The sequence below is a fragment of the Stenotrophomonas nematodicola genome (assembly GCF_009467805.1).
Lineage (GTDB): Bacteria > Pseudomonadota > Gammaproteobacteria > Xanthomonadales > Xanthomonadaceae > Stenotrophomonas > Stenotrophomonas nematodicola.
Genome location: NZ_WIAY01000008.1, coordinates 70,629 through 126,245, shown reverse-complemented (window position 1 = coordinate 126,245; position 55,617 = coordinate 70,629). Strand labels below are relative to the sequence as shown.

At 68.5% G+C, this 55,617-nt stretch carries 53 protein-coding genes, 1 tRNA gene and 1 riboswitch (1 of these 55 cut by a window edge); of the genes, 39 read left to right on the top strand and 15 right to left on the bottom strand.

Translation table 11 applies throughout. The annotated features are described in order from the left end of the window. On the bottom strand, positions 1–1,556 hold the 5' portion of the coding sequence (gene metE / locus GDJ08_RS18350) for a 5-methyltetrahydropteroyltriglutamate--homocysteine S-methyltransferase (protein ID WP_153165444.1). It extends 739 nt beyond the left edge of the window; only the first 1,556 of its 2,295 coding nucleotides appear in the window; its start codon is at positions 1,554–1,556; its stop codon lies beyond the left edge, outside the window. Positions 1,557–1,770: 214 nt separating this feature from the next. Next, a riboswitch (cobalamin riboswitch) is annotated at positions 1,771–2,002 on the bottom strand. Positions 2,003–2,171: 169 nt separating this feature from the next. Between metE and GDJ08_RS18345 the strand changes: the two genes are divergently transcribed. The 12 genes from GDJ08_RS18345 (at position 2,172) to GDJ08_RS18290 (ending at position 13,720) form a co-directional block, all read left to right on the top strand. Further along, entirely contained in the window at positions 2,172–2,948 is a 777-nt protein-coding gene (locus GDJ08_RS18345) for a hypothetical protein (RefSeq protein ID WP_017356866.1), read from the top strand. A 70-nt stretch (positions 2,949–3,018) separates the two neighbouring features. After that, entirely contained in the window at positions 3,019–3,588 is a 570-nt protein-coding gene (locus GDJ08_RS18340) for a sigma-70 family RNA polymerase sigma factor (protein ID WP_017356865.1), read from the top strand. Between the two features lie 20 nt (positions 3,589–3,608). After that, entirely contained in the window at positions 3,609–4,358 is a 750-nt protein-coding gene (locus GDJ08_RS18335; RefSeq protein ID WP_229296574.1) for an anti-sigma factor, read from the top strand. Between the two features lie 82 nt (positions 4,359–4,440). Continuing rightward, entirely contained in the window at positions 4,441–5,400 is a 960-nt protein-coding gene (locus tag GDJ08_RS18330) for an acyl-CoA desaturase (RefSeq protein ID WP_153165443.1), read from the top strand. A 1-nt stretch (position 5,401) separates the two neighbouring features. After that, complete coding sequence (locus GDJ08_RS18325; RefSeq protein WP_136006640.1) at positions 5,402–6,682, top strand: NAD(P)/FAD-dependent oxidoreductase; 1,281 nt, start codon at positions 5,402–5,404, stop codon at positions 6,680–6,682. Then, the gene (locus tag GDJ08_RS18320) at positions 6,679–7,446 is read left to right on the top strand and encodes a DUF1365 domain-containing protein (protein WP_136006642.1); all 768 of its coding nucleotides are present in this window, start codon (positions 6,679–6,681) and stop codon (positions 7,444–7,446) included. The genes GDJ08_RS18325 and GDJ08_RS18320 overlap by 4 nt, the downstream gene beginning before the upstream one ends. After that, positions 7,443–8,699, top strand: coding sequence for an SAM-dependent methyltransferase (locus GDJ08_RS18315; protein ID WP_017357389.1), 1,257 nt, complete (start codon positions 7,443–7,445; stop codon positions 8,697–8,699). Before GDJ08_RS18320 ends, GDJ08_RS18315 begins: the two co-directional genes overlap by 4 nt. Position 8,700: 1 nt before the next feature. After that, the gene (locus GDJ08_RS18310) at positions 8,701–9,258 is read left to right on the top strand and encodes a DUF2878 domain-containing protein (RefSeq protein ID WP_017357388.1); all 558 of its coding nucleotides are present in this window, start codon (positions 8,701–8,703) and stop codon (positions 9,256–9,258) included. Next, a complete protein-coding gene (locus tag GDJ08_RS18305; protein WP_136006646.1) occupies positions 9,255–10,046 on the top strand; it encodes a DUF1295 domain-containing protein in 792 nt (263 codons plus the stop codon). Before GDJ08_RS18310 ends, GDJ08_RS18305 begins: the two co-directional genes overlap by 4 nt. Further along, positions 10,043–11,116, top strand: coding sequence for a cyclopropane-fatty-acyl-phospholipid synthase family protein (locus tag GDJ08_RS18300; RefSeq protein WP_017357386.1), 1,074 nt, complete (start codon positions 10,043–10,045; stop codon positions 11,114–11,116). The genes GDJ08_RS18305 and GDJ08_RS18300 overlap by 4 nt, the downstream gene beginning before the upstream one ends. Positions 11,117–11,182: 66 nt before the next feature. Next, positions 11,183–11,680 (top strand): lipocalin family protein, encoded by a 498-nt coding sequence (locus tag GDJ08_RS18295; RefSeq protein ID WP_229296577.1) that lies wholly within the window; start codon positions 11,183–11,185, stop codon positions 11,678–11,680. 144 nt (positions 11,681–11,824) lie between these two features. After that, entirely contained in the window at positions 11,825–13,720 is a 1,896-nt protein-coding gene (locus tag GDJ08_RS18290; protein ID WP_324616690.1) for a patatin-like phospholipase family protein, read from the top strand. Positions 13,721–13,771: 51 nt separating this feature from the next. Here the strand turns inward: GDJ08_RS18290 and GDJ08_RS18285 are convergent, their stop codons facing one another. After that, positions 13,772–15,139: a helix-turn-helix domain-containing protein gene (locus GDJ08_RS18285; protein ID WP_136006680.1), complete on the bottom strand. Its 1,368-nt coding sequence runs from the start codon at positions 15,137–15,139 to the stop codon at positions 13,772–13,774. 112 nt (positions 15,140–15,251) lie between these two features. Between GDJ08_RS18285 and GDJ08_RS18280 the strand changes: the two genes are divergently transcribed. The 5 genes from GDJ08_RS18280 to mmsB are packed head-to-tail and all read left to right on the top strand — an operon-like array spanning position 15,252 to position 20,796. Further along, positions 15,252–16,757, top strand: coding sequence for a CoA-acylating methylmalonate-semialdehyde dehydrogenase (locus GDJ08_RS18280; RefSeq protein WP_017355015.1), 1,506 nt, complete (start codon positions 15,252–15,254; stop codon positions 16,755–16,757). 19 nt (positions 16,758–16,776) lie between these two features. Continuing rightward, on the top strand, positions 16,777–17,943 hold the full coding sequence (locus GDJ08_RS18275; protein ID WP_153165442.1) for an acyl-CoA dehydrogenase family protein: 1,167 nt from the start codon (positions 16,777–16,779) through the stop codon (positions 17,941–17,943). Next, positions 17,940–18,737, top strand: coding sequence for an enoyl-CoA hydratase (locus GDJ08_RS18270; RefSeq protein WP_017355017.1), 798 nt, complete (start codon positions 17,940–17,942; stop codon positions 18,735–18,737). Before GDJ08_RS18275 ends, GDJ08_RS18270 begins: the two co-directional genes overlap by 4 nt. Beyond that, entirely contained in the window at positions 18,734–19,909 is a 1,176-nt protein-coding gene (locus tag GDJ08_RS18265; protein WP_153165441.1) for an enoyl-CoA hydratase/isomerase family protein, read from the top strand. Before GDJ08_RS18270 ends, GDJ08_RS18265 begins: the two co-directional genes overlap by 4 nt. Further along, positions 19,906–20,796: a 3-hydroxyisobutyrate dehydrogenase gene (mmsB, locus tag GDJ08_RS18260; protein WP_017355019.1), complete on the top strand. Its 891-nt coding sequence runs from the start codon at positions 19,906–19,908 to the stop codon at positions 20,794–20,796. Before GDJ08_RS18265 ends, mmsB begins: the two co-directional genes overlap by 4 nt. 117 nt (positions 20,797–20,913) lie before the next feature. Here the strand turns inward: mmsB and GDJ08_RS18255 are convergent, their stop codons facing one another. After that, positions 20,914–21,339 carry an organic hydroperoxide resistance protein gene (locus GDJ08_RS18255; RefSeq protein ID WP_017355020.1) on the bottom strand — a complete coding sequence of 142 codons (426 nt, stop codon included), beginning with the start codon at positions 21,337–21,339 and terminating at the stop codon, positions 20,914–20,916. A 111-nt stretch (positions 21,340–21,450) separates the two neighbouring features. On the opposite strand from GDJ08_RS18255, the gene GDJ08_RS18250 reads away from it, so the two are divergent. Further along, positions 21,451–22,290, top strand: a complete 840-nt coding sequence (locus tag GDJ08_RS18250; RefSeq protein ID WP_017355021.1) for an AraC family transcriptional regulator — start codon at positions 21,451–21,453, stop codon at positions 22,288–22,290. A 5-nt stretch (positions 22,291–22,295) separates the two neighbouring features. Here the strand turns inward: GDJ08_RS18250 and GDJ08_RS18245 are convergent, their stop codons facing one another. Further along, complete coding sequence (locus GDJ08_RS18245) at positions 22,296–23,252, bottom strand: cation diffusion facilitator family transporter (RefSeq protein ID WP_136006649.1); 957 nt, start codon at positions 23,250–23,252, stop codon at positions 22,296–22,298. 182 nt (positions 23,253–23,434) lie between these two features. Here GDJ08_RS18245 and dusA point away from each other — a divergent pair, with 182 nt between their 5' ends. From dusA to GDJ08_RS18225, 4 genes are all read left to right on the top strand, one after another. Then, positions 23,435–24,451, top strand: a complete 1,017-nt coding sequence (dusA, locus tag GDJ08_RS18240) for a tRNA dihydrouridine(20/20a) synthase DusA (protein WP_153165440.1) — start codon at positions 23,435–23,437, stop codon at positions 24,449–24,451. Between the two features lie 210 nt (positions 24,452–24,661). Beyond that, a complete protein-coding gene (locus GDJ08_RS18235) occupies positions 24,662–25,033 on the top strand; it encodes a hypothetical protein (protein ID WP_017355069.1) in 372 nt (123 codons plus the stop codon). Positions 25,034–25,107: 74 nt separating this feature from the next. After that, the gene (locus tag GDJ08_RS18230) at positions 25,108–25,791 is read left to right on the top strand and encodes a response regulator transcription factor (protein ID WP_017355070.1); all 684 of its coding nucleotides are present in this window, start codon (positions 25,108–25,110) and stop codon (positions 25,789–25,791) included. A 23-nt stretch (positions 25,792–25,814) separates the two neighbouring features. After that, entirely contained in the window at positions 25,815–27,239 is a 1,425-nt protein-coding gene (locus GDJ08_RS18225; protein WP_037590856.1) for an ATP-binding protein, read from the top strand. Positions 27,240–27,254: 15 nt separating this feature from the next. Here the strand turns inward: GDJ08_RS18225 and GDJ08_RS18220 are convergent, their stop codons facing one another. Both GDJ08_RS18220 and GDJ08_RS18215 read right to left on the bottom strand, forming a co-directional pair. Next, positions 27,255–28,037: a M90 family metallopeptidase gene (locus GDJ08_RS18220; protein ID WP_017355072.1), complete on the bottom strand. Its 783-nt coding sequence runs from the start codon at positions 28,035–28,037 to the stop codon at positions 27,255–27,257. Next, complete coding sequence (locus GDJ08_RS18215) at positions 28,004–28,279, bottom strand: hypothetical protein (RefSeq protein ID WP_136006653.1); 276 nt, start codon at positions 28,277–28,279, stop codon at positions 28,004–28,006. The genes GDJ08_RS18220 and GDJ08_RS18215 overlap by 34 nt, the downstream gene beginning before the upstream one ends. A 122-nt stretch (positions 28,280–28,401) precedes the next feature. Between GDJ08_RS18215 and birA the strand changes: the two genes are divergently transcribed. The 7 genes from birA to GDJ08_RS18180 all read left to right on the top strand — a co-directional run bounded on the left by birA (position 28,402) and on the right by GDJ08_RS18180 (position 32,861). Next, positions 28,402–29,382 carry a bifunctional biotin--[acetyl-CoA-carboxylase] ligase/biotin operon repressor BirA gene (gene birA, locus GDJ08_RS18210; protein ID WP_165699844.1) on the top strand — a complete coding sequence of 327 codons (981 nt, stop codon included), beginning with the start codon at positions 28,402–28,404 and terminating at the stop codon, positions 29,380–29,382. Beyond that, on the top strand, positions 29,379–30,110 hold the full coding sequence (locus tag GDJ08_RS18205; RefSeq protein WP_136006657.1) for a type III pantothenate kinase: 732 nt from the start codon (positions 29,379–29,381) through the stop codon (positions 30,108–30,110). The genes birA and GDJ08_RS18205 overlap by 4 nt, the downstream gene beginning before the upstream one ends. 49 nt (positions 30,111–30,159) lie before the next feature. Next, entirely contained in the window at positions 30,160–30,963 is an 804-nt protein-coding gene (locus GDJ08_RS18200; RefSeq protein WP_153165438.1) for an SPOR domain-containing protein, read from the top strand. 41 nt (positions 30,964–31,004) lie between these two features. Next, positions 31,005–31,080, top strand: a tRNA-Thr gene (locus GDJ08_RS18195). 120 nt (positions 31,081–31,200) lie between these two features. Next, entirely contained in the window at positions 31,201–32,121 is a 921-nt protein-coding gene (gene rocF / locus GDJ08_RS18190) for an arginase (RefSeq protein WP_017355366.1), read from the top strand. 202 nt (positions 32,122–32,323) lie between these two features. Beyond that, entirely contained in the window at positions 32,324–32,461 is a 138-nt protein-coding gene (locus GDJ08_RS18185; protein WP_026070664.1) for an entericidin A/B family lipoprotein, read from the top strand. Positions 32,462–32,639: 178 nt separating this feature from the next. Further along, positions 32,640–32,861 (top strand): CsbD family protein, encoded by a 222-nt coding sequence (locus GDJ08_RS18180; RefSeq protein WP_017355368.1) that lies wholly within the window; start codon positions 32,640–32,642, stop codon positions 32,859–32,861. Positions 32,862–32,946: 85 nt separating this feature from the next. Here the strand turns inward: GDJ08_RS18180 and GDJ08_RS18175 are convergent, their stop codons facing one another. Beyond that, positions 32,947–33,744 carry a hypothetical protein gene (locus tag GDJ08_RS18175; RefSeq protein WP_153165437.1) on the bottom strand — a complete coding sequence of 266 codons (798 nt, stop codon included), beginning with the start codon at positions 33,742–33,744 and terminating at the stop codon, positions 32,947–32,949. Positions 33,745–33,851: 107 nt separating this feature from the next. On the opposite strand from GDJ08_RS18175, the gene GDJ08_RS18170 reads away from it, so the two are divergent. The 4 genes from GDJ08_RS18170 (at position 33,852) to GDJ08_RS18155 (ending at position 38,286) form a co-directional block, all read left to right on the top strand. Then, a complete protein-coding gene (locus GDJ08_RS18170) occupies positions 33,852–35,147 on the top strand; it encodes a tryptophan--tRNA ligase (RefSeq protein ID WP_017355370.1) in 1,296 nt (431 codons plus the stop codon). Between the two features lie 88 nt (positions 35,148–35,235). Continuing rightward, positions 35,236–35,574 carry a hypothetical protein gene (locus tag GDJ08_RS18165; RefSeq protein ID WP_153165436.1) on the top strand — a complete coding sequence of 113 codons (339 nt, stop codon included), beginning with the start codon at positions 35,236–35,238 and terminating at the stop codon, positions 35,572–35,574. Between the two features lie 45 nt (positions 35,575–35,619). Beyond that, the gene (locus tag GDJ08_RS18160; RefSeq protein WP_017355372.1) at positions 35,620–36,552 is read left to right on the top strand and encodes an MBL fold metallo-hydrolase; all 933 of its coding nucleotides are present in this window, start codon (positions 35,620–35,622) and stop codon (positions 36,550–36,552) included. An 81-nt stretch (positions 36,553–36,633) separates the two neighbouring features. Then, a complete protein-coding gene (locus tag GDJ08_RS18155) occupies positions 36,634–38,286 on the top strand; it encodes a M28 family metallopeptidase (RefSeq protein WP_153165456.1) in 1,653 nt (550 codons plus the stop codon). Positions 38,287–38,422: 136 nt separating this feature from the next. On the opposite strand, the gene GDJ08_RS18150 is transcribed toward GDJ08_RS18155, so the two are convergent. Continuing rightward, positions 38,423–39,766, bottom strand: coding sequence for an MFS transporter (locus GDJ08_RS18150; RefSeq protein WP_017354743.1), 1,344 nt, complete (start codon positions 39,764–39,766; stop codon positions 38,423–38,425). 195 nt (positions 39,767–39,961) lie between these two features. On the opposite strand from GDJ08_RS18150, the gene yedA reads away from it, so the two are divergent. Next, positions 39,962–40,861, top strand: coding sequence for a drug/metabolite exporter YedA (gene yedA / locus GDJ08_RS18145; protein WP_017354744.1), 900 nt, complete (start codon positions 39,962–39,964; stop codon positions 40,859–40,861). Continuing rightward, entirely contained in the window at positions 40,858–41,766 is a 909-nt protein-coding gene (gene rarD, locus GDJ08_RS18140) for an EamA family transporter RarD (RefSeq protein ID WP_017354745.1), read from the top strand. The genes yedA and rarD overlap by 4 nt, the downstream gene beginning before the upstream one ends. Before the next feature lie 281 nt (positions 41,767–42,047). On the opposite strand, the gene GDJ08_RS18135 is transcribed toward rarD, so the two are convergent. The 5 genes from GDJ08_RS18135 to GDJ08_RS18115 form a co-directional block, all read right to left on the bottom strand. Further along, positions 42,048–44,897, bottom strand: a complete 2,850-nt coding sequence (locus GDJ08_RS18135; RefSeq protein WP_017354746.1) for a TonB-dependent receptor plug domain-containing protein — start codon at positions 44,895–44,897, stop codon at positions 42,048–42,050. Between the two features lie 432 nt (positions 44,898–45,329). Then, positions 45,330–46,640 (bottom strand): ABC transporter permease, encoded by a 1,311-nt coding sequence (locus GDJ08_RS18130; RefSeq protein WP_153165435.1) that lies wholly within the window; start codon positions 46,638–46,640, stop codon positions 45,330–45,332. 15 nt (positions 46,641–46,655) lie between these two features. After that, positions 46,656–47,813 carry an ABC transporter permease gene (locus tag GDJ08_RS18125; RefSeq protein ID WP_017354748.1) on the bottom strand — a complete coding sequence of 386 codons (1,158 nt, stop codon included), beginning with the start codon at positions 47,811–47,813 and terminating at the stop codon, positions 46,656–46,658. Between the two features lie 14 nt (positions 47,814–47,827). Then, the gene (locus GDJ08_RS18120; protein WP_017354749.1) at positions 47,828–48,517 is read right to left on the bottom strand and encodes an ABC transporter ATP-binding protein; all 690 of its coding nucleotides are present in this window, start codon (positions 48,515–48,517) and stop codon (positions 47,828–47,830) included. 156 nt (positions 48,518–48,673) lie between these two features. Beyond that, entirely contained in the window at positions 48,674–49,900 is a 1,227-nt protein-coding gene (locus GDJ08_RS18115; protein WP_153165434.1) for an efflux RND transporter periplasmic adaptor subunit, read from the bottom strand. Positions 49,901–50,106: 206 nt separating this feature from the next. On the opposite strand from GDJ08_RS18115, the gene GDJ08_RS18110 reads away from it, so the two are divergent. Genes GDJ08_RS18110 through GDJ08_RS18095 form a run of 4 tightly spaced genes read left to right on the top strand, consistent with a single transcriptional unit; the run spans position 50,107 to position 53,617 of the window. Beyond that, positions 50,107–51,006: an ABC transporter ATP-binding protein gene (locus tag GDJ08_RS18110; RefSeq protein WP_017354751.1), complete on the top strand. Its 900-nt coding sequence runs from the start codon at positions 50,107–50,109 to the stop codon at positions 51,004–51,006. After that, a complete protein-coding gene (locus GDJ08_RS18105) occupies positions 51,003–51,773 on the top strand; it encodes an ABC transporter permease (RefSeq protein WP_136006672.1) in 771 nt (256 codons plus the stop codon). Before GDJ08_RS18110 ends, GDJ08_RS18105 begins: the two co-directional genes overlap by 4 nt. A gap of 6 nt (positions 51,774–51,779) precedes the next feature. Beyond that, positions 51,780–53,018, top strand: coding sequence for a sensor histidine kinase (locus tag GDJ08_RS18100; protein WP_153165433.1), 1,239 nt, complete (start codon positions 51,780–51,782; stop codon positions 53,016–53,018). Continuing rightward, positions 53,015–53,617, top strand: a complete 603-nt coding sequence (locus GDJ08_RS18095) for a response regulator transcription factor (RefSeq protein ID WP_017357033.1) — start codon at positions 53,015–53,017, stop codon at positions 53,615–53,617. The genes GDJ08_RS18100 and GDJ08_RS18095 overlap by 4 nt, the downstream gene beginning before the upstream one ends. A gap of 27 nt (positions 53,618–53,644) precedes the next feature. Here the strand turns inward: GDJ08_RS18095 and GDJ08_RS18090 are convergent, their stop codons facing one another. Next, entirely contained in the window at positions 53,645–54,178 is a 534-nt protein-coding gene (locus GDJ08_RS18090; RefSeq protein ID WP_153165432.1) for a cytochrome b, read from the bottom strand. Beyond that, positions 54,175–55,287 carry a catalase family peroxidase gene (locus GDJ08_RS18085; protein WP_153165431.1) on the bottom strand — a complete coding sequence of 371 codons (1,113 nt, stop codon included), beginning with the start codon at positions 55,285–55,287 and terminating at the stop codon, positions 54,175–54,177. Before GDJ08_RS18085 ends, GDJ08_RS18090 begins: the two co-directional genes overlap by 4 nt. Positions 55,288–55,617: the final 330 nt, after the last annotated feature.

Below are 55,617 nucleotides of genomic sequence, written 5' to 3'. Positions count from 1 at the left end.
CGCGAACCGTAGCTCTGCACCCACCCGCTCCTGGTGAACGCGAAACCATCGAGCTGCTCGCCGAAGTACTCGACCATGTCGTTGCGCTCGAACTCGCCGTGTACCAGCACGTCCAGCCCGATCTGCTCCTGCACGCGCACGCAGTGTTCGGTCTGGGTGGCGAGGAAGGCATCGTAGTCGGCATCGGAGAGCTTGCCGGACTTGTTGCGCGCACGCGCTTCACGCACCTCCAGGGTCTGTGGGAACGACCCGATGGTGGTGGTGGGGAAGCGCGGCAGCTTGAGAGCGGCCGCCTGCGCCAGGTGACGTTGCGGGTAGCGGCTGTGGCGCTGCGCATCGGCCGGGGTCAGCGCGGCCAGACGCGCGGCGACGGCCGGCTTGTGCACGCGCGGCGACTGCCGGCGCGACTCGATGCGGGCCCGTGCCTCGGCCAGCCCGGCCTCGGCATGCGCGGCGCCATCGATGGCGTCGGCGAGCAGGCGCAGCTCCTGCAGCTTCTGTCGTGCGAAGGCCAGCCAGCCGCGCAGCTCATCGTCGAGCCTGGTTTCCAGCGCGAGGTCCACCGGGCTGTGCAGCAGCGAGCACGACGGGGACAGCCACAGCCGGTTGCCCAGGTGGCCATGCGCGTAGCGCGCCAGCACCAGCGCGTTGTCCAGATGGGTACGCCAGATGTTGCGGCCGTTGACCAGGCCAGCTGACAGCACGCGGCCGGCCGGGAGTGCCTTGATCACCGCATCCAGCTGTTCCGGTGCGCGCACCAGGTCCACGTGCAGGCCATCGACGGGCAAAGAGGCCGCCAGCGGGAGGTTGTCGTCCAGCGCGCCGAAGTAGGTGGCCAGCAGCACCTTCGGGCGCGGCGCGGTGGCCAGCGTGGCGTAGGCATGCACGTAGGCGGCGCGTGCCGTCTCGTCCAGATCCTGCACCAGCAGCGGCTCGTCCAGCTGCACCCACTCGGCGCCGGCGTCCTTCAGGGCGCCAAGCAGCTCGACGTAGACCGGCAGCAGCGCGTCCAGCAGATCCAGCGCCGGGCTGCCATCCACGGTCTTGGACAGCAGCAGGAAGCTCACCGGGCCCAGCAGTACCGGCCGCGTCTGGATGCCCAGCGCGCGGGCTTCGCGATACTCGGCCAACGGCTTGTCGCCGCGTAGTGCGAAGCCCTGTCCAGCCTGCAGCTCGGGCACCAGGTAGTGGTAGTTGGTGTCGAACCACTTGGTCATTTCAAGCGCGTGCAGGTCGTGGCCATCGCGCTGCACGCCACGGGCCAGGGCGAAGTAGCCGGCCAGCGGGTCGGCATCGGCCAGCGCGCGGTAGCGCGCCGGAATCGCGTCGAACAGGAACGCGGCATCAAGCACCTGGTCGTAGAGGCTGAAGTCGTTGCTCGGCGGTACGTCCACCCCGGCCTCGCGCTGCAGCTGCCAATGGCGGGCGCGCAGCGCGCGGGCGGTGTCCTGCAGCGATTGCGCGCTGCTCTCGCCGGACCAGTACGCCTCCAGCGCGCGCTTGAGCTCGCGCTTGGCGCCGATGCGCGGAAAACCCAGGTTGGTAACGGTAGTCATTGAAACGTGTCCTCATTGCGTAGGGGCATTGAGGAACGAAGGAACCGCGCGCCGTCCACGCCATTGCTGCCGTGCCCGCCCCGCCAGCGACCTTCGCCCCCGCGGGCGAACCGGATGCCGCGAAGCGGACGCACGGGGGCGGCGCCATGCTGGCGGCATGGCGGCAGGCCCCGGCAACCTCCCCGCGGACGTTCCAGGTCGAATCGGGGAACGGTCGTGTTCCCCGGCCGGGGCCGGTGTTCGGGCTGATGGACACGGGCGCGCACGCCCTCCTAGTACCTGCCGCTTCCCAGGCGGATGCCCAGTGCTGTTGGCAGGATTCGTTTCCATTCACCGCTGCGGGGCAGCTCCGGAATGGGCGCGCAAGGCGCCTTCACCGGATTCCCGTTTAAACCCATCCCTTCATCTGCATGAAGAGATGGATACCTTCGGCGAGCACAAGGTAGGCCGAAGGGGCGCGGTGGTCAAGGGGGGCCGGTTCGTCCTGGGTCGCGTCACGGGGCATCTGCCGGTCCAGCCAGAACGTGCTTCGGGAGTGGGGCAGGCGCGCCAGCCACTGCATCCATGACGCCGTTGCCTGCGTATCTCCCGATGACCCCCCCTGCGGAGCCGGACATGCGCCGAACCCTTCTTCCCTCGCTGCTGCTGGTGCTGATCCCGGCGCTGCCAGCCGCTGCCCAGCAGGTGCAGCGCCAGGAAGGCCGTGCCTACGCGCCCGCCGGCGGGCGCCTGCTGTACCGCGAGACCCATTGGCTGCAGGGCCCGCCCGAGGCGCGCTCGCGGCTGGTGCTGTACCGCTGCGCGGACGGACGCGCCTTCGCGCGCAAATGGATGACCCCGCAGGGCAGTGCGCAGACCCCGGACTTCGCGTTCGAAGATGCGCGCAACGGCTACCAGGAAGGCCTGCAGGGCAGCGCCACCGCCCGCACCGTGTACGTGCGTGAGGACGCGCAGGCCGAACGCGTGAGCCGTACCATCGCGATTCCGTCCGACGCGGTGGTCGATGCCGGGTTCGACGCGGCCGTGCTCAAGCACTGGGACGCCCTCCAGGGCGGGCGCAGCGTGGCTTTCCAGTTCCTGCTGCCCAGCCGCCAGCGGCTGGTGCCATTGAAGCTGCAGCGCAGCGGTGCGGTCACCTGGCAGGGCCAGCCGGCCGAGCAGCTGCAGATGCGCCTGGATGCCTGGTTCGGCTTCGCCGTGCCGGCGGTGACCCTGATCTACGCGCGCGCCACACCCCGCCTCCTGCAGTTCTCCGGCACCGGCAACGTGCGTGATGAACACGGGCGCTACCCCCAGGTGCGCGTCGAGTTTGCCGAGGCGCCGGTCGCGGCAACGCTGGCCGAGCTGGCCTCCGCGCGGCAGCAACCGCTGGTGTCCGCATGTGCCGGATGAGTGCCCCCTTGCGCGGCAGGCGCGCAGCGACGACGATGCCGGCTGTTCCCCCGACGACATTGAGCCTGCGATGCCCGAGCTGGACACTGCCGATACCGGTGCCTCGCGGCGCCTCGATGAGCTGCTCGTCCAGGTCGCCACCGGCGACCGCCAGGCGTTTGAATCGGTTTACCAGTTGGCCTCCGGCCGTCTCTTCGCGATCTGCCTGCACATATTGCGCGACCGCGGCGATGCCGAGGACGTGCTGCAGGACGCCTTCGTCACGGTGTGGCACAAGGCCGCGCAGTTTGACCGCGCCAAGGCCTCAGCCATGACCTGGCTCTCCACGCTGGCCCGCAACCGCGCCATCGATCGCCTGCGCGCCGCACCGCCGCGCCCGCTGGACGATCTGTCGGTGGCCGAAGAGATTCCCGATTTCGCGCCGCAGCCGGCGCAGGCGGCCGAGCACGCCTCCGATCGCGAGCGCCTGGACGATTGCCTGGACACGCTGGAGCCTCGCCGGCGTTCGCTGATCCGGCTGGCCTTCCTGGATGGGGCGAGCTATGACGAACTGGCGCGCCGGATCGGTGCGCCGCTGGGATCGGTGAAAAGCTGGATCCGCCGTGGGCTGGGCCAACTACGGGTGTGCCTGGAACGATGAACGTCCGCGATCTCCACGATATGCCTCATGACGCCGAACCACCCGGCGCGGACATCCTGGCCGGTGAATACGTGCTCGGGGTGCTCGATGCCGCCCAGCGCGCCGAGGTGGAACAGCGCATCGCCCGTGATCCGGGCTTTGCGCGCCTGGTCAGCCAGTGGGAAAACCGGCTGGCGCCGCTGCTCGACTCACTCGGCACCGAGGCTGTCCCGGCCCACCTGTGGCCGCGTATCCGCACCTCGCTGGGCTGGCCGTCGGTGGGCGCCACACCGCGCGCCTGGCAGCGCACCGGCTTCTGGCAGGGCATGACGGCGCTGGCAGCGGTGGTCGCGCTGGTGGCGGTCCTTGCCCGCCGCGACGTGGTACCGGTGGCACCGGTAGCGCCGCCGGTGGCGGTCACCCCGACCACGCCGGCCGAGCCGGAACAGGCCACCCGGCCGGTCACGCCGCTGCTGCACGACGACGGTTCCCCTGGCTGGCTGGCCTCGGTCGACAAGGCCCACGGCAAAGTGTTGATGGTGCCGGTCCCGGCGCCAGCAGACGCCGCCGGGCGCGCGCCCGAGCTGTGGCTGATCCCGGCGGGCGGTGCACCGCGTTCGCTGGGCCTGGTCTCGATCAACCGCGCCCACACCGTGGCGGTACCGGACATGCTGCGTGATGCGCTGGTGAACGGTTCGGTGCTGGCGATCACGCTGGAACCGTCCGGCGGCGCCCCGCAGGGCATCCCGACCGGCCCGGTCATCGCCAAGGGCGACATCGCCAACCTCTAAGGTGCACTTTATTTCCGGATACGTGCATCCGGAAGGCCGCTGTTCCCGTATCTCCTGACAAGCACGCCAGGAGATGCGCGATATGTCGGCCGGACCCGCCCCTGCAACAGGACGCACCGCCCGCCGGGGCCTTTGGCCCACGGTGCGGCGCTGGTTTGATACCGGTGCCGACACGACGGTGGCGCCCGAAGCCGCGCAGCGCGTGGACTGGCTGCGCGCGATTCCGTTCGCGGCGATGCACCTGGCCTGCGTGGCGGTGTTGTGGGTGGGCGTGTCCTGGATCGCGGTCGGGGTCGCGGTGGCGCTGTATGCCGTGCGCATGTTCGCGATCACCGCCTTCTACCACCGCTACTTCGCGCACCGCACCTTCCGGACCTCGCGCGCGGTGCAGTTCGCGTTCGCCGTGATCGGCGCGGCCAGCGTGCAGCGGGGCCCGCTTTGGTGGGCCGCGCACCATCGGCACCACCATCGCCATACCGATACCCCGGCCGATCCGCACTCGCCGCGTGTGCACGGCTTCTGGTGGAGCCACATGGGCTGGTTCCTCACCCCCGAAGGGTTCCGCACCGACTTCGCGCGCATCCCGGACCTGGCGAAATATCCCGAACTGCGCTGGCTGGACCGCTTCGACACTCTGGTGCCGATCATGTTGGCCGCCGCGTTGTTCGGCCTGGGGGCCATGCTCGAGCGCATCGCGCCGTCGTGGGGCACCAGCGGCGGCCAGATGCTGGTGTGGGGCTTCTTCATCTCCACGGTGGTGCTGTTCCACGCCACGGTGACCATCAACTCGCTGGCGCACCGCTTCGGCCGGCGCCGCTTCGCCACCGCCGACGACAGCCGCAACAACCTGTGGCTGGCACTGCTGACCTTCGGTGAAGGCTGGCACAACAACCATCACTTCTTCCCGGGCACAGTGCGCCAGGGCTTCTACTGGTGGGAAGTGGACATCACCTGGTACGGCCTGCGCGTGATGGGCTGGCTTGGCCTGGTACGCGATCTCAAACCGGTGCCGGCGTGGGTGCTGGCCAAGGCGGAGAACTGACATGCGCATCGCCGTGATCGGATCGGGCATCGCCGGCCTTGCGAGCGCCTGGTGGCTGTCGCAGCGCCACGAGGTGACCCTGTTCGAAGCCAACGACTACCTCGGCGGGCACACCCACACCCATACGGTGGAGGTGGACGGGCGCACGCAGGCGGTGGACACCGGGTTCATCGTGTTCAACCCGCTGCACTATCCCCTGCTTACCGCGCTGTTCGAGCAGCTCAACGTGGCGACGCGGGCGACCACCATGAGTTTTTCCGTGCACAGCGAGCGCAGCGGGCTGGAGTACAACGCCACCTCGCTGGATGCGCTGTTCTGCCAGCGCCGCAACCTGGTCTCGCCGCGCTTCTGGGGCATGCTGCGCGATCTGCGGCGCTTCTACCGCGAGGCACCGGCGCTGCTGCAGAGCGACGGGGACGGGCCATCGCTCGGTGAATACCTGCAGGACGGTGGCTACGGACGCGCCTTTGTGGACGAGCACCTGCTGCCGATGGCCTCGGCGCTCTGGTCGGCGCCCACGGCGGCGCTGGCCGCGTTCCCGGCACGCTACCTGGTGCAGTTCATGGCCAACCACCAGATGCTGCAGGTCAGTGGCCGTGCGCCGTGGCGGGTGGTGGAGGGCGGGTCGGCCCGCTACATCGACGCGATGCGGCGCCGCTGGCAGGTCCGGGAGCGTCTGGAGTGCCGGGTATACGGCGTGGAACGTCACGCGCAGGGCGTCCGCGTGCACAGTGCGGCCGGGCTGGAAGGGTTTGACCAGCTGGTGCTGGCCTGCCACAGCGACCAGGCGCTGGCGATGCTGTCCGATGCCGATCCGACCGAACGTGCCGTGCTCGGGGCGATCCGCTATCAGCCCAACGAGGTGGTCCTGCATACCGACGCCCGGCTGCTGCCCACGCACCGCAAGGCGTGGGCCGCCTGGAACGCCCACGTGCCGGCGTCGCCGACGGCACCGTGCACGGTCAGCTACTGCATGAACCTGCTGCAGGGCATCGACACGCCCACGCCGCTGGTGGTCACGCTCAACCGCAGCGAGGCGATCGACCCGGCCAAGGTGCTGCGCCGCCTGCAGTACTCGCACCCCGTGCACGACCACGCGATGGTGCGCGCGCAGGGGCGCTGGGCCGAGGTACAGGGCCGGCGCCGGACCTGGTTCGCCGGCGCTTACTGGGGCTGGGGCTTCCATGAGGACGGCATCCGCAGCGCGCGCCGTGTGGTGGATGCGCTGGACGCACTGGATGCCGACGCGTACTGGCCGTTGTCCGAGGCGGTGTCGGCATGAGCGCCAGCGCGATCTACCGCGGCCGCATGCGGCATCGCCGCCACCTGCCACAGGCCCACGCGTTCGGCTACCCGGTGGCGCAGCTGCTGCTGGATCTGGATGAGCTGGACCAGGTGTTCCGTGGCCGCTGGCTGTGGTCGGTGGGCCGCCGCAACCTGGCCGAATTCCGCCGCAGCGACTACCTCGGCGACCCGGCCGTGCCGCTGGCCGAGGCCGTGCGCGCGCGGGTGACCGAGGCGCTCGGCCGCGCGCCGGCCGGACCGGTCCGCCTGCTCGCGCACCTGCGCTATGGCGGCCACGTGTTCAACCCGGTCAGCTTCTACTACTGCTACGCCGCCGACGGCACCACGCTGGAGTGCATCGTCGCGGAGATCACCAACACGCCCTGGAAGGAGCGGCACGCCTACGTGCTGCCGGTGGCCGCCGCCGATGCCCACGGCCGCGCGCTGGCATGGGAGTTCGACAAGCAGTTCCACGTCTCGCCCTTCATGCCGATGGACTGCCGCTACCGCTGGCGCTTCACCGCGCCGGGTGAGGATCTGCACGTGCACATGCAGGTCTGGCGCGAGGGTGCGCGCCAGTTCGATGCCGATCTGGTGCTGCAGCGCCAGCCGCTGGACCGCCGCGGCCTCGCCGGCGTCCTGCTGCGCTACCCGCTGATGACCCTGCAGGTGGTCGCGGCCATCCACTGGCAGGCGCTGCGCCTGTGGCTCAAGCGCACCCCCGTCCACGACCACCCTTCGCTTGCTGGAAAACGCCCATGAACGACATGACCCGGCCACGCCTGCCCGCCCTGCCCACCGCGCTGGAACGCTTCCTGCGCGATCGCCTGGTGTCCCAGCTGGCGCCGCTGCGCGGTGGCAGCCTGCACCTGCGCGATGCCGCCGGCGATGTGATGCTGGGCGATCCGACGGCAACGCTGCGCGTTACCGTGTGGGTCGACGATCCGGCGTTCTACCGCGCGGTGGCCGCGCAGGGCAGCGTCGGCGCCGGCGAGGCCTACATCCGGGGCGACTGGCGCTGCAGCGACCTGGTCGCGCTGGTGCAGCTGCTGGTGCGCAACCGCGACCTGCTCGACAGCATGGAGCGCGGCGTGGCGCGTGTCGGTGGTTGGCTGCTGAAGGGCTGGAACCGCCTGCGCCGCAACACCCGCGAAGGCAGCCGGCGCAACATCGCCGCGCACTACGACCTCGGCAACCCGTTCTTCTCGCTGTTCCTGTCCGAGGACCTGATGTATTCCTCGGCGCTGTACGCCAGCACCGGGGACACGCTGGAGGCAGCCTCGCAGCGCAAACTCGCGCGCATCTGTGAACAGCTGCAGCTCACCGCCGATGATCGCGTCATCGAGATCGGCACCGGCTGGGGCGGTTTCGCGCTGTATGCGGCGCGCGAGATCGGCTGCCATGTCACCACCACCACCATTTCCGTCGAGCAGTACACGCTGGCCAAGGCGCGGGTGGAAGCCGCCGGCCTGCAGGACAGGGTGACCCTGCTGCTCAAGGACTACCGTGACCTGGAGGGCCAGTACGACAAGCTGGTCTCCATCGAGATGATCGAGGCGATCGGCGCACAGTACCTGGACACGTACTTCGCCACGCTCACCCGCCTGCTCAACCCCGACGGTCTGGCGCTGCTGCAGGCCATCACCATCGAGGACCAGCGCTACGAACAGGCCCGCCGCAGCGTGGACTACATCAAGCGCTTCGTGTTCCCCGGGAGCTTCATTCCGTCGATCAACGCGATCGTCGCTGCCAAGACCCGCAGCAGCGACCTGCAGCTGATCGGTCAGCACGATTTCGGGCCGTCCTATGCGCTGACGCTGCGGGCCTGGCGGCACCGCTTCCTTGCCCAGCTGCCCGCCGTGCGCGCGCAGGGCTTCGATGCGCGTTTCATCCGGATGTGGGAGTTCTACCTGGCCTATTGCGAAGGCGGCTTCCTGGAGCGCTCGATCGGCGTGTCGCACCTGCTGATGGCGCGCCCCGGCTACCGGCCTGCGCTGATCGCCGGGGAGGGCTGAAGTGCTGCGCTTCTGGTCCAACGTGATTGGCAACCAGCTGGTGTGGTTGTGCGCAGTGGTCGGCGCCGGCCGCGGGTTGTGGTGGCCGGCATTGCTGGCAGCCGCCGCATACGTGGCCAGCCAGCTGGCGTGGTCGCCGCGGCCATCGGTCGAGATGAAGCTGATGGGCGTGGCGATCGGCTGCGGGCTGGTGGTCGATGGCCTGGCGGGTGGTACCGGGCGCGTGGTGTACGCCGCCGGCAACGATGCGGCATGGCTGGCTCCGCCGTGGATTCTCGCGCTGTGGGCCGCCTTCGCCATGACGCTGACGGTGTCCTTCGCCGTGCTGCAGCGGCATCTGCGCGTGGCCGCACTGGTGGGGCTGCTGCTGGCACCGCTGGCGTATCTGTCGGCTGCGCGCGGCTGGTCCTCGGTGGTATTCACCGCGCCGCCGTGGCACGGCGTGGCAGTGCTGGGCCTTGGCTGGGCGGTCGCCCTGCCGCTGCTGGCCGCGTGCGCGCGCCACTGGCAACGCCCGGTGGACCCGATCAACACCCTTGCTGCGGGAGAGACACGATGAAGATGCTGTGGGTGATCTGGCTGTATGCCGCGGTGATCATGACGTGGGGCTGGTGGTGGCAGCGCCGCCACGAGAATATCGGCGTGGTCGACGTCCTGTGGGCCAAGGGTGTCGGTGCATCGGCGCTGCTGCTTGCCCTGCTCGGCACGGGTGCGTCGACACCGCGGATCGCCCTCGCTGCCCTTGGCGGCCTGTGGGGAACGCGGCTGGCGCTGCACCTGTGGCGCCGCGTCCGCAGCGAACCCGAGGACGGCCGCTACCGGCATCTGCGGCAGTATTGGAACGGCCATCAGGGCAAGATCTTCGGCTTCTTCCAGTTCCAGGCACTGCTGATCGTGCTGTTCGCGCTGCCCTTCGTGGCGGTGTCGGTCGCCCCGGCCACGCACGTCGGCTGGCTGATCGCAGCGGCCGCGGTGTGGCTGCTGAGCGTGGGCGGCGAGGCGCTCGCCGATCGCCAGCTGGCGCGCTTCCGCGCCGATCCGGCCAACAAGGGGACGACCTGCCGCCAGGGTCTGTGGCGCTACTCGCGGCATCCCAACTATTTCTTCGAATGGCTGCACTGGTTCACCTACGTGCTGCTGGCCGTGCACTCGCCGCTGTGGTGGCTGGCGTGGTCCGGTCCGCTGGTGATGTACGTGTTCCTGCGCTGGGTCAGCGGCATTCCCTTCACCGAGGCGCAGGCGCTGCGCAGCCGTGGCGAGGACTATCGCCATTACCAGCGCACCACCCCGATGCTGTTCCCGTGGTTCCCCTCCCGCTCTTCCTCCCGCAAGGAGATGTCATCGTGAATGCCGCCAGTGAACCGTTGCCCCTGCCGGACTATGCCCCCGGCCTGACCGGCCTGGCCGAACGCGGCCTGCTGCCCGACGCGCTGCTGCGCCTGGGCATCCGCCGCCAATGCGAGCAGCGCCTGCGCGACGAACTCGCCGGGGGCCAGCAGGCCCAGTCGCAGCGCTTCGCCGCCCGCATCGCCGGGCTGGCCAGCAGCGCGGTGGCCCTGCACGTGGATGCGGCCAATCGCCAGCACTACGAGGTTCCGGCGGACTTCTTCCATCACTGCCTGGGCAAACGCCTGAAGTACAGCAGCTGCTACTACGCCACCGGCCACGAGACGCTGGATGAAGCCGAAGAGGCGATGCTGGCGCTGTATGGCGAGCGCGCGCAGCTCGCTGACGGCCAGCGCATCCTCGAGCTCGGCTGCGGTTGGGGCTCGCTGACCCTGTGGATGGCCGAGCGCTACCCCGGCGCGCGGATCACCGCGGTCTCCAACTCCAACAGCCAGCGCGAGTACATCCTGGGGCAGTGCCGGGCGCGGGGGCTGGCCAACGTCACCGTCCTTACCCGCGACGTCAACCATCTCACCCTGGAGGCGGGCAGCTTCGACCGCTGCGTGTCCATCGAGATGTTCGAGCACATGCGCAACTACCCGCAGCTGCTGCAGCGCATCCACGGCTGGCTCACCCCGCAGGGCAAGCTGTTCGTGCACATCTTCGTGCACCGCACGCTGATGTACCCGTTCGAGACGGACGGCGACGACAACTGGATGGGCCGGCACTTCTTCACCGGTGGTCTGATGCCTGCCGCCGACACGCTGCTGTTCTTCCAGCAGCACCTGCACCTGCAGCAGCGCTGGCTGCTCGATGGCACCCACTACCAGCGCACCGCCAACCACTGGCTGGCCAACCAGGACCGCGAGAAGGACGCGGTGATGGCCGTGCTGCGCCAGTGCTACGGCGACGCTGCGGCCCCGCTGTGGCACCAGCGCTGGCGCATGTTCTGGATGGCCTGTGCGGAGCTGTTCGGCTACCAGCAGGGCCAGCAGTGGCAGGTGGCGCACTACCTGTTCGATCGCTCCTGATCCCCCACGCCTGCCGAGGACGCCGTCATGACGATTCGTGCTTTCATCCCGCTGCTGGTCACCGGCATGCTGCTGGGCGGTTGCGGCGGCAATACCCGCCCCATTCCCCCGGTGGCGCAGGTCGACGTGCCACGCTTCATGGGCGACTGGTATGTGATTGCGCATATCCCGAGCCGGCCCGAGCGCGAGGCCTACGATGCGGTGGAATCCTATGCGCTGCGACCGGACGGCCGCATCCAGACCACCTTCCGCTACCGCAAGGGCAGCTTCGACGCACCGGTGAAAACCATGCATCCGATCGGTACGGTCAAGGAAGGCACCGGCGGGGCGGTCTGGGGCATGCAGTTCATCTGGCCGATCCAGGCCGAGTACGTGATCGTGTACCTGGATCCGGACTACCAGCAGACGATTGTCGGCCGCAGCAAGCGCGACTATGTCTGGCTGATGTCGCGTACCCCGACCCTCTCCGATGCCGACTACCAGAAGGCCATGACACGCATCGCCGCGCTTGGCTATGACCTGTCCCAGGTAAGGCGCGTGCCGCAGTCCGGCGCGGCCGAATAGGCCGATCCGTGGCCGGTTTCTCAGGCCCTGAGAAGCCCGCAGGCGATACTGTCGTCATCGATCTCCCGATACGGCGGCCCCTCCGGGCCATGTACGGGGACGGTGCGCGGATCGGCTGCGCACCGGCGGACAGAGGACGGCAGCGTGGTGGACAGGTATTGCGATCTGGTCATGAAGGGCGGCATCACCAGCGGCATCGTGTATCCCAACGCGGTGCTGTCGCTGGCCCGACAGTACCGTTTCAAAAACATCGGCGGCACCTCGGCAGGCGCCATCGCCGCGGCGGTGGCGGCGGCGGCCGCGCTGGGCGACCGCCGGCGCCATGCCGGCCAGGCGGTGGAGGCGCAGGTCGGTTTTCCGGGCCTGGCCACGGTATCGGCCGAGCTGTCGCGGCGTGGCTTCATTTACAGCCTGTTCCAGCCCGCGCACGGTGCGCGCACCGCCTACCGGTTGCTGGTGATGCTCACCGGCAAGTCCAGCCTGCCGCGCAAGATCGCCTGCCTGCTCGCGGCGGTGTTCGCGATCGCGCCGCTGGAGCTGCTGGCCACGCTGGTGGGGCTGCTCGGCATCGGCTGGTTGGCCGGTGGCGTGGACGGTGTCTGGGCCACGCTGCTGCCGTCGCTGCTGTGCGCCTACGGTGCCGGCGTACTCGCCTCGGCCCTGCGCGTGGCGCGGGTCGCGCGGCGCAACCTGCTGGGCCTGTGCAGCGGCGCCACCCAGGCCGATGCATCGACGCCGGCGCTCACCGACTGGCTGCATGCCCGCCTGCAGGCGCTGGCTGGCCTGCCGGCCGACCGGCCGCTGACCTTCGGTGACCTGCACCAGGCACCGCGCTATGCCGGCGAGCCGGCCGGCGCGCACGCGATCAGCCTGCAGATGATCACCACCTGCGTTTCGCATACCGAGCCGCGCACGTTGCCGTTCAGCGCTGCGCACTTCTGGTTCGTGCGCGAGGAGTTCCTGCAGCTGTTCCCGGCCAGTGTCGTGGACTGGCTGGTGGCGCAGGCCGGGGCGCCGCAGCGCGTGGACGGGCGCGACTACTACCGGCTGGTCGATGGCGAGCAGTTGCCGGTGCTGGTGGCCACCCGGATGAGCCTGAGCTTTCCGCTGCTGATCAGTGCGGTGCCGTTGCACGAGCCGGCGCGTCGTGAGCGCCGCTGCGAGCCGGCAGCGGCGCCCACGCCCGGGCGCGACAGCAGCAATGTGGCCGACAGCATGGAAGGGCTGACCAGTGGCGGGCAGAACTGTGGCCCGGTCATCACCGCGTTCCGGGTCTGCTGGTTCTCCGATGGCGGGATCAGCAGCAACTTCCCCATCCATCTGTTCGACGCCGCGCTGCCGCGCTGGCCCACCTTCGGCATCAACCTGGTGTATCCGCGCCACGCCGATGCCGTCCTCCTGTCCGATGCCGAGGGGCAGGGCGAACAGGCGCAGATCGAGCGGGCGGTGTTCCTGCCCACCGAGAACCGTCAGGGCTGGCAGCGCAGCTACCAGTCCATCGCCAAGCCGCTGGCCGCGGCGGAGATGTCCGGTTTTCTGTTCTCGATCGTCTCCACCATGCAGAACTGGCGCGATGTGCTGCAGGCGCGTGCGCCGGGCTATCGCGATCGCATCGTGCACGTTTCGCTGCACGGCGACGAAGGCGGCATGAATCTGGACATGCCGCAGGACGTGCTCAGCCGCATCGCCGCCAAGGGCAGCGTGGCCGGTGAGCGATTCTGTGACTTCTCCTTCGCCAACCACTACTGGATCCGCTGGCGCAACCTGGCCTCGGCCTACCAGCGCTACACCCTGGAGATCGCGCGCACCGACGATCCCGCGCAGCGCGTGGCTGCGTGGCACGATGCGTACGAGAGCGTGGCCAGCGGCGAACCGCCGCCGCCGTCCTACCGGTTGGGTTCGGAGGACAAGCGACGCGAATCGCAGCAGCTGTGGCACCACATGGTCGAGCAGGGCCAGCGCTGGGACGACCTCGGCCCGGACCTCACCGACGGCGCGCCTCGCCCCCTGCCGCAGATGAAGGTCACCCCGATCTATTGAGCCCGGAGAAACCGGCACCACTACCGGTGCCCAGGTCTCGCACCGGCCGCCTCAGCGCCCGGGCAACTGCGCGAACGCGCGCTGCATGCAGTCCTCGCGCGGGCAGACCCGGCAACCGGGGCCGATCGAGACCGAGTTGCCCGGGCTCTGGATATCCAGCCCGCGCGAATAGATCAACCGCTCGGCATGCTGCAGGTCGCAGCCCAACGCCACCGCGAAGGTCTTGCGCGGCTGCCCGTGCCCGACCGGGCCGCTGCTCACCTGGCGCGCCAGCCAGAAGTGCCGGCGGCCATCGGGCATGCGCGCGGTCTGGGTCAGCACGCGGCCGGGTTGATTGAACGCCTCATACACAATCCACAGCGGACACGAGCCGCCCACCTGCGAGAAGTGGAAGTCGGTGGCGGAATGCCGTTTGGAGACATTGCCGGCGCGGTCCACGCGGATGAAGAAGAAGGGCAGCCCCGGCGCACTGCGCCGCGCCAGCGTGCTCAGGCGGTGGCAGACCGCCTCGAAGCCCACGCCGAAGCGGTGCGCCAGCGCATCGATGTCGTAGGCGCTGTGTTCGGCCGCGCGCAGGAACCGCGCATACGGCATCACCAGCGCTCCGGCAAAGTAGTTGGACATGCCGATCCGAGCCTGCGCGATCTGTTCCGGCTCGCGGAAGCCGGCTCGCGCGATCACCGCATCGATCTGTGCCGCGTACCCCAGCAGGGCCAGTTCGGCCGCCATCTGGAAGGCCTGCTGGCCCGGCTCCAGGTAGTCGGGCAACCACAACGTGCGGCTGCCGCCGTCGTACACGCGCTTCTCGCGCCCGGCCTGCAGCGGCGCCACTTCCACCAGCACCCCGTGCCGGTCGGCCAGCAGCTGGCGCAGGCGCGGCGCCACGTGGCCGGCGACCAGCCCCCATTCGCCGAACAACTGCTCGGCCAGATCGTCCAGTTCGGGAATGTGGTTGTGCATGCGGTTGAAGAAGTCCCGCACCTGATCGCCGGCCGGCAGCGCCTGGCCGGCATGCACGTCACCCAGCTGGAACTCCAGCGCGGCAGCATGCTCGCGCAGCGCCAGGTGACGCCGGTGCAGGTCCAGCAGGGCGCGGCTGATCTGCGGCAGGTTGCCGGCCATCGCGCGCAGCTCGGTGCTGCTCACATCGTCCAGGCCGAGGTCGCGCAGGGTCTCGCCGAGGGCATCCTGCAGCGCGCCCGGCTCATCGACATCGAACAGCTCGCTGACATCGCCCAGCACCGCACGCAGCTTCTGCTGCACGGCCGGGGTCAGGGGTCGCTTGTTGCGCTCGATCTGGTTCAGGTAGCTGGCCGAGAGGCCGAGGGCCCGGGCCAGGTCGATCTGGCTGTAGCCGCGCTGCTCGCGCAGCTTCAGCAGGCGCAGGCCGATCTGGCGGTGTGGAGACTGGCTGTTCACAAGATTCACAAAAATCGTAGCGGGCATTGGCCAGATTAAGCGCATACAGCCCGGAAATCGAGGTTGACCCTGTGAATAATGCCAACAACTTATCGACCCCCCGGGATTGTCCATGACTGTTGCAGCGCCCCGCATCCGTATGTTGATCGATGGCCAGTTCATCGAATCGGCCAGCCCGCACTGGCAGAACGTGGTCAATCCGGCCACCCAGGACGTCCTGGCCCAGGTGCCGTTCGCGACCCCCGGTGAAGTGGACGCCGCCGTCGCTGCGGCCAAGGAAGCCTTCAAGACCTGGCGCAAGACCCCCATCGGCACCCGTGCGCGCATCTTCCTGAAGTACCAGCAGCTCATCCGCGAAAACATGAGCGAGCTGGCCCATATCCTGTCCGCCGAGCAGGGCAAGACCGTGCCGGACGCCGAAGGCGATGTGTTCCGCGGCCTGGAAGTGGTCGAGCACGCCGCTGCGATCGGCAACCTGCAGCTCGGCGAGCTGGCCAACAACGTCGCCAATGGCGTGGACACCTACACCCTGCTGCAGCCGCTCGGCGTGTGCGCCGGCATCACCCCGTTCAACTTCCCGGCGATGATCCCGCTGTGGATGTTCCCGATGGCGATCGCGACCGGCAATACCTTCATTCTGAAGCCGTCCGAGCAGGACCCGATGGTCACCATGCGCCTGGTCGAACTGGCGCTGGAAGCGGGCATTCCCAAGGGCGTGCTCAACGTCGTGCACGGCGGCGAAGACGTGGTCAATGCGATCTGCGACCACCCGGACATCAAGGCCGTCTCCTTTGTCGGTTCCACCCGCGTCGGCACGCACGTGTACAACCGTGCCTCGCTGGCCGGCAAGCGCGTGCAATGCATGATGGGCGCCAAGAACCACGCCGTGGTGCTGCCGGACGCCAACAAGGAACAGAGCCTCAACGCGATGGTCGGTGCCGCCTTTGGCGCGGCGGGCCAGCGCTGCATGGCCGCATCCACCCTGGTGCTGGTCGGCGAGGCGCGCGAGTGGGTGCCTGACCTGGTGGCCAAGGCAAAGACACTGAAGGTGAGCGCCGGCAGCGTGGCCGGGACCGATGTCGGCCCGGTCATCTCCTGCGCCGCCCGCGAGCGCGTGGAAGGCCTGATCGCCTCCGGTGTGGAGCAGGGCGCCAAGCTGGTGCTGGATGGCCGCAACCCGCAGGTGGACGGCTTCGAGAAGGGCAACTTCGTGGGCCCGACCATCTTCGCCGGCGTCACCCCGGGCATGCGCATCTATGACGAGGAAATCTTCGGGCCGGTGCTGGTGATCCTCGAAGCGGACACGCTGGAAGACGCCATCGACCTGATCAACGCCAATCCGAACGGCAACGGCACCGCGCTGTTCACCCAGTCCGGCGCGGCCGCACGCAAGTTCCAGGAAGACATCGACGTCGGCCAGGTCGGCATCAACGTGCCGATTCCGGTGCCGGTGCCGCTGTTCTCCTTCACCGGTTCGCGCGCCTCCAAGCTCGGCGACCTGGGCCCGTACGGCAAGCAGGTGGTCATGTTCTACACCCAGACCAAGACCATCACCTCGCGCTGGTTCGATGACGAGACGCTGGGTCACGGCGTCAACACCACCATCAGCCTGAAGTAAGCAACAACGGAGTTCGACCATGAGCCACTCGATGACGACGGAACTCGACGAAGCGCAGCAGGCCTATAGAGAGGCTGCGCGCGACTTCGCCCAGGCCGAACTGGCGCCGCACGCCGCGCGATGGGATGCGGAGGGCATCTTTCCGCGCGAGGCGATCGCCAAGGCAGGGGAACTCGGGTTCTGTGGCCTGTACATGGACCCCGAGGTCGGCGGCAGCGGCTTGAGCCGTCTGGACGCCGCCGTCGTCATCGAGGAGCTCGCCAACGTGGACCCGTCCACTGCGGCCTACATCAGCATCCACAACATGGCCTCGTGGATGGTGTCGACGTGGGGTACCGAAACGCTGCGCGCCGCCTGGGGCACCGATCTGTCCTCGGGCAGCAAGCTGGCCTCGTACTGCCTGACCGAGCCGGGTGCCGGGTCGGACGCGGCGTCGCTGAAAACCAGCGCCGTGCGCGAAGGTGAACACTACGTGCTGAACGGCGCCAAGGCCTTCATCTCCGGTGCCGGCGCCACCGAACTGCTGGTGGTGATGGCGCGGACCGGCGGTGCCGGTGCGGGCGGCATCAGCGCGATCGCGGTGCCGGCCGACCTGCCGGGCATCAGCTACGGTCGCAAGGAAGAGAAGATGGGCTGGAACAGCCAGCCCACCCGCGGCATCACCTTCGAGAACGTCCGCGTGCCGGTCAGCCACCTTCTGGGAGAGGAAGGCGGCGGCTTCAAGCTGGCGATGAAGGGCCTGGACGGTGGCCGCATCAACATCGCCGCCTGTTCGCTGGGTGCCGCCCAGGGCGCGCTGGACGCGGCCCGCCGCTACATGGGCGAGCGCCGCCAGTTCGGCAAGGCGCTGGCCGACTTCCAGGCGCTGCAGTTCAAGCTGGCCGACATGGCCACCCAGCTCGTGGCCGCGCGGCAGATGGTGCATGCCGCCGCGCGCAAGCTCGACGCCGGTGCCAGCGATGCCAACGTGTGGTGTGCGATGGCCAAGCGCTTCGCCACCGATGCCGGCTTCAACGTCTGCAACGATGCGCTGCAGATCCACGGCGGTTATGGCTACATCCGCGAATACCCGATCGAACGGCTGCTCCGCGATTGCCGCGTGCACCAGATCCTGGAGGGCACCAACGAGATCATGCGCGTGATCGTGGCCCGCCACCTGCTCAACACCGAAGAGGAACTGCGATGATGGATTGGCGCACGCACGAACACACCGGCCTGAAGGTCGAGGCCGATGGCCACGTCGCGGTGGTGACGCTGGACAACCCGCCGGCCCACACCTGGACCGTGCACAGTCTGTCCGCCCTGCGCGACCTGGTCGGTGCGCTTAATGCCGACAAGGGCATCTACGCGCTGGTGATCACCGGGGGAGGCGAAAAGTTCTTCTCCGCCGGGGCCGATCTCAAGCAGTTCGCCTCCGGCGACAAGGGCGCCGCGCGCGAAGCGGCACGCCGATTCGGCGAAGCCTTCGAGGCCCTGTCCGGCTTCCGTGGCGTCTCCATCGCGGCCATCAACGGCTATGCGATGGGCGGCGGCCTGGAATGTGCGCTGGCCTGCGACCTGCGCATCATCGAGGACCATGCCCAGGTGGCGCTGCCGGAGGCGACCGTCGGCCTGCTGCCGTGCGCCGGTGGCACGCAGAATCTACCGCGTCTGGTGGGCGAAGGCTGGGCCAAGCGGATGATCCTGCTCGGCGAACGCATCGATGCCGACACCGCCGTGCGCATCGGCCTGGCCGAAGAGAAGGTCGGCAAGGGCGAAGCGCTCGCACTGGCACTGGACTGGGCGCGCAAGGCCGGTAAGCAGAGCCCGACCAGCATCGCCGCGTGCAAGACGCTGGTGCAGGCCACCCGCACCGGCACCCATGCCGCCGCCCTGGTGGCCGAACGCGAAGCGTTCGTCGACCTGTTTGACAGCGCCGACCAGGTCGAGGGCGTCAGCGCCTTCCTGGAGAAGCGCAGCGCGCAGTGGAAGAACGCATGAGCACGGTCGCCGCCAGCGAAGACGCACCGGTGCTGTTCGAGGAACGCACCGCCGCCAACGGCATGCGCATCGGCATCGCCACGCTCAACGCCGCGCGTACGCTCAACGGCTTTTCGCTGCCGATGGCACACCTGCTGGGCGAGCGCCTGCAGGCCTGGGCCGACGACGACGGCATCGCCCTGGTGGTGCTGCAGGGCGCGGGCGAGAAGGCCTTCTGCGCCGGCGGTGACCTGCACAGCCTGTACCGCAGCATGGTGGAGTACCGCCAGGCGGGCCGCAGCGACATCCGCGACAACACGTATGCCGCCGAATTCTTCGACGTCGAGTACCGCGTCGACTACGCCATCCACACCTTCCCCAAGCCGATCCTGTGCTGGGGCCACGGCATCGTGATGGGCGGTGGCATCGGCCTGATGTCCGGCGCCAGCCATCGCGTGGTCAGCGAGCGCTCGAAACTGGCGTTCCCGGAGATCACCGTCGGTCTGTTCCCCGACGTGGGCGGCAGCTGGCTGCTGCCGCGCGTGCCGGGCAAGGGTGGTCTGTTCCTGGCCCTTACCGGCGCGCCGCTCAATGCCGGCGATGCGATCTACGCCGGCCTGGCCGACATCCACGTGCCGGAAGCGCAGCGCGAAGCGGTGTTCACCGCGCTGCTCGGCGTGCACTGGAGCGAGGAGGCCAAGCGCAACCACGAGCAGCTCAGCGCCCTGTTGCAGCAGCACGCCACCGACGCGGCCACCGGCCCGCTGCTGCGCCATGCCGCCACCCTCGACGCGCTCTGTGCCGGCGACGATCTGGCCACCATCGTGGACGCGATCATCGCGCTGGAAACCGACGATCCCTGGTTGCAGACCGCCCAGGCCACGCTCGCCGCCGGTGCACCCGGCTCGGCGCGGTTGGCCTTCGAGCTGCAGCGCCGCACTGTCGGCGCATCGCTGGCCGACGTCTACCGCCTGGAGTACATCGCCGCGCTGCACAGCGCCGCCCACGGCGACTTCGCCGAAGGCATCCGCGCGCTGTTGATCGACAAGGACCGCACCCCGCACTGGCAGCCGGCCACCCTGGCCGAGGCCACGGCGGCGTGGGCCCACACCTTCTTCGTTTCGCCCTGGTCCGACGCCACGCACCCGCTGGCCGACCTCGGTGTCACTGACCCTGAAAGGAGCCTCGCATGAGCCGTATCGCATTCATTGGGCTGGGCAACATGGGTGGCCCGATGGCCGCCAACCTGGCCAAGGCCGGGCACGCCGTGCGCGTGTTCGACCTGGTGCCCGCCGCCGTGCAGGCCGCGGTCGATGCCGGCGCCACCGCCGCCCACTCTGCACTGGACACCCTGACCGACGCCGAGATCGTGATCTCCATGCTGCCGGCCAGCCGCCACGTCGAAGGCGTGTACCTGGGCGAGGACGGTCTGCTGGCCGATATTCCCGGCGGCGCACTGCTGATCGACTGCAGCACCATTGCCCCGGCCACCGCACGCAAGGTTGCCGAAGCGGCCGCTGCACGTGGTCTGCAGATGCTCGACGCACCGGTCTCCGGCGGCACCGCCGGTGCACAGGCCGGCACCCTGACCTTCATCGTCGGTGGCGATGCCGAGGCGCTCGAGCGCGCCCGCCCGATCCTGCAGGCAATGGGCAAGAACATCTTCCATGTCGGCGCCAGCGGCGCCGGCCAGGTCGCCAAGCTGTGCAACAACATGGCGCTGGGCGTGATCATGGCGGTCACCGGCGAATCCATCGCACTGGGCGTGGCGCACGGTCTGGATCCGAAGGTGTTGTCGCAGATGATGGCGGTCAGCACCGGCCGCAGCTGGGCCACCGAAGTGTGCAACCCGTGGCCGGGTGTGCTGGAGAATGCGCCGGCCTCGCGCGGCTACAGCGGCGGCTTCGGCAGCGACCTGATGCTCAAGGACATGGGCCTGGCGGTGGAAGCGGCCATGAGCGTGGGCGCCTCGATTCCACTCGGCGAGCTCGCGCGCAACCTGTATTCGATGAACCACCAGGCCGGTCGCGGCAAGCTGGATTTCTCCAGCGTCGTGCAGGTGATCGCAAACGAAACGTAACACCAGCACCACGCTCAGACGCATCCCCGGGGTTCACCCTGGGGATCCACCGCGGTGGGATGGGCGGTTGCCAGGCGGTCGAGCCAGGCAGCCGCCCATTTTTTTGCCCGATCCTGCTTACGCGACCGTCAGCGTCACATCGATGTTGCCGCGGGTGGCGTTGGAGTACGGGCACACGATGTGCGCCTTCTGCACCAGTTCCTCCACCTGCTCGCGCGGCAGGCCCGGCACCGAGATCTCCAGCGCGACTTCAATACCGAAGCCGGTCGGAATCTGGCCGATGCCCACCTTGCCGGTGATGGCGGTCTCTGCCGGCAGCGCAACCTTGGCCTGGCCGGCCACGTACTTCAGCGCGCCCAGGAAGCAGGCCGAGTAGCCGGCGGCGAACAGCTGTTCCGGGTTGGTGCCCGGACCGCCCGCGCCGCCCAGCTCGCGCGGGGTGGACAGCTGCACGTCCAGCACGTTGTCGGACGAGGTGGCGTGGCCTTCGCGGCCGCCGGTGGCGGTGGCGGTGGCGGTGTACAGAACGTTTGCGATGGACATGGAATTCTCCTGGGGTGTGAAGGGATGGCACGGGTAGGTGAGACGTACTGTGCGCCACTGGGCTGTACGTGTGGCAACATTTCGTCCAGGAAACTTGATCTGGAGTCCAGAATGGTCGATCGCCTGCAATCCCTGCTTGGCCGCTTCGCGGTCAGTGCCGAGGTCTTCCATGCCGGCCCGCTGTGCGGCATCAACCACTTGGCTGCCGACGGCGAGCGTGGCCAGCTGCACCTCATCCGCGACGGGACGGTACGGGTGGAACATGACGATGGCAGTGTGCTGCAGATCGACCAGCCCAGCGTGCTGCTCTACCCGCGTCCGCTGGCCCACCGCTTCATCACGGACGCGCAGCGCGGCGCCGATTTCGCCTGTGCGCATCTGCAGTTCGAAGGGGCCGGCAACAACCCGGTGGCCGCCGCGCTGCCCGCAGTGATCTGTCTGCCGCTGGATGCCCTGTACGGGGGCCATCCTGTGCTGTCGCTGCTGTTCGAGGAAGCCTTCGCCCAGCGCTGCGGCCGCCAGGCGCTGCTGGATCGCCTGTTTGAAGTGGTGCTGATCCAGATCCTGCGCGCGCTGATGGAAAGCGGTCAGCTACGCGTCGGCCTGCTCGCCGGCATGGCCCACCCGCGCCTGCGCCACGCGCTGGTGGCCATGCACGAAGCGCCGGCCGAGGAGTGGACGCTGGAATCGCTGGCGCAGCGTGCCGGCATGTCGCGCAGCGCCTTCGCCGACAGCTTCCGCGACACCATCGGCAGCACGCCGGGCCAGTACCTGCAGGGCTGGCGCACGCGGCTGGTGCAGCAGGCGCTGCGCAGGGGGCAACCGCTCAAGCGCATCGCCATCGATGTGGGCTACGGCAGCGAAGCGGCACTGTCGCGCGCATTCAAAGCGCAGACCGGGCAATCGCCGCGGCAGTGGAAGCAGGTGGGCGCGGCAGCACGCGCGCCCTGACGCCCTCAGATCGCCCACTCCCGATCCGTCGTGAACATGATCGTCAGCCAGCGGTCCGTCGATTCCTCGCCCAGCGCCTCGCCGATCTCGTCGCGCAGGCGGTCCCATTCCAGCAGCGCACGCGGCGGGTCATCGGCGCGCACCACGAAGAACAGCTCGATCTGCTCGCCACGCCCGACCTTGGCCACATAGCTGCGGTACTCGAGGAAGCCGTGCCTGGCGACGATGGCACGCGCCACCTCGTCCACGTGCGCCTGCAGGTCCACCGGGGTGATCAGCAGGATGTCCGACAGCGCCTGCCGCACCGTGCCGAGCGGGGCGACCATGACGAACAGGCACACCACCAGCAGGATCGCCGGATCGATGTAGGGCACCAGCCATGCCCAGCGCGTATCGCCCATCAGCCAGCCGCCGATGAAGGCGACCAGATAGGCGGCCGACATGCTGGCCGACACCCCCCAGTTCTTGCCATCCAGCGCGATGAACTCCGAGCCGATGCCGCGGTTGGCACGGCGCACGAACAGGGCCAGCCCGATCTCGGCGATGATCGACAGCACCGCGAACAGGATCGCCGGGCCCAATGCGATCGCGCGCCCCCCGGACATCAATGCGTCCACCGCGTTGACCGCCGCATACAGGGCCGCGCCGATCATCAGCGTGCCACTGACCCCGAGCACGATCGGCTCCAGGTGCCAGAAGCCCATCGTGAAGCGCTGGTTGAGGCGCGATTGCAATGCATCCACCTGGGTCGACAGGCTGATCAGCCGCACCACCAGCAACGACAGCCAGGTCATCACCACGTCGATCAGGCCGTAGATGCCGTCGAAGATGATCAGCGAGGAGTTGGCCAGGAACCCGAACACCACCGCCGCGACCGCCATCGCCAGCGACGCGGCGATGGACAGGCGCAGCACACCTTGTTCGGTGGCAGGGTCGAAACCGGACAGGAGGGGGCTGCGCATCGCAGGCCTTGCAGAAAGACAGAGCGCAATTGTGCGCTGTTCCGATTGCAGCCGTGAATCGCGATGCGCTGTTGCCGTTGCGGCACACGGCGCTCGGGGCTGCCCTCGGGCAGCGTTCATGGCAAGCGGGTAAACTGTTGATTGCGCTGGCATTGCCAGCAGATCCCGATGCCTGCCCGCCCATGACCCAGCCTGCCTCCGACGCTGCGGCGCGTTACACCGCCTCCCTGCGCCTGTCCGTCGCCCCGATGATGGACTGGACGGACCGTCATTGCCGGTATTTCCACCGGTTGCTGGCCCCGGGTGCGCGGCTGTACACCGAAATGGTGCATGCCAATGCGGTGATCCACGGCGACCGCGAGCGCCTGCTGGGCTTCGATGACAGCGAGCATCCGCTGGCCCTGCAGCTCGGTGGCAGCGATCCGGCGCTGCTGGCGCAGGCCGCGCTCATCGCCCAGGAGTGGGGCTATGACGAGGTCAACCTCAACTGTGGCTGCCCGTCCGACCGCGTCCAGGCCGGGCGCTTCGGTGCCTGCCTGATGCGCGAACCGACGCTGGTGGCCGAGTGCGTGGCGGCGATGGTCGCGGCGGTCGACATCCCGGTCACGGTGAAGTGCCGGCTCGGCGTTGATGAAGACAACGACTACGAAATCTTCCGCAACTTCGTCGATCAGTCGGCCAACGCGGGAAGTGCGATGTTCATCGTGCACGCCCGCAACGCCTGGCTGAAGGGCCTGTCGCCGAAGGAGAACCGCGAAGTACCGCCGCTCCGCTACGAGTGGGCGCACCGCCTGAAGGCCGAGCGGCCGCAGCTGGCCATCGTCCTCAACGGCGGCTTGGCCACGGTCGAGGCGGCGCAGGCGCAGCTGCCCGCGCTGGACGGGGTGATGCTGGGCCGGGCGGCCTACCACGACCCCTACGTGCTGCACCGGCTGGAGGCCGCGCAGACCGGCGCGCCGCTGCAGTCCCGCGAGACCCTGCTGCGCGGGATGCGGCCGTACATCGAGGCGCGGTTGGCCGATGGCCTGGCGCTCAAGCACATCACCCGCCACCTGCTCGGGCTGTTCCACGGCCAGCCGGGTGGCCGCGCGTTCCGCCAGATCCTCAGCGAGGGCGCTCACCGCGCCGGCGCCGACTGGTGCCTGATCGAGCAGGCGCTGGCCGTGACCCGGGCGCAGGCGGAACGCGTCGCTGCGTGAGTTGCGACGCCGTCTTGCCTTGACAAGGCACACGCTTTGTCGCCAATGTTCACCTAGATGAACGAACGGGCGCCCCCGCCGGAAAAGTTCAGACCGGATTCACCGCGTAAAACCAAGAATTTGCAAAGGATTCGTAAATCGCCGGCACGCCGGGCGGTTTCGGATTTACAACTTTTGAACGTTTTGCCGCCGTCCGCTAGGATCAGACCGATGTACTCCGTGACCCGCCATCGCCGTCTTGCCGTCCTCGCCCTCCTGGCACTGGGCGCTGCTGCCTCCACCGGCACGGTCCTGGCGCAGGACATCCCGCCGCCGGACGCCGTCCGGGGCGACATGGCGCGGGCCGCGCGTGGCGGGGCGCAGGAGCGTTCGCTGTCCGATGCGGTGCGTCGGGTCCAGCGGACCACCGGGGGCCACATCCTCGGCGCCGAGCGTGTTCCGTTCGACGGTCGCGACATCAACCGGGTCAAGTACATGGACGACCGCGGACGGGTCCGCTACATGGACGACCCGGCGCCGGCGCGTTCACAGCCCCGCACGCCGCGCTCGGATATGTCATCACTACGCGGCGATAACCCCTGAACAGGGATAGTTGTCCGCAGTCATCTGCATTACCCACTGGCCCCCGGCCATACCCAGGACACTAGGGAGAGTTCATGCGTATCCTTCTGGTCGAAGACGAAGCCCCGCTGCGGGAAACCCTGGCAGCCCGGCTCAAGCGCGAAGGCTTTGCCGTCGATGCTGCGCAGGACGGTGAGGAAGGTCTGTACATGGGCCGCGAAGTGCCGTTCGATGTCGGCATCATCGATCTGGGCCTGCCCAAGATGTCGGGCATGGAACTGATCAAGGCGCTGCGCGATGAGGGCAAGAAATTCCCCGTGCTCATCCTGACCGCGCGTTCGAGCTGGCAGGACAAGGTCGAGGGCCTCAAGCAGGGCGCCGACGATTACCTGGTCAAGCCGTTCCATGTCGAAGAGCTGCTGGCCCGCGTCAACGCGCTGCTGCGCCGCGCCGCTGGCTGGAGCAAGCCCACGCTCGAATGTGGTCCGGTCGCGCTTGATCTGGCCGCACAGACGGTCAGCGTCGGTGGCAGCAACGTGGACCTCACCAGCTACGAGTACAAGGTGCTCGAATACCTGATGATGCATGCCGGTGAACTGGTCTCCAAGGCCGACCTCACCGAGCACATCTACCAGCAGGATTTCGATCGCGACTCGAACGTGCTGGAAGTGTTCATCGGCCGCCTGCGCAAGAAGCTCGATGCGGACGGTGAGCTCAAGCCGATCGAAACCGTGCGTGGTCGCGGGTATCGTTTCGCGATTCCGCGCAACGAGGGCTGAGTCGACACTCTGGCGATAGCATGATGTCCGGCCGTCTGTGGTTCTTCAAACGCTGGCGGCCGCGCTCATTGCAGGCGCGCCAGATGCTGGCGGCCTCCGTGGGTCTGGTCGCCTTCCTGGCGACCGCCGGCTACTCGCTGGACGCGGCCTTCGCCGATACCGCGCGCGCCAATCTGCGCGAGCGGTTGAAAAACTACGCCACCGCGTACGCGGCCGGCATTGATTTCACCCGCGACCGCTCGCTGTACATCCGCGAGCAGCCACCGGATCCCCGTTTCGACGTGCCCGGCAGCGGTCTGTACCTGCAGGTGGTGATGCCCGACGGCAAAGGCAATTCGATGTCGGCCGAAGGGCCGATGCTGCCCACCGTGGGCGGCGGCCTGCTCGCGCCGCGCCAGGAAGTGTTCGAAGGTCCGTTGCCGATGATCCAGATCGACGGCAGCGAAGGCTCGGTGTACCGCTACGGCATGGGCCTGGTGTGGGATGCCGACGCCGACCCGGCCACCGAATTCCCGTACACCATCTACGTAATGGAGGACTCGCGTGCGCTCGGTGCGCAGCTGCGCGTGTTCCGCGGGCGCGTGTGGTTCTACCTGGGTGGCGCGGGCCTGATCCTGCTGCTGCTGCAGACGGTGATCCTGCAATGGAGCCTGCGCCCGATGCGGCGCGTGATCACCGAGCTGACCAAGGTCCAGCGCGGCGAGACCGAGCGCATGAGCGAGCGCCACCCGCGCGAGCTGGAACCGCTGACCGACAGCATCAACGCCTTCATCGAGAGCGAGCGCGAGAACCTGGAGCGCCAGCGCAACACCCTGGCCGATCTCGCGCACAGCCTGAAAACGCCGCTGGCCGTGCTGCGTACGCAGCTGGACAGCGGTGCCCAGGACCAGGACCTGCGGGAGGAGTTCGACGTCCAGCTGCGGCGCATGAACAACTTGGTGTCCTACCAGTTGGCGCGCGCCGCATCGTCGGGCCACAAGCTGTTCTCCGCGCCGCTGCCGATCGAATCCAACGCCGAGGAGATCGTGCGTGGCCTGGAAAAGGTCTACGCCGCCAAGGGCGTGCTGTGCGAGTTCGACATCGATGCGGCCGCGCGTTTCCACGGTGAACCCGGCGACCTGCAGGAACTGCTCGGCAACCTGCTGGAGAATGCCTTCAAGTGGGCCAAGCGGCGCGTGCTGCTCAGCGCCCATCCGCTGCCGGCACCGGGTGCCCGCCGCGCAGGCCTGGTGCTGTCGGTGGACGACGACGGCCCGGGCATCGCCCCGGAAGACATCGCCAAGGTGCTCCAGCGGGGCGTACGCGGCGACGAGCGCGTGCAGGGCCACGGTATCGGCCTGTCGATCGTGCAGGACCTGATCAAGGACTATCGCGGCGAACTGCAGGTTCTGCGCTCGCCGGAACTGGGTGGCGCACGATTCGAAGTGAAGCTGCCGCCCGGCCCCTGAGGCAGTGATGCGCTGTCACATCGCCGGCGGCGCACCGTAGAAGCGCCGCAGATGCGCGGCCACCTCCGGCATCTCCCTGTCCAGCAGGGCGGGTGCGGAGAAGTGGTATTCGGTGGCCACCGCGAAGAATTCTTCGGGCGCCTCCGAGGCATACGGGTCGATCGCGGTATGCCGGCCCCGGTCCACCTGCTCGCAGAAGCCGTCGTACGCCCGCTGGAAGTCGGCGGCCCACTGTTTCTGCCAGGCGCGCGGCAACGGCGGCGTGCCGTCGATCGCACCATCCAGCGCGTCGATCTTGTGCGCCATTTCATGCACCGCCACGCAGTAGCCGGCGTGCGGGTCGGCGATATCGGCCTGGATGTCGGCCCACGACAGAATCAGCGGACCGCTGTCCCAGGATTCGCCGATCAGTTCGTCATCCCATTCGTGCAGTACCCCGGCCGCATCGACATGGCTGCGCTGCACGCGGAACGCGTCCGGGTAAACGATCAGCTGCGACCAGCCGCGCAACCCGACCTCGCCCAACTCCAGCAGCGGCAGGCAGCACAGCGCGGCCAGCAGCACACCATCGCCTTCGTCCAGCTGCAGGCCTGCCACCGGGCTGATCGTCTTCTCGTGCAGGAAGCGCGCGCTGAGCACGCGTAGGCGCTCGCGGCGCGCCGGGTCCAGGCCACGCAGCCACGGGCCACGCTGGCAGCTCTGCTGCCACAAAGACGGATCGATCTCGCGCGGCGTACGCCGCAGCCAACCCCACATACGTTCGATCAGCGGAACATGCCCGGCAGGAAGCTGTGCCACTTCGGTGCGCGCAGGCGTGGCAGCACATCGTCATCGCCACCCCCGCCGGTGCTGCCGGTGCCACTGGCGCTGGGCTTGACCGCCGCCGGTGCGCTGGCGCTGGTCGGGGTGGACGGCGGCGCACGTTCGGCATCGCTGGCGGAATAGACGCAGCCACCCCGTGCCTGGCCGGCGATCGCTTCGGAAGCGTGCGCGGCCAAGGGGGCCATCAGCAGGATCAGGCAATGGGCGAACGGGCGCATCGTCAACATCCAGAACGGGTGAACAGGTCAGTTCCCGATTCTAGCCCGATTCAGCGCCGGTATTGAAAGGCCCCCGCGGGCGCTGGGGGCGGGTTTCCCGCATAATTTTGTCCAGTAATCCGATGGAAGCTGCCGTGGACGACCGCCAACTGCTGGCCAAACTGGGAGCCGGGCGCCTGTCCGGGGACGCCCTGGCGCGTGAGCTGGGTCAGACGCGTGCCGCCATTTGGAAGCGGATTCAAGGACTTAGGTCGGCCGGGATCGCGATTGAAGGGCGCGCCGGCGACGGATACCAGTTGCAGCAGCCGCTGGATCTGCTCGACGCGGACACCCTCCGTGCGGCGCTGCCGGCGGCGGTCCTTCCGCTGCTTGCCTCCCTGGACATCGCCTGGAGCGTGGGCTCCACCAACACCGAATTGCTGCGCTGCAGCGCGCCGGCGCGCGGCACGGCCGTGCTCTTGGCCGAGCGCCAGACAGGCGGCCGTGGGCGGCGTGGCCGCGAATGGACCTCGCCCCTGGCCGCGCATGTGTACCTGTCGGTACTGCGCGGCTTTGCCGGCGGCCTGTCGCGGCTGGGGGGCCTGAGCCTGGTGGCCGGCGTGGCAGTGGCCGAGGCGCTGCGCGCGCAGGGCATCGCCGGGGTCACGCTGAAGTGGCCCAATGATCTGGTTGTCGAGGGCCGCAAGCTCGGCGGTCTGCTGGTGGAAGGTGGCGGTGAATTCGCCGGCCCGGCGCGGGCGGTGATCGGCCTGGGCGTCAACGTGCGCATGCCGGCGGACCACGGGGCGCAGATCACCCAGCCGTGGACCGACCTGGCGACACTGGCCGGCGCGCAGGGCGTGGCGCGCAACGCGCTGGTCGCGGCGATCCTGGCGTCGCTCCTGCCGGCGCTGGAGGCGTTCGATGCCGATGGCCTGGCCCCGTTCCTGCCGCGCTATGCCGCCCTGGACGGGCTGGCCGGGCGCGCGGTGCGGGTCGATGAGGGGGGCCAGTGGATCGAGGGCCACGCACTGGGCCTGGCCGACGATGGTGCGCTGCGGGTGCGCACCGCGCAGGGCGAGCGCGTGTTCCATGCCGGCGAAGTCAGCGTGAGGATGCAATGAGCGACTGGTTGTTCGACCTGGGCAATTCCCGTTTCAAGTTCGCCCCGCTGCAGGGCGTGCGTGCCGGTGATGTGCAGGCCTGGCCGCATGGCGCCGAGGCGATGCCGGCCGATGCGTTGCAGGCGCTGCCGCAGGGCGACGTGGCCTATGTGGCCAGCGTTGCCGCACCCGCCTTGACCCGCAGCATGCTCGAGGTGTTGCAGGCCCGCTTCGCCCAGGTGCGGGTCGTGCGTACCGAGGCGCAGTGCGCCGGTGTGCGCGTTGCGTATGCCGATCCGACAAAATTCGGCGTGGATCGCTTCCTGGCGCTGCTGGCCGTGGCCGGGCGTGGCGAGGCCGTGGTGGTCGCCGGGGTGGGTACCGCGTTGACGATCGACCTGCTCGACGCCGATGGCCTGCACCACGGCGGGCGTATCGCGGCGTCGCCGACCACGATGCGCGAGGCGCTGCATGCGCGTGCGGTGCAGTTGCCCGCCAGCGGGGGCGCATACCATGCGTTCGCCACCGATACCGCCGACGCGCTGGCCTCCGGCTGCGATGGTGCAGCCGTGGCACTGATCGAGCGCAGCCGCACCGACGCGGCCGCGCTGCTCGGCCGCCTGCCCGCGCTGCTGGTCCACGGTGGCGGCGCACCGGCGCTGATGCCGCTGCTCGGCGATGCGCAGTTCCAGCCGGCGCTGGTGCTTGATGGCCTGGCCCGCTGGGCCGTGCACCACGCGCCACGCTGACCCGGGCCAGGCCGCGCGCAATCCCCGCGCTTGGCCCTAGAATCCCTGCATGCTTACCCGTGCCCTGATCGTTGTCCTGGTCATCCTCAATGGGGGTGTCGCGCTGTGGTGGATGCTGCGCGGCGAGCCCGCCGTTGCGCCGTCTGCGGCGCCCAGCGGTGTGGCGCAGCTCCAGCTGTTGCCCGGGGATGCCGTCGTACCGGCGGCCGCGCCTGTGGCGCCGGCCGTGGCCACGCCCGCGCTGGCCGATGCCACCCCGGCCGCGGCGGCACCGGGGCCTGCAACCGCGCCGGCGGCGCCCACGCCCGTGCCTGTGCCCACGCCCGCAGCACCCGCTGTCACGGCGCCGGCACCGGTCGCGGTGACCCCGCCGCCTGCCGCTGCCGTGCCCGCCCAGTGCCTCAGCCTGGGTCCGTTTGCCGACCGTGCCAGCGCGCAGGCCGCGCAGGCCAAGGCTGGCGCCGGGCTGCGCGGCGCGCGCCTGCGCGAGGTCACCGATGCCGGCGCCACGCGCTACCGGGTGCTGCTGCCGCCGGCCGCCAGCCGTGAGGAAGCCCAGGCCACGGTCAAGCGCATCGTCGCGGCGGGCCTGAGCGACTACTACATCATCGGCCAGGGCGAGGAAGCCAACGCCATCGCGCTGGGCCAGTACCGCAACCGCGAAGGGGCCGAACGGCGCATGGCTGCCCTCAGTGCGGCAGGTTTCAACGCCCGCCTGGTGCCCAGTGGCGGGGATGGCAGCGCGCAGTGGTGGGTGGATGCGACGCTGGCCACCCCGGCCGACGCCGCCACGGTGCGCCAGCGCAGCGGCGCGGCGCAGCAACGCTCGCTGGACTGTGCGCGCTTGCGCTAGAATCCACGCTCCGCGACGGCAGCGCCGTTCGCCGTGCCGATGCCGGCATAGCTCAGTTGGTAGAGCAACCGCCTTGTAAGCGGTAGGTCCCCAGTTCGAATCCGGGTGCCGGCACCACCGACCAACGGTCGGTGGCTACTGATTGTCCGCTGCTTCCCCTCGTTACCTGCTGCAGCGCCGCGAGTCCCGCGCCGTCGCGCTGGCTAGACTGTGCTTCTTTGCAATGGAGCAGCAGCGATGGCGATGTATCCCCCGGTTTCCCTGATCGGCGTTCCCACCGACATCGGAGCAGGCCATCGCGGCGCAGGTCTGGGGCCGGACGCACTGCGTATTGCCGGCCTCGGCGATGCCCTGGCCGCGCGCGGCGTGGACGTGCGCGACATCGGCAACCTGGATGGCCCGCGCAACCCGTGGACCGCGCCGGTGCACGGCTACCGCCACCTGGATGAAGTGGTGGCGTGGAACCGTGCGCTGATGGACGCCACCTACGCCGAACTGCAGGCGGGCCGCATGCCGATCATGCTCGGCGGCGACCATTGCCTGGGCATCGGCTCGATCACGGCGGTGGCGCGATGGTGCCGCGAGCAGGGCAAGACCCTGCGCGTGCTGTGGCTGGATGCGCACTCGGACTTCAATACCAGCGACGTCACCCCGTCGGGCAACGTGCATGGCATGCCGGTGGCCTGCCTGTGCGGGCTGGGCCCGGATGCGCTGACCCGGCTTGGCGGCGATGCGCCGGCGATCCGCCCGCAGCAGGTGCATCAGATCGGCATCCGGTCGGTGGACCAGGATGAGAAGCGCCTGATCAAGCAGCATCAGGTGGATGTGTACGACATGCGCTACATCGACGAGGCCGGCATGAAGCGCACGATGGAAGCGGCGCTGAAGGGGATCGACGCCACCACCCACCTGCATGTCAGCTTCGACGTGGACTTCCTGGACCCGAGCATCGCCCCGGGCGTAGGCACCACCGTGCCGGGTGGCGTGAACTACCGCGAAGCCCAGCTGGTGATGGAAATGATCGCCGACACCGGGCGCATGGGCTCGCTGGACATCGTGGAGCTCAATCCCCTGCTGGACAACCGCAACACCACCGCCGAGCTGGCGGTGGACCTGGTGGAAAGCCTGTTTGGCAAATCGACATTGATGCGCGATTGACACCGTGGCGGCGTGCCGTGCGCCGCGTGGCTGAATGGTGGCAGGGCGCGTTCACATTCGCTGCACGCCGCTGCCGCCAGATTGCACATCACGCGGCGGCAGTGTCGATTCGACCCCCGCCCCGCGATCGGGAAGAGGAGCATCGCTCGTCTGACAGGTGGACCGGATACCGGTGATGAAGTTGATCAAACAGGAGAACCCCATGAAGCGTGTTATTGCACTGATGCTGTTGTCGATGTTCTCGGTGGCGATGCTCGCCGGCTGCAACACCGTTGCCGGTGCCGGCAAGGATGTACAGAAGGCGGGCGAGACGGTGGAAGACGCTGCCAAGGGCAACTGATCCCCGGATCGGACACCCAGAAAAAGGCCGGGATTTCCCGGCCTTTTTCGTTGCGTGCAGTAGTGAACCATTCAAGCTCGTGAGCATCCGTTTCATCCTCGCTTGACCGCCACCAAACGCGCACCCGCGCACTCTGTACCTGCGGCGACGGTGCCGTTTCAAACAAGGATGCCAACCCATGAACAAAGACATCATTTCCGGCAAGTGGACGCAGCTCAAGGGCAAGGCACAGGCCAAGTGGGGCGATCTGACCGACGACGATTTCAAGGTGGCCGAGGGCAATGCCGAGTACTTGGCAGGCCGGCTGCAGGAGCGCTATGGCTGGGCGCGCGACCGCGCTGAAAACGAAGTGCGCGACTTCGAGAAAGCCATGCGCAAGGATTATCCGGATTTCCACTGACGCGGTACGCCGCGTGCAGTGAGGCGGCACGGCCGCCAGGGTATGAAACCAGGCGGGCCGCATCGCGCGGCCCGCTTTTTCTTTTTCAGCGCCCGCGGTAGGACGGCGGGTCCGGGACATAGCCCTGCGGGAAGGACTGCGGGGCATCGTCGCGGCGCAGCGCACGGCGCGGCATGACCCCGCGCGCGATCAGGTTGCGCTCGCTGTCGTAGCGCACATCCAGCCGCTGGGTTGGCATGCGCGTGGCGCGGTCGAAGGTGGTGTTGTCCGCGCGCGAATACTCGCGCGCACCGTGCCCGGTGCCGAGCTGCGGGGCGGGCGCCGCTGCTCCGCGGGCAGAAGCCACGTCGGCCGCCGCCTCGGCCTGCGGGGCCTCGCGCAGGATCGGGCGCGAGGGGCGGGCGATCGGTGGCGCCGGGGCGTAGCGCGCCGCTTCGCGGAAGACAGCGATGCCGATCACGCCGATGTTGTCGGGGCGGCCGGTGCGTGCCGCGTAGCTGCGGCCAGGGTCGCTGAACACGAACTGGGCGACCTCGCGCGACGACTTGCGCCAGCCGCTGATCTCCGCCCGCTGCCACGGGTCGAGCACATAGCCGGTCTGTCCGGGAGCGGCGACCTCGCCGGTGATGGCGTTCAGGCCGTCCACCGACAGCACCACGAGCACGCGTTCGTTGCTGTCGTTGCGCAATGCCACGCTGTAGCGGTGGCCCTGCTGACCGGCGATCCAGCGCTGGGAGCCGTCCGGATACTGGCGAAGCGTGCGGCCGCTGTCGCGGTCCACCACCTGCAGCGATACCGGCCCGGCATCATCGGGGAACGGGGCCACGGGCGTGAAACCGCACAGCATCCACATGGCCAGCAGGGGCAGAATCAGGCGTTTCATGGCAGGCATCCGGGTTGGGGTACGGGATTGAACGCCCCAGCCGGTCCAACGGGGTTGCGCGCGGGCAGGTAAACTGGGGGCGTTCAACTGTCCGTAATGATTCCCTCATGACCACCCGCGTTCTTACCGGCATCACCCCCTCCGGCACCCCCCATCTGGGCAACTACGTGGGGGCCATCCGTCCGGCCATCGCGGCCAGCCAGGCCTCCGGCATCGAGAGCTTCTTCTTTCTGGCCGACCTGCACAGCCTGATCAAGGCGCAGGAGCCGGCGCGGACCCAGCGCTCGACCCTGGAAATCGCCGCGAGCTGGCTGGCGTGCGGGCTGGATCCGGACAAGGTGTGGTTCTACCGGCAGAGCGACATCCCGGAAACCACCGAGCTGATGTGGTTCCTGACCGTCATCGCCAGCAAAGGCATCCTCAACCGTGCCCATGCCTACAAGGCGGCCGTGGACAAGAACCGCGAGGAGCAGCTCGACGACGATGCCGGCATCAGCGCGGGCCTGTTCATGTACCCGGTGCTGATGGCGGCCGACATCCTCATCTTCAAGGCCGACCGCGTACCGGTCGGCCGTGACCAGATCCAGCACATCGAGATGGCGCGCGATTTCGCCCAGCGCTTCAATCATGTCTACGGCAAGGAGTACTTCCCGTTGCCGGAGGTGGTGATCGACGAACAGGTGGCCACGCTGGCCGGCCTGGACGGCCGCAAGATGAGCAAGAGCTACCACAACACCATTCCGCTGTTCGCGCCGCGCGCGGAGCTGAAGAAGCTGGTGTTCTCGATCCTCACCGACTCGCGCGCACCCGGCGAGCCCAAGAGCACCGAGGGCTCGGCGCTGTTCCAGATGTACCAGGCCTTCGCCACTGCCGAGCAGACGGCTGCGTTCGCCCAGGCATTCGCCGACGGCATCGGCTGGGGCGATGCCAAGCAGCAGTTGTTCGAGCGTATCGACGCCGAGCTGACCCCGCTGCGCGAGCGCTACGAAGCGCTGATGGCCGAGCCGGAGAAGATCGAGGCGCTGCTGCGTCGCCGCGGCCAGCAGTTGCGCGAGCAGTACGCGGTGCCGCTGCTGGCCGAACTGCGCCATGCGGTGGGCCTGCGCGATCTGTCCAGCGCCGGTGGCGTGGCCAGCGAAGACAGCGGCGAAGCACGCGCGGCGCCGCCGATGTTCAAGCAGTACCGCGAAAAGGACGGCCGGTTCTACTTCAAGCTGCTGGCCGGTGACGGCAGCCTGCTGATCCAGAGCGAGGCCTTCGATTCGCCGCGTGATGCCGGCCAGTTGATCGGCGTGCTCAAGCAGACCACGCACGGCGATGGCCTGCAGAGCGAGCTGTTCAAGGTCGAGGTCGATGTGGCGGTCGTGCTCGATGCCCTGCAGGTGTTGCGCGAGCAGGCCTGATCGCAGCGGTACCGGCCTGGTGCCGGTACCCTGCCGCCGGCGGCACCGACGCATGGCATGATGCGGGCATCCTGCACGGGAGACTGCAATGGCCTGGTTGTCGTTGGTATTGTTCCTGCCCTGGTTCGTGCTGTTGGGTACGCTGTACTGGCTGTTTCCGCGGCAGCCACGTGGCCCATCGCGCCGCCTGTTCGACGGCGTCGCGCTGGCACTGGCCTTCGCCCTGAGCATCCTGGCGATGCTGTGGGGCCATCACATCGGTGTGGTGCAGTCCGATGCTGGCCCGATCTGGCGGCAGGTGCTGGCCGTGCTGTATGCCTACGGTGCGTTCCTGGCGGTGATGGTGGCCGCGATCCTGCTGCGCGGGCCGGTGCTGGCGCGGCGTTCGACCAAAGCCGCATCGAAGCCGGCGGCGGGTTCGCCCTAGACTGGGCGTGGCGTAATGTGCCGATTTTCCGCCAGGGATGAGCCGATGACCTCCGACCCCAGCATCCACACCATCGATACCGCGTTCCAGCGCGACGACTTCGACGCCGCCTATCTGGTGGTCGAAAACGGGCGCGCTGCGTTCATCGACTGCGGTACCGGGCTGGCCGTGCCGGCCATGCTCAAGGCGCTGGCACGCGCGGGGGTACCCGCCGATGCGGTCGACTGGCTGGTGCTGACCCATGTGCATCTGGACCATGCCGGCGGCGCAGGCCTGCTGATGCAGCAATTGCCCAACGCAAGGCTGGTGGTACACCCGCGCGGTGCTCCGCACATGGTCGATCCGACCCGGCTGATCGCCGGCGCCACCGAGGTGTATGGCGAAGCGGAAATCAAGCGCAGCTACGGTCCAATCCTGGCGGTGCCGGCCGAACGCGTGGTGATTGCCGAGGATGGCCATCGCGTCGATCTCGCCGGGCGCGTGCTGGACTGCGTGCACACGCCTGGCCATGCACGCCACCATCTGTGCGTGTGGGATGCGCGCAGCGCGAGCTGGTTCACCGGCGATACCTTCGGCCTGTCCTACCGCGAGCTGGACAGCGCGCGCGGGCCGTTCATCCTGCCCACCTCTTCGCCGGTGCAGTTCGAGCCGGAGCCGCTGAAACAGTCGATCGCGCGCATGCTCGACCGCTCCCCGCAGGCGATGTACCTGACCCACTACGGCCGCGTGGACGACGTACCGCGCCTGGCCGCCGACCTGGTCGAGCAGATCGATGCGATGACCGACATCGCGCGCCAGTGCGATGCACGGCCGGACCGCCACCGCTGTCTGGTGGCCGCGTTGACCGCGCTGTACCTGGAGCGCGCGCAGGCCCACGGCTGCCCCCTGGATGATGCGGCGGTGACGCAGGTGCTGGCGATGGACATCGAGCTCAACGCGCAGGGCCTGGCCTGTTGGCTGGATCGCGACCGGCGTTGAGGGCGGCCGGGGCAGCGGTCATGCAGGTGTCACGTTACACTCGGGCCTTCCGTTTTCCGCCTGGTGTCTGCCGTGAATCCGATGCGCATGCTGCTGTTGTCGTCCTGTCTGTTCGTCGGCGGTCTGGCCCACGCGGCCAACGACCTGCCCGGTGGCGGCATCGACCCGGACGCGCTGTCGCGGCACGTGCGCATCCTTGCGTCTGACGCGTTCGAAGGCCGCGCGCCGGCGTCGGCGGGCGAAGAACGGACTGTCCAGTACCTGACCGAGGAGTTCCGCAGGTACGGCCTGCAGCCCGGCGGCGTGGACGGCACCTGGGTACAGCCGGTGCCGATGGTGCGTGCGCAGGTCGATGGCCCGGTGCGCGCGCAGCTGCGCCAGAACGGCAGAGCGCATCCGCTTGTCAATGGCGAGGACGTGACGCTGCAGAGCCTGCGGCCGCAGGCGGCGGTGGACATCCAGGACGCGCCGCTGGTGTTCGTCGGCTATGGCATCGACGCGCCGGAGCGGCAGTGGGACGACTACAAGGACGTCGACCTGCACGGCAAGATCGCCGTGATGCTGATCAACGATGCCGATTTCGAGGCCGATGCGCCCGGCGCATTCGATGGCAAGGCGGTGACCTACTACGGCCGCTGGACCTACAAGTTCGAGGAAGCCGCGCGGCGCGGCGCGCAGGGCGTGCTGATCGTGCATGAAACCACGCCGGCCGCGTACGGCTGGGCCACGGTGAAGAGCTCCGGTACCTCGCCGCTGTTCGACATCGAGCGCACCCCCGAGCAGGCGCTGGCCCAGCACGTGCCGGTCCGCGGCTGGATGCAGCGCGCGCTGGCCGAGCAGCTGTTCCGCGATGCCGGACTGGATTTCGAAGCCGAGAAGCGCCGGGCGATGACGCCGGCGTTCACCCCGGTCGCACTCGGCGACGCGCGCCTGTCGGTGAACTTCAAGCTCAAGCGTGAGCAGGTGATCACCCGCAACGTGGTGGCCAAGCTGCCCGGTGGTGCGCACGCCGATGAGGCGGTGATCTTCTCCGCACACTGGGATGCGTTCGGCATCGGCCAGCCGGACGCGAAGGGCGACCGCATCCGCCGTGGCGCGATCGACAACGCCACCGGCGTGGCCACCGTGCTGGAGCTGGGCCGGGTGTTCGCCGCCGGCCCGCAGCCGCAGCGCACGCTGTACTTCGTGGCGCTGACCGCCGAAGAGAAGGGCCTGCTCGGGGCCAGCTACTACGCGGCTCACCCGCTGGCGCCGCTGGACAAGACCGCCGCCGTGCTCAACATCGAGATGTTCAGCCCGGATGGCCCGACCCGCGACATCGCGTCGTGGGGCAAGGGCCGGGTGTCGCTGGAAGGCGACCTGGCGCGCGTGGCCAAGGCCCGTGGCCGCACTTATTCGCCGGATCCGAATCTGGAAGCCGGCTTCTTCTACCGCGCGGACCATTTCGCGTTCGCGCGTCTGGGCGTGCCCGCCATCACCATCGGCCCGGGGCTGGACATGACCGACGGCGGGGTGGAGAAGGGCCGCGCGCTGCGCGATGCGTACTTCGCCGCCTGCTACCACCAGGCCTGCGACGCCTGGACCCCGAGCTGGGACGCCAGCGGCCATGCCGCCGACACCCTGCTGGTCTACGACCTGGGCGCGGAACTGGCCAACAGCCGGCGCTGGCCGCACTGGGAAGAGGGGTCGGAGTTCCGCGCGGTGCGCGAGCAGAGTGAGTCGGCGCGCCGCTGACCCTCAGCGCCGGCGCCGGAACCGCGCTGCCACTCCCGCCGTCCCGACCCGCCCCTGCGACAGCCGCAGCGCCCGAGGGCGCTGCGGCGCGTCCGCCGCCGCACCGCCCGATGCCTGTCGTGTCGCGTCGCCGCGCCTACGGGTGCGTGCGGGTGCCATCCAGCCAGTTCGGGCCCTTGTTCTTCAGGAAGAACACATAGACCACCAGCGACACCGCGATCACGGCGGTGACATAGATCGCGAACGAGGTGACATGGCCGGTCTTCAGTGCGCCCTGGTACAGCAGCGGGGCAGTGCCGCCGAACAGCGAGTTGGCCACCGCGTAGCCGAAGCCCACGCCCAGCGCACGCACGTGGGTGGGGAACAGTTCGGCCTTCACTACGGCGTTGATCGAGGTATAGCCGGTAAGGATGACAAAGCCGATCGCCAGCACCAGGAAGGCCATCAGCGGGTCGTGCTGGTTGGGCAGTTCGGTGATCAGGTACCAGGTGTACAGCACGCCGCCGACGCCGAAGAACACCAGCAGGCTCTTGCGTCCGACGATGTCCGACAGCCAGCCGCCGATCGGCTGCAGCACCATCAGGAAGGTCAGCACGCCGAGGTTGATCAGGGTGCCGGTCATCACGTCGTCGCCGGCGAAGGCGCTCTGGATCATCTTCGGCCCGTTGACCGAGTAGGTGTAGAACGCCACGGTGCCGCCGGCGGTGATCAGGAAGCACAGCAGCAGCGGACGCCACTGGTGCACGAACAACTCGTACATCGAGCCGGAGGCCTTGGCCTTGCCCGTCCTGGCCGCCTCGATGGAGTCCTCGCCCAGTGACTCGTCCATCGTGCGGCGCAGCCAGAACACCACGATCGCAGCGATCCCGCCGATGCCGAAGGCGATGCGCCAGCCCCATTCGGAGATCTGCGGCTTATCCCAGAACATGAGCATGGCCAGCAGCGTGAGCTGTGCCAGCACATGGCCGCCGACCAGGGTGACGTAGTGGAACGAGGACAGGAAGCCGCGCCGGCCCGGGATGGCCGCTTCGGACATGTAGGTGGCGCTGGTGCCGTACTCGCCGCCGGTGGCAAAGCCCTGCAGCAGGCGTGCGAACAGCAGGATCACCGCCGCCCAGATGCCGATCTGCGACGCGGTGGGGGTGATGGCGATCAGGAACGAACAGGCGGCCATGACCGTCACCGAGACGGTCAGCGCCAGGCGGCGGCCGTAGCGGTCGGCGAAGCGGCCGAAGTACCACGCCCCGATCGGGCGCATCAGGAAGGTGGCGGCGAAGATCGCCCAGACGTAGAGCGTGGAGTTCTTGTCGGCGGCCGAGAAGAACTGCGATTCGAAGTACACCGCGAACACCGAGTAGACGTAGACGTCATACCACTCGACCAGATTGCCGGCCGAGCCTTTCAGGGTGTTGGAAATGGAGCGGCGCAGGGCGGCGCGGGAGGCGGCGTGCGGAATCGCTGGAGGGATGGTCGTGCTCATGCAGGGTAGGGGTCCTGGCTGGAAAACGGTCGAACTGACCGGGCGGCAGCTCCTTGTTACCTTATCGCACGTCAACGACAGGTGCCCGCGCGGCAGCGGCAGATGCCCTGCAACGGATACAGCATGCCGTTTCCCGGGGTGATTGCCGGCAGCGCGGTGCCCTAGAATTCCCACTCCCCCGGATGGTGGTGTGCCATGTCTTCACCTGAACCTGCAGCGGCTGCTCCCCGGAGCGGCCTTGTCGTACTCGCCTTGTTGCTGGTTTACGTGGTCTGGGGGTCCACCTATCTCGGTATCCGGCTGGCGCTGGAGGGCGGCGCGCTGCCGCTGACGACGGTGTCCGGCGCGCGCTTCATCATCGCCGGCTCGCTGATGTACGCGGTGCTGCGCTGGCGTGGCATGCCGGCACCGACCCGGCGGCAGTGGCGCAATCTCGGGATCATGGGGCTGACCATGCTGGTGCTGGGCAACGGCATGGTGGTGCTCGCCGAGCGCACGGTGTCCTCGGGTCTGGCCGCCACTGCGGTGGCATCGGTGCCGTTGTGGATGGCGCTGTTCGCCGCCATGCGCGGCCAGCATGCCAGCCGCGGCGAATGGCTGGGCATCGCGATCGGCTTTCTCGGCGTGGTCTGGCTCAACGCGGGCAGCAGCCTGACCGCCTCGCCGCAGGGACTGATCCTGCTGCTGGTTGCCCCGATCGGCTGGGCATTCGGATCGATCTGGGCGCGCGGGCTGGACCTGCCCAGCCCGTTCATGACCGCCGCCGGGCAGATGCTCTGCGGTGGCGTGATGCTGGTGGCGCTGGGCCTGGCAACCGGTGAGCGTCCCACCACCTGGCCCTCCCTCAGTGGTCTGGCGGCGGTGGCCTACCTGTGCGTGTTCGGCTCGATCGTGGCGTTCACCGCGTACGTGTGGCTGCTGCACAACGTGCGCCCGGCCCTGGTGGCCAGCTATGCCTACGTCAATCCGGTGATCGCGGTGATCCTGGGCGTGATCATCGGCAATGAGCATTTCGGCAGCCACGACCTGCTGGCGATGGCGGTGATCCTGGCCGGCGTGGTGGTGTTGACCCTCGCCCGGACGCGTGCGAAATGAGCCTGTCGCCGCAGCACAGCCTGCAGGAACAACGTCGCGGACTGGCAATCACCGCGTTCACCTTCACCCTGTGGGGGCTGGTACCGGTCTACTGGCACCTGCTCAAGGCGGTGCCGTCGCAGCAGATCATCGCCCACCGCATCATCTGGAGCACGGTGCTGGTGGTGGCCTGGCTGCTGCTGAGCGGGGGCACCGGCTGGTGGAAGGCGATCGCCGCGCAGAAGCGGGCATTGCCGACACTGGCGCTGAGCAGCCTGGCGATCGCGTTCAACTGGGGCCTGTACATCTGGGCGATCAACGCCGGGCATGTGATCGAAACCAGTCTCGGCTACTTCATCAATCCCCTGGTCAGCGTGCTGCTGGGCGTGGTGGTGCTCAAGGAGCGCCTGCGCCGGCTTCAGTGGCTGGCAGTGGGCTGCGCCGGGCTGGGCGTGGCCTGGCTGACCCTCGACGCGGGAACGCCGCCGTGGATCGCGCTGGGGCTGGCCTGTTCGTTCGGGCTGTACGGCCTGCTGCGCAAGCTGATCTCGGTCGACCCGGTGGCGGGCCTGGGCGTGGAAAGCCTGTACCTGTTCCTGCCGGCCATCGGCTTCGCGCTGTGGAGCGAGAACGGGCACGGCGGCGGCTTCTTCGGGGGATGGGGCTGGCAGAACGATGCGCTGCTGATCCTGGGCGGCGCGGTCACGGCCCTGCCGCTGATCGGTTTCGCCTACGGAGTCAAACGCATTCCGTTGTCGCTGGTCGGCATCCTGCAGTACATCGCACCGAGCCTGGGCCTGCTGCTGGGCGTGTTTTTCTTCCGCGAACCGTTCGACACCGCCAAGGCGATCGGCTTCGCCGCGATCTGGACGGGGCTGGCGCTGTTCATCGGCGACAGCGTGTGGCGGTCACGCAGGGCCGCCTGACGCCAGAATGCCGCGCCGCACCCCCGTAGAGCCGGGTTCTACCCGGCTGCCGCAGGCGCAACGCCGTCCACGATCATCGCCGCGCCCGCCCCCGTAGAGCCGGGTTCCACCCGGCTGCCGTCGGCGCAATGCCGGCAACGACCATTGCCGCGCCGCGCGCGGCCAGCCGACCAACGGTCGACTCTACCAGGCGATGCGCAAAAAAAAGACGGCGCCCGAGGGCGCCGCCTTACTTCCATCAACGGCTTGGAGAGAGTAAGCCGTGGATCAGAAACGCTGGATCAGAAACGCTGCTGGTACTTCATGTACATGAAGCGGCCGATGTCGAAGCCACCGTAGTAGGTGAAGCTGCTGTTCGGCTGGCTGTACATGATCGGACCCTGATGGTTGAACACATTGTTCACGCCCATCGACACGGTGCCGTTCCACGGCAGCACGTAACGCACCTGCAGGTCGTGGAAGGTGTTGGAGCCCACCTTGTTGCTCGGCTGCGCGTCGGTATAGACCGAGTTGAAGTCCGGCAGGTTGCATTCGGGGCCGCCGGTCAGGTCGTACGAGCACTTCTCCTTCATGCTGGAGTAGTAGCGCGCGGTCCAGCCGATGCCCAGGTTGCCGTAGGTCCAGTCCACGTTGAGGTTGGAACGGACGCGGAAGTTGCCGCCCCAGCCGGTGAACTGCTCGACCGGCGTGGTGTCGATGTTGTCGCTCTTGCGCTCCAGGTAATCCACATAGGTGGTGTTCCAGGAGATCGCGAACTTGCCGATCGCCAGTTCCGGCAGGCGGTAGCGCACGCTGAGGTCATAGCCGGCGGTTTCCTGGAAACCGGCGTTGTTCAGGGTGCGGTCCAGTGCGGTCACCTGGCCGATGTTCTTGCCAGAGGTGGAGCGGGTGAAGCGGCCGCATGCGGACTGGTTGCCCTGGATGTAGCACTGGTTGAGGATGTCCGTTGCCGACTCACCCACGATCACGTTGTTGATGCGGATCTTCCACCAGTCCAGGCTCAGGTCCAGGCCGGAGACGAATTCCGGGCTGTACACAACGCCAACGGTCCAGGTCTTGGCGGTTTCCGGCTTCAGCGCCGGGTTGGAACCCGAGTTGAAATCGGTGGTCGCCTGCTGGCCCGGCACCATCGCATTGCTGCCGTCGGCGCTCTGCTGGCGGAAGTTCGCCGGCACGTTGACCGCGCAGCGCGCAGCGACGTCGGGGCTCTTGGCGGCCGCACCGAACAGCGTGTCGCACGGATCGGTGAACGAATCGCGCGTGGTGACGGTGCCGCCGTAGAGGTCATCCACGGTCGGCGCGCGGAACCCGGTGCCGTAGGTGGCGCGTACCAGCAGGCTGTCGATCGGCTTCCACTTCAGGCCGAACTTGCTGTTGGTGGTGGCACCGAAGTTGTTGTAGTCCGAGTAGCGACCGGCCAGGTCCAGCGACAGTTCGCGGGCAAAGGCCATGTCGGCCAGCAGCGGCACCTGGAACTCCAGGTACACCTCGTTGAGCGAGTAGTCGCCGCGGGTCGGCTTGCCACTGGTACCGGCAATCCGGCCGTTCTGCACCATCTGGTCCGGGGTGTAGCTGGCCTCTTCGCTGCGGTGCTCGACGCCCATCGCACCCATGATGTCACCGGCCGGCAGCGAGAACAGCGAACCGGAGATGTTCGCGCTGGCCACCTTGGTGGTGCTCTGCATCTTGTCGACGAAACGGGTGAACAGGAAATCCTGCACTTCCTGGCGGCTCAGCGAACCGGCGCTGTTGGAGCCCATCGGCGCCAACGGGTTCCACGGGGTGCAGCCGGCGATCACATTGCCGACGGTGCCGCAGTGCGCCACGCCCTGGCTGTCGATGAACGACGGGCCGACGGCCAGGTTCACGTTCGGCTGGTACATGCTGCCCGTGCCGATGCGCTCGCCTTCATTGCGGTTGTACATGTAGCTGACGTTCCAGTCCCAGTAACGCGAACCGGTTTCGAAGCTGCCTTCCAGACCCAGGCTGGCACGCTTGGTGGTCAGGTTGTTCTCGGTGCCGCGCGGCATTTCCTCGGTGCGGTGCGCGAACAGCACGTCCTGGCCCCAATGGTTGAACGCGCTGTCCTTGGACAGGGCGGCACGGGTGCCGTTGCGGGCCTGTGCGGCCGAGACCGAGTACGGGTAGCCGGCCAGCTGCTTGGTCGACTCACGCTCGCTGTACAGCGCATCGGCGACGAGGCGCAGGTTGTCGGTGATGGAGAAACCGCCGTTGGCAAACACCGACTTGCGCTGCAGGCCGGTGAGCAGGCTCATGTTGCTCTTGGCGTTGCTGTCGTTGGCCTTGTCGACCGGCTTGAAGTTGCCCGGCTGCGACGGATCGCCGCCCGGGCCGACGCTGATGTTGGTGCCGCCGACGGTGGCGTAGCCCCACTCGGTGATGCCGCTCAGGCCGTCGGTCGGGTGTGCCGGGCCGTTCGGGTAGGCAGTGAACTCACGCGCGCTGCCCAGCACCGGATCTTCGTCGGTGTACTCGCCGCCCACGGTGAACCAGCCGCGATCGAAGGTCTTGCCGAAGGTCGCGCTGTAGGAGGTCTTCTGACCGTCGCCCTGGCCGTACTGGCCGACGTAGGCATTGACTTCAGCGCCGTCGAAGTTCCTGCGGGTGATGATGTTGACCACACCGGCGATGGCATCCGAGCCGTACAGCGCCGAGGCGCCGTCGGTCAGCACTTCAACACGGTCCACGATCGAGGACGGGATGGAGGCCAGGTCGGAGTAACCGCCGGCGCTGACGCCCATGCGGCGGCCATCGATCAGCACCAGGCTGCGTTCCGGCCCCAGGTTGCGCAGGCTGACGTACATGCCGCCGAAGTCGCGCGAGGAGGTCAGCGAAGACGCACGGCTCATGCTCGGCGAACCGGCGGCGGTGACGTCCTGCAGGATGTCGGCAACGTTGACGTAGCCCTTCTTCTCGATCTCGGCGCGGTTCAGCGCCACGACCGGCTGCGCGGTTTCGACGCTGGCCTGGCGGATGCGCGAACCGGTGATTTCAATGCGGTCGAGGTTGGTGGTGCCGTCCGCGGCATTCTGTGCGAAGGCGGGGGCACTGCAGCTGGCGACAAGCGCGATGGCGATCGCGTTGCGCAGCGGATTGGTCTTCAAATACATCCGTGCGTTCTCTTTCTCAAAAAAATCGTTCGCCCTGGGGGCGGCGTGGGCACAACACCACGACGTGGGGGGCGGGATTCTAATGACTTTTCAAAATTTTTACTTTCATCTGAAAGCATGAAAAAGGCCTTAAATGAACACGCGCTGACAAATCCGCGCATTCAGACGAAACCTTTTTCATCTGCACGCATCGCGCATGCGCACGCACGCCGCCACGACACGTGGACGCATCCATAGCGGCGACGGCCGGCGCATCTTGAATGCCTGCGACACTGCGCCGCACCTCGAAAAACAAGCGGTATCGCGCACTGTGCGGCGCAACTAAACGCGCAATGAACACAAGCCAAAAAAAAGAACCGCACGCTTGCGCATGCGGTTCCCTCATTGCTATCCCGTGCGCGCGCCTGCGCACGCGTGTTCATTGCCAGTGCGTCAACCGTCGCGCAGGGCGGTGGTGATCGGCAGGCGTGCGGCACGCAGTGCCGGGAACAGTCCACCGACCAGGCCGATGCCGAGCGCCCACTTCAAACCGCTCCACAGCAGCTCCGGCGAGACCTTGAACTGGAACACCACCTGGCTGAAGTTGCTGCCGATGGTGGACACGCTGTAGCCGTTGAAGATCGCCCAGGCCACCGCGCCGCCCAGCAGACCGCCGAGGAGGGCGAGCAGCATGGTCTCCAGCATCACGGCGGTGACCACCGGCAGGCCGCGGAAGCCGATCGCGCGCATCGTGGCGATCTCGCGGGCCCGGGTAGCCACGGCGGCATACATGGTGTTGAGCGCGCCGAACACCGCGCCGATCGCCATGATCGCGCCGATCACGGTGCCGAGCACGCTGATCAACGTGCTGAGGCCACCGCCCTGCTTGGCGTAGTAAGCGCGGGTGGTTTCAACATCGAGCTTGAGGCGGGGGTCGCCGGCGACCGCCGCCTTGAACTGCTCGAAACCGGCCTTGCCCTCGGTGCGTACGCTGATCGACTGCCAGGCGCTGCGCTGGTAGGTCGCGGCCAGGGTCTCCGCGTCGGTCCACAGTTCCGACTCGTGCGCGTCGCCGGAGGCGAACACGCCCACCACCGTCCAGGCCTGGTTGCCCAGCATCAGCGTCCTGCCAATCTCCAGCCCCTGGAACTGCGCCTGTGCGCCCTTGCCGACCACGATCTCGCGCAGACCGGTGTTGAAACGGCGACCTTCGATGATCTTCATCTTGTCGTGTACCGCCCACGCCATCTCGCCGACACCACGGAACTGCGCGTTCACGTCGGTGCCGTCGGCCCGGGAGGCCACGTTGACCACCTGCGACAGCTCCGGCGAGATCAGCGCGCGTCCCTGCGCGTCCTTGGCCACGCCCGGCAGCGTGGACAGCAACGGCACCTGGTCGCGGGTGATGACCGAGTTGGTCTCGGCCTGCGAGCCGCCTCGCAGCACGATGGCGGTGCTGTCATCGCCGGTGCTGTTGAGCGTGGCCTGGAAACCTTCGCCCATCGCCAGCATGGCCACCAGCACGCCGACCACGCCGGCGATGCCGACCACGATCACCGAGGAGGCGCCCCACCGCTGCGGCAGGCTGGCGATGCCGATGCGGGTGGCCGCCAGGGCCAGCCGCCCGCTGCGGGTGACCGCCAGCCACAGCGCGATCGCCACGGCGACGACAAGCACGCCGAACCACGGCAGCGCGACCCAGACCGCCAGGCCCACGCCCAGCAGCAGAATCGACAGTGCGTTTCCCATCCAATGCTTCTTCATGTCGTTCTCCTGGGCTCAGCGCCCGGCCAATGCGTCGACGATCTTCAGCCGCTTGGCGCGCAGCGCCGGCAGCAGGCCCACCACCACGCCGATGACCAGGATCAGGCCGATGCCCATGAGCCAGGTCTGCAGCGGTACCTGCGGTGGCAGCAGGCCCATCGTCATCGGTGCGAGGATCGGCAGCACGAGGGCGGCCAGTCCCATCCCGATCGCACCGCCCAGTCCGATCAGCAGGACCGCCTCGACCATCACCAGCACCAGCACGGTCGCATCCTGGAAGCCCAGGGTCTTGAGCGTGGCCAGTTCGGGGATGCGCTCGCGCACCGCCTGCGCCATCGTGTTGCCGGTGAGCAGCAGCAGGGTGAAGAACACCGCGCCCATGATCGAGGTGACGATCATGCCGATGTCGGCGAACTGCTTGACGAAGGCCTGCTGGAACGCCGATTCGGTCTGCGACTTGGTTTCGTGGTCGGAGTTGGCCGAGATCGCGTCGATGGCCTGTGCCACCCGTGAGGCGTGGTCGGGGTTGTCCAGCGTCACCGTGTACCAGCTCACCTGGTTCTTGATGTAGTCGTTGGATTCGTCGAAGTACTTCCAGTTCATCATCAACTGGCGTTCCTCGTTGGCCGCCAGCGCCCGGTCCTTGGAGCGGTAGATGCCGACCAGCTGCAGCGGCCAGTCGTTGCTGCCCCCCCGCGGGAAGATCGTGGCCTGCAGCGGAATGGTGTCGCCGATCTTCCAGCCGAACTCCTTGGCCAGGCTCTCACCCACCACCGCGCCGGTGCGGGTGTCCTGGAAGGCCTTGAGCTGGGCCGGCGGCAACTGCAGTTCCCGGTAGACGTCGAAGTAGTTGGGCGCCACCGAGAAATTGGCGAAGAAGTTCTTCGGGTCCCGGTAGATGCCGCCGAACCACATGGCCGAGGTCACGTCGCGCACGCCGTCGACCTGGCGGATCTGCGGGTCCAGGCGGATCGGCAGCGATTGGGTGATCGACAGGCGCGAAGTCACCACCAGGCGGTTGACGCCTTCGACGCTGCCGCCGGAGGTGAACGCCACGCGTACCGAGTCGAGCATGCCGAACAGCAGGAAAGCGGCCACGACCGACAGCAGCGTCAGCAGGGTGCGGGTCTTGCTGCGGAACAGCTGGGCCCACACCAGCGAGAGGTATTTCATCGCGGCATCCTCCGTCAGTGGGCCGCTGGCGCGTCGGCCAGTTCGCCCTTGTCCAGGTGCACGGTGTGGGTGGCGTACTCGGCGGCCTTGGGATCGTGGGTGACCATGATGATGGTCTTGCCATGCTCGCGGTTGAGCTGCTGCAGAAGGTGCAGGATCTCCTCGGCCGACTGCCGGTCCAGGTCGCCGGTGGGCTCGTCGCAGATCAGGAAGGTGGGATCGGAGACGATGGCCCGGGCGATCGCCACGCGCTGCTGCTGGCCACCGGAGAGTTCGTTGGGCCGGTGGCTGCGGCGATCGGCAAGGCCGACCAGGGTCAGCGCGATCTCGGCATTGCGCCTGCGCTGGGCCGCACCGAGGTGGGTCAGCAGCAGCGGCAGTTCCACGTTCTTCTGTGCGGTCAGCATCGGCATCAGGTTGTAGAACTGGAACACGAAGCCGACATGGTGGCTGCGCCACGTCGACAGCTGGCCGCCACTCATCTGGTCGATGCGCTCGCCCTCGATCTCGATCTCGCCGCCGCTGGGCGTGTCCAGCCCCCCGATCAGGTTCAGCAGTGTGGTCTTGCCCGAACCGGAGGGGCCCATCAGGGCGACGAAATCGCCGCGCTGGATGTCCAGGTGGATGCCGTGCAGCACCTGCACCTTCTCGGGGCCGCGCTGGTAGGTCTTGGTGATGTTGCGGAGCGAAACGAGGGTGGACATGGACGGTTCTCCGGAGATCGGTGAAAAGAGGACAGGCGCGCGCCGGGGCGACACGCGGGAATCGCACATCGCGCCGCCACCGGAACCACGCCGGGGCCGCGTACACGCATCGGCGGGCGAGCGGCAGGACAGGCGCCTGCCGCGGGCCTCAGGCCGTCATTGCTTTTCCACGACCGCGCTGCCGTCGCGCAGCGCGGGTGGCGGGTCGGTGACCACCACCTCACCCGCGCGCAGGCCGGCGGTGACCTGGCGGTCGTTGTTCAACACCGTGCCGAGGGTGACCGTACGCTGCTGCACGCGCTGGTCGTCGCCCACCACGAAGGCCACGGTCTGCTCGCCGCGCTCGACCAGCGCCGAGGCCGGCGCACGCACGCCCTTGGGCGCGGCCGACCGGGGCTTGGCCGCTTCCAGGAAGCTCACCCGCACGCCCATCTCCGGCACGATGCGCGGGTCCTTGGTCTTCAGCGCCACGCGCACCTTGACGGTCGCCTTGCCACGATCGGCGGTGGGAATGATCGCGATCACCTCGCCGGGAATCTTCCAGTCCGGGTACGCATTGAGCGTGGCTTCGACCGGCATCTTCGGCTGCACGCGGCCGATGAAGGCCTCACCGACCTCGACCTCGATCTCCAGGGAATCCATGTCCACGATGGTGCCGATGCCGGTGCGGGTGAACCCGCCGCCGGCCGACAGCGGCGACACGATCTCGCCGGGTTGCGCGGACTTGGCAGTGACCACGCCGGAGAACGGCGCGCGCACGATATTGTTGTCCACACCCAGGTCGGCGATGGCCAACGCGTCGCTGGCCACGGTGGTGTTGCGCTGGGCGGTGCGCAGCTGTGCGCGCAGGCTCTCGCGCTGGGCGATGGCCAGGTCGTATTGCGAGCGCGACACCAGTTGCTGGCCGACCAGTGACTGCAGGCGTCCGGCCTCGGCCTCGGCCTGGGCCACCTGGGCCTGCAGCCCGGCCAGCTGGCTGCGCGCGGCCTCCAGCTGCGACGCCGACAGGCTGCGCTGGGCGTTGGCGTCGATCGGATCCAGCGTCGCCATGACCTGGCCTTCCTCCACGCGCATGCCTTCTTCGATCATCACTTCGCGGACCTTGCCGGTGATCTTGGCCGAGACCGTGGCCATGCGCCGGGCCACCACGTAGCCGCTGGCATCCAGCACGGTGCTGCTGCCGCCGCCCTGGCCCATCGCCACCACCGGCGCGGTGGTCACCTCGATCGGGCGCTCGCGGCCGGCGACAAACCAGCCGATCACGCCGAGCAGCAGCACCGCCACCACTGCCAGCACGATCCAGCGGCCGCGCCCGGACGAGGGCGGCGGCGGGGTCTTGCGGTCGATGCGGAGTTCCTTGAGCAGTTCAGCAGATGCGTTCATCGTGAGCCTGGACGGGGAATCGGGCCGAGTGTGACCGCAACGGCGGTCCTCGGGCAATCCGGCAGGGGCGCCGGGTGGTGCACAGCATGCGCGTACGACTGGCGCAGCGGCAGTGACAGCTGTCACCCGCATGCGCTGACGACGGCCACTGTCCGGGGCAAAGGCGACAGCGGAGGCTGTTCCCATCCCGTCCCGGAGCGTGTCCCATGTCCGATCCCGTTGCGTCTCCCCTGGCCCGGCTGCACCAGGCGCAGGTTCACTATGGTGCCGTGGCCGCGCTGCAGGGCGTGGGATTCTCCCTGCAGCGCGGCGAGATCCTCGCGCTGCTGGGCCGCAATGGGGCCGGCAAGAGCACGGCGATTTCCGTCCTGCTGGGTCTGCGCCGCCTGGATGCCGGCAGTGCCGAGCTGCTCGGGGGCGATCCACAGGACCGCGCCAGCCGCGCGGGCATCGGCGTGATGCTGCAGAGCACCGCGCTGCCGCCGGTGCTGCAGGTGGCCGAGCTGATCGACCTGGCGCGCGTCTGTTACGCCGATCCCCGTCCGCTGGACGAGTGTCTGGCGCTGGCCGGCCTCACCGACCTGGCATCGCGCCGCTACGGCCGGCTGTCCGGCGGGCAGCAACGGCGGGTGCAGTTCGCCATCGCCATCTGCGGGCGGCCGCGCCTGCTGTTTCTCGATGAACCCACCACCGGCCTGGACATCCAGGCCCGGCAGGCCCTGTGGCAGGCGATCCGGCAGCTGGCCGGCGAGGGCTGCGGGGTGCTGCTGACCACCCATTACCTGGAGGAAGCCGAGGCGCTGGCGCAGCGCGTGGTGGTCATCGAGCAGGGTCGGGTGCTGGCCGATGGCCCGCTGGCGCAGTTCCGCCCGCAGCGTGCGCCGCGCCGCATCCGCTGCCGCAGCGCGCTCGACGAGGCGGCAGTGCGGCAGTGGCCGGGCGTACGCGAGGTGCGGCGCGATGGCCTGCGGTTGCACCTGCTGGCCGAGCCGGCCGAGCCGGTGGTCGCGCGGCTGCTCGCCGAAGACCCGCAGCTGCAGGAACTGGACGTGCATGGCGGCGGCCTGGCCGACGCCTTCGTTGAACTGACCCGGGAGGCCGCATGAACACCGACGTCCACGCCACATCCGCCACCTCCCACCTCCCTCCCGCGTGGCCGATCTACCGGGCCGAAATCCTGTGCGAGCTGCGCCGTGCCTGGCGCTATCCGGGCTTCGTCCTGCCGTCGCTGCTGTTCCCGGTGCTGTTCTATTCGCTGTTCGGGGTCCTGCTCGGTCGCGGCCACGCACCGGTGTATCTGCTGGCCACCTACTGCGTGTTCGGTGCGATGGCACCGGCGCTGTTCGGCTTCGGCGTGCAGCTGGCGCTGGACCGCGAAGGCGGCCTGCTCACGCTCAAGCGTGCGCTGCCGATGCCGCCTCTTGCACCGCTGCTGGCGCGGCTGTTGATGACGGTACTGTTTGCGATCGTGGTGGCGGCCCTTCTGATTGCGGTGGCGAGCGCTGCCGGTGTGGTGGTGACGCCCGTGGCAACGCTGCATCTGTTGGCAGTGGCCGGGCTCGCGGCGTTGCCCCTGGGGGCGATTGGCCTGCTGATCGGCAGCCATGTCGGTGCCGGCGCAGCGCCGGCGGTGGTCAATCTGGTCTACCTGCCGCTGGCGCTGCTGTCCGGGCTATGGCTGCCGCTGTCGATGCTGCCGCCGCTGTTCAGCGCCCTGGCGCCACTGTGGCCGACCTGGCACCTGGCGCAGCTGGCGCTGCCGGCGGTGGGCCAGCCGGCGCAGGGCAGCGCATGGGTGCACGTCGGGGTGCTGCTGGGCGTGACCGCCGTGGCCCTGGCTCTGGCACGGCGCCGCCTGCGGCGCATGGGCTGAAATGGCATGATCGCGCCTGACCCTCGTCTCCTGGAACCGCCCGTGACATCGCGCTGGATCGCTACGCTGCTGCGGCCTGCGCCGGACTCGTCGGTGGCCGACAACCTGCGCCGCGGCAAACCGGCCTGGGCCGACGCGGTGCATCTGCTGTGGACCGGCTGGGTGTTCTTCACCCCGATCTTCGGCAGCGGCTACTCCTGGCGGTGGTTCTGGCTGACGCTGCTGACCTATCCGGTGTTCCTGGCGTTGTACGGCCGGTTGCTGCTCGCTCCGCGCCACCACGGCCCGCGCTATGCGCTGGCGATGGTGACGATGGGGCTGGCGCTGCTGCCGTGGTACCCGTCCGGCATCAGTTATTTCATCTTTGGTTGCGTGATGTTGCGCACCTGCCGGGACGGCGGCCTGTGGCGCTATCTGCTGCAGCTGCTGGCACTCAACGCGCTGTTCGTCGGCATTGCGCTGTGGGTGGGGTATCAATGGCAACTGGTGGTGTGGATTCCGTCGATGGCGTTGATCATCGGCATCATCATCAACGTCGAGAGCCTCAACAAGGAACGTGACGCGGCCCTGCAGCTGTCGCAGGAGGAAGTGCGGCGGCTGGCCGCCACCGCCGAGCGCGAGCGGATCGGTCGCGATCTGCACGACCTGCTTGGCCACACGCTGTCGTTGATTACCCTGAAGCTGGAACTCTCGCGCAAGCTGTTCGACCGCGATCCGGACGCATCGCGCCGCGAGGTCGCCGAAGCCGAGGCGATTGCCCGCCAGGCATTGGCCGAAGTGCGCAGCGCGGTCACCGGCATCCGTGCCAGTGACCTGGCCGCCGAGCTCGCCTCGGCACGGCTGCTGCTGGAGTGCCAGCACGTGCACCTGCACTACACACCGCCGCCGCCGATGCCGGTGGAAATCGAGCGCGCGCTGTCGCTGGTGCTGCGCGAGGCGGCCACCAACATCGCCCGGCATGCGCAGGCGCATCAGGCCTGGGTGCACTTCGAGGAGGACGGTCGCAGCTTGCTGATGCAGATCAGAGACGATGGCCGCGGCGGCGTGCAGTCCGATGGCAACGGCCTCAGTGGCATGCGCGAACGCGTGGCGGCGCTGCGTGGCACGCTGCACCTGCAGTCGGTACGCGGTGAGGGGACTTGCCTCTCGGTCCGGATCGCGCTGCCGGCGGCCACCACCGCCGTCGCCGCGCTGCCGGCCACGCCTGCCGGGCCGACGCCGCTGTCGGCGGGAGGTGCGCCATGATCCGCATCGTACTGGCCGAAGACCAGGCGATGGTGCGGGGCGCGCTGTCGGCGCTGCTCGGGCTGGAAGCCGACATCGAGGTGCTGGGCAGCGCGGCTGATGGCGAGGAAGCGTGGCGGATGGTGCAGCGGTTCACCCCGGACGTGCTGGTCACCGACATCGAGATGCCGGGCCTGTCCGGCCTGGAACTGGCCCAGCGCATCGCCCGCCATGCGCTGCCGGTCAAGGTGGTGATCGTCACTACCTTCGCCCGCTCGGGCTTCCTGCGCCGCGCGCTGGATGCCGGTGTGTACGGCTACCTGCTCAAGGATGCACCTGCCGACCACCTGGCCGATGCACTGCGCCAGGTCCAGCGCGGCGGCCGCGCGATCGACCCGCAGCTGGCCCTGGATGCGTGGTCGCAGGCCGACCCGCTCAACGACCGCGAGCGCCAGGTGCTGCGCCTGTCCGGCGACGGCCGCTCGGCCAGCGAGATCGCCACGCAGCTGGGGCTGTCGCACGGTACCGTGCGCAACTACCTCTCCGAGTGCATCGGCAAGCTGGGCGTGGCCAACCGCATCGAGGCCTATCGGCTGGCACGCCAGAAAGGCTGGCTGTAGGCAGGGCCGACCGGCACCCGGCCGGCACTACCGGCCCTTCGACATTGCCTGGAACACGCCGTCGCGGCGCACCCACAAGTGGAACAACGCGGCTGACAGATGCGCCACCACTGTGGCGAACAATACGTACGCAAGCAGGCTGTGCGCGTTGCGCAGCGCGGCGTACAGCGCCGGGTCGTGAGGCACGATTGCCGGCAGGTGGACCCCGGACCACATCACGATCGGGTAGCCGCCGGCCGACAGCATCGCCCAGCCGATCAGCGGCATGGCCAGCATCAGCGCGTACAGCACCCAGTGCGAGGCATGGGCGGCGGCCGCCTGCCACGCCGGCAGGTCTGCCGGCAGCGGTGGCGGACGGTGGCGCACGCGGTTGACCAGGCGCACCACCGCCAGCAGGAGGATCGCGATGCCAAGCGGGCGGTGCAGATCGATCAGTGCCGGCCGCCACTGCAGCGAGGCCACCATCGTCACCCCGACGAACAGCATGGTCAGGATCATCGCCGCCATCAGCCAGTGCAGGACGCGGGCGGTGAGATTGAAGTGTCCGTTGCCGTGCTTCATTGCCCACGCTCCCTGCCGGTGGCGGCAGCACCCTTGCCGTTGGCGATTTCGCGCTCGCGGCGGTTGAAGGACTGCGAGTACACCGCCGACCGTGCGGCCAGGATCGGGTCGTCCGATCCGGCAATGCCGCTGGGCAGGATCAACGGATCGTAATTGAGGTCGCGGCAGGCGCCCTCGGCCTGCGGCTGCATCGCCACCAGGCTGAGCGTGCCCACCTTCACCTGGCGACGCTGCGCGGGCCACACCTGCGAGGGATCATCGATCGGGTCGCCGTCCTCGGCAATTGTCACCCACATGTCCCAGCGTACCGGACCCTGCGTCAGCCGCTGCCCGAACTCCTCAGCCAGATAGTCCAGACCGGCCTGCGCGCGCTGTTCGGCGGTCATCGCCACGAACGGAGCCTGCGGGCGCATGCTCCAGCGCACGTAACGGTGGCTGCCATCGGCGGCGGTGAAGCGGAAGCTGTTGACGCCGTTGTAGTCGGTATTGGCCCAGCTGTTGGACCACGGGGCAGTCTTGGCCCACTGCTGGAACGCGCGCGCCGTCGGGTACTTTTCCAGCACCGCGGCCATCTTCGCCGGGTCCGGTTTGCCGGTGGCCGGATCGGGAATGCCCGCGCGGGTCTGTTCAAGGAAGGCGGCGGCGGTTGGCACGGCGAAGAACGGGAAGCTGTTCATTGCCGTGCGCCATTCCTGACCATCGTCGCTGACCAGCTGCAATGCCATGCTGCGCACGCGCGCGTTGGCGTCGGCGCCATGCGGGTCACCGCCCCCGATCGACAGGCGGCCCAGCACCGGCACCTGGGACTGGCGGAAGACCCGTGCCGAACTCAGCGCGGCACCCTCCGGCGTGCCCTGGAAACTGCCGCTGACGCACACGCCCTTGGTATGCGCACGGCGGAAGCCGGGATGCGGTGGGCCGGTGGCTTCGATGCTGTCGGTGAAGACCTGCGCGGTGGCGCGATCACGCCCGATCCAGCCGGCCAGCCAGGCGAACGCCAGTACCAGCACACCGGCGATCAGGGCGATCAGTGCCAGCCACAGCAGCGGCGAAGGCGGGCGGGGGGCGCCTGGCTCCTGGCCGGCGCGGGTATAGCCGAATAGCGACATGTCCGGGTTCCTGCCTTCACGATACGTGTGGGTGGCGACCCCTGCATGGTGTCAGAACCGCCGCGCGGCCGATATTCACATTTTCGACAAGAATCCGTCGGCAGATAGCCAAGCCAGATAAAGCCGAACCAACGGCAACCCCGTAGAGCCGGGTTCTACCCGGCTTGCGTCAGTCCGCGCGATGCCCAACGAAAGGCAGCCCCGTAGAGCCGGGTTCTACCCGGCTTGCGTCAGTCCGCGCGATGCCCAACGAAAGGCAGCCCCGTAGAGCCGGGTTCTACCCGGCTTGCGTCAGTCCGCGCGATGCCCAACGAAAGGCAGCCCCGTAGA

Excerpts from the sequence above, each read along its gene's own strand:
- GDJ08_RS18265 (WP_153165441.1), top strand. The coding sequence starts at position 18,734 with ATGAGCACGGTCGCCGCCAGCGAAGACGCACCGGTGCTGTTCGAGGAA.
- GDJ08_RS18335 (WP_229296574.1), top strand. The coding sequence starts at position 3,609 with ATGCCTCATGACGCCGAACCACCCGGCGCGGACATCCTGGCCGGTGAA.
- GDJ08_RS18185 (WP_026070664.1), top strand. The coding sequence starts at position 32,324 with ATGAAGCGTGTTATTGCACTGATGCTGTTGTCGATGTTCTCGGTGGCG.
- GDJ08_RS18175 (WP_153165437.1), bottom strand. The coding sequence starts at position 33,744 with ATGAAACGCCTGATTCTGCCCCTGCTGGCCATGTGGATGCTGTGCGGT.
- GDJ08_RS18270 (WP_017355017.1), top strand. The coding sequence starts at position 17,940 with ATGATGGATTGGCGCACGCACGAACACACCGGCCTGAAGGTCGAGGCC.
- rocF (WP_017355366.1), top strand. The coding sequence starts at position 31,201 with ATGGCGATGTATCCCCCGGTTTCCCTGATCGGCGTTCCCACCGACATC.
- GDJ08_RS18155 (WP_153165456.1), top strand. The coding sequence starts at position 36,634 with ATGCGCATGCTGCTGTTGTCGTCCTGTCTGTTCGTCGGCGGTCTGGCC.
- dusA (WP_153165440.1), top strand. The coding sequence starts at position 23,435 with ATGACCCAGCCTGCCTCCGACGCTGCGGCGCGTTACACCGCCTCCCTG.
- GDJ08_RS18245 (WP_136006649.1), bottom strand. The coding sequence starts at position 23,252 with ATGCGCAGCCCCCTCCTGTCCGGTTTCGACCCTGCCACCGAACAAGGT.
- GDJ08_RS18235 (WP_017355069.1), top strand. The coding sequence starts at position 24,662 with ATGTACTCCGTGACCCGCCATCGCCGTCTTGCCGTCCTCGCCCTCCTG.
- GDJ08_RS18325 (WP_136006640.1), top strand. The coding sequence starts at position 5,402 with ATGCGCATCGCCGTGATCGGATCGGGCATCGCCGGCCTTGCGAGCGCC.
- GDJ08_RS18340 (WP_017356865.1), top strand. The coding sequence starts at position 3,019 with ATGCCCGAGCTGGACACTGCCGATACCGGTGCCTCGCGGCGCCTCGAT.
- GDJ08_RS18135 (WP_017354746.1), bottom strand. The coding sequence starts at position 44,897 with ATGTATTTGAAGACCAATCCGCTGCGCAACGCGATCGCCATCGCGCTT.
- GDJ08_RS18125 (WP_017354748.1), bottom strand. The coding sequence starts at position 47,813 with ATGAAATACCTCTCGCTGGTGTGGGCCCAGCTGTTCCGCAGCAAGACC.
- rarD (WP_017354745.1), top strand. The coding sequence starts at position 40,858 with ATGAGCCTGTCGCCGCAGCACAGCCTGCAGGAACAACGTCGCGGACTG.
- GDJ08_RS18130 (WP_153165435.1), bottom strand. The coding sequence starts at position 46,640 with ATGAAGAAGCATTGGATGGGAAACGCACTGTCGATTCTGCTGCTGGGC.
- GDJ08_RS18315 (WP_017357389.1), top strand. The coding sequence starts at position 7,443 with ATGAACGACATGACCCGGCCACGCCTGCCCGCCCTGCCCACCGCGCTG.
- GDJ08_RS18095 (WP_017357033.1), top strand. The coding sequence starts at position 53,015 with ATGATCCGCATCGTACTGGCCGAAGACCAGGCGATGGTGCGGGGCGCG.
- GDJ08_RS18170 (WP_017355370.1), top strand. The coding sequence starts at position 33,852 with ATGACCACCCGCGTTCTTACCGGCATCACCCCCTCCGGCACCCCCCAT.
- GDJ08_RS18230 (WP_017355070.1), top strand. The coding sequence starts at position 25,108 with ATGCGTATCCTTCTGGTCGAAGACGAAGCCCCGCTGCGGGAAACCCTG.
- GDJ08_RS18215 (WP_136006653.1), bottom strand. The coding sequence starts at position 28,279 with ATGCGCCCGTTCGCCCATTGCCTGATCCTGCTGATGGCCCCCTTGGCC.
- GDJ08_RS18280 (WP_017355015.1), top strand. The coding sequence starts at position 15,252 with ATGACTGTTGCAGCGCCCCGCATCCGTATGTTGATCGATGGCCAGTTC.
- mmsB (WP_017355019.1), top strand. The coding sequence starts at position 19,906 with ATGAGCCGTATCGCATTCATTGGGCTGGGCAACATGGGTGGCCCGATG.
- GDJ08_RS18205 (WP_136006657.1), top strand. The coding sequence starts at position 29,379 with ATGAGCGACTGGTTGTTCGACCTGGGCAATTCCCGTTTCAAGTTCGCC.
- GDJ08_RS18345 (WP_017356866.1), top strand. The coding sequence starts at position 2,172 with ATGCGCCGAACCCTTCTTCCCTCGCTGCTGCTGGTGCTGATCCCGGCG.
- GDJ08_RS18085 (WP_153165431.1), bottom strand. The coding sequence starts at position 55,287 with ATGTCGCTATTCGGCTATACCCGCGCCGGCCAGGAGCCAGGCGCCCCC.
- yedA (WP_017354744.1), top strand. The coding sequence starts at position 39,962 with ATGTCTTCACCTGAACCTGCAGCGGCTGCTCCCCGGAGCGGCCTTGTC.
- GDJ08_RS18250 (WP_017355021.1), top strand. The coding sequence starts at position 21,451 with ATGGTCGATCGCCTGCAATCCCTGCTTGGCCGCTTCGCGGTCAGTGCC.
- GDJ08_RS18115 (WP_153165434.1), bottom strand. The coding sequence starts at position 49,900 with ATGAACGCATCTGCTGAACTGCTCAAGGAACTCCGCATCGACCGCAAG.
- GDJ08_RS18165 (WP_153165436.1), top strand. The coding sequence starts at position 35,236 with ATGGCCTGGTTGTCGTTGGTATTGTTCCTGCCCTGGTTCGTGCTGTTG.
- birA (WP_165699844.1), top strand. The coding sequence starts at position 28,402 with ATGGAAGCTGCCGTGGACGACCGCCAACTGCTGGCCAAACTGGGAGCC.
- GDJ08_RS18330 (WP_153165443.1), top strand. The coding sequence starts at position 4,441 with ATGTCGGCCGGACCCGCCCCTGCAACAGGACGCACCGCCCGCCGGGGC.
- GDJ08_RS18110 (WP_017354751.1), top strand. The coding sequence starts at position 50,107 with ATGTCCGATCCCGTTGCGTCTCCCCTGGCCCGGCTGCACCAGGCGCAG.
- GDJ08_RS18275 (WP_153165442.1), top strand. The coding sequence starts at position 16,777 with ATGAGCCACTCGATGACGACGGAACTCGACGAAGCGCAGCAGGCCTAT.
- GDJ08_RS18320 (WP_136006642.1), top strand. The coding sequence starts at position 6,679 with ATGAGCGCCAGCGCGATCTACCGCGGCCGCATGCGGCATCGCCGCCAC.
- GDJ08_RS18225 (WP_037590856.1), top strand. The coding sequence starts at position 25,815 with ATGTCCGGCCGTCTGTGGTTCTTCAAACGCTGGCGGCCGCGCTCATTG.
- GDJ08_RS18180 (WP_017355368.1), top strand. The coding sequence starts at position 32,640 with ATGAACAAAGACATCATTTCCGGCAAGTGGACGCAGCTCAAGGGCAAG.
- GDJ08_RS18255 (WP_017355020.1), bottom strand. The coding sequence starts at position 21,339 with ATGTCCATCGCAAACGTTCTGTACACCGCCACCGCCACCGCCACCGGC.
- GDJ08_RS18100 (WP_153165433.1), top strand. The coding sequence starts at position 51,780 with ATGATCGCGCCTGACCCTCGTCTCCTGGAACCGCCCGTGACATCGCGC.
- GDJ08_RS18120 (WP_017354749.1), bottom strand. The coding sequence starts at position 48,517 with ATGTCCACCCTCGTTTCGCTCCGCAACATCACCAAGACCTACCAGCGC.
- GDJ08_RS18150 (WP_017354743.1), bottom strand. The coding sequence starts at position 39,766 with ATGAGCACGACCATCCCTCCAGCGATTCCGCACGCCGCCTCCCGCGCC.
- GDJ08_RS18090 (WP_153165432.1), bottom strand. The coding sequence starts at position 54,178 with ATGAAGCACGGCAACGGACACTTCAATCTCACCGCCCGCGTCCTGCAC.
- GDJ08_RS18200 (WP_153165438.1), top strand. The coding sequence starts at position 30,160 with ATGCTTACCCGTGCCCTGATCGTTGTCCTGGTCATCCTCAATGGGGGT.
- GDJ08_RS18295 (WP_229296577.1), top strand. The coding sequence starts at position 11,183 with ATGCTGCTGGGCGGTTGCGGCGGCAATACCCGCCCCATTCCCCCGGTG.
- GDJ08_RS18305 (WP_136006646.1), top strand. The coding sequence starts at position 9,255 with ATGAAGATGCTGTGGGTGATCTGGCTGTATGCCGCGGTGATCATGACG.
- GDJ08_RS18160 (WP_017355372.1), top strand. The coding sequence starts at position 35,620 with ATGACCTCCGACCCCAGCATCCACACCATCGATACCGCGTTCCAGCGC.
- GDJ08_RS18105 (WP_136006672.1), top strand. The coding sequence starts at position 51,003 with ATGAACACCGACGTCCACGCCACATCCGCCACCTCCCACCTCCCTCCC.